Source organism: Streptosporangium sp. NPDC023615 (assembly GCF_040640155.1).
Lineage (GTDB): Bacteria > Actinomycetota > Actinomycetes > Streptosporangiales > Streptosporangiaceae > Streptosporangium.
This window is the reverse complement of the sequence record NZ_JBFABE010000026.1, coordinates 1-55,514: the sequence shown is the minus strand read 5'-3', so window position 1 is coordinate 55,514 and position 55,514 is coordinate 1. Positions and strand designations below refer to the sequence as shown.

57 protein-coding genes and 2 pseudogenes (1 of these 59 running past the window's edge) are annotated in these 55,514 nt (G+C 72.0%); 26 read left to right on the top strand and 33 right to left on the bottom strand.

Translation table 11 applies throughout. The features are described from left to right. Positions 1-125, top strand: partial view of an FxsA family protein gene (locus AB0G16_RS19845; RefSeq protein WP_362806569.1) — the 3' end only. The gene continues 478 nt to the left of window position 1, outside the view; the window shows 125 of its 603 coding nt (coding positions 479-603); its start codon lies off the left edge, out of view; it ends in the stop codon at positions 123-125. A 57-nt stretch (positions 126-182) separates the two neighbouring features. Here the strand turns inward: AB0G16_RS19845 and AB0G16_RS19840 are convergent, their stop codons facing one another. After that, positions 183-626 (bottom strand): SRPBCC family protein, encoded by a 444-nt coding sequence (locus AB0G16_RS19840; RefSeq protein ID WP_362806567.1) that lies wholly within the window; start codon positions 624-626, stop codon positions 183-185. 105 nt (positions 627-731) lie between these two features. Between AB0G16_RS19840 and AB0G16_RS19835 the strand changes: the two genes are divergently transcribed. After that, on the top strand, positions 732-1,223 hold the full coding sequence (locus AB0G16_RS19835) for a GNAT family N-acetyltransferase (protein ID WP_362806565.1): 492 nt from the start codon (positions 732-734) through the stop codon (positions 1,221-1,223). A gap of 170 nt (positions 1,224-1,393) precedes the next feature. Here AB0G16_RS19835 and AB0G16_RS19830 read toward each other — a convergent pair whose 3' ends face one another. The 3 genes from AB0G16_RS19830 to AB0G16_RS19820 all read right to left on the bottom strand — a co-directional run bounded on the left by AB0G16_RS19830 (position 1,394) and on the right by AB0G16_RS19820 (position 4,129). After that, positions 1,394-1,957, bottom strand: coding sequence for a snapalysin family zinc-dependent metalloprotease (locus AB0G16_RS19830; protein ID WP_362806563.1), 564 nt, complete (start codon positions 1,955-1,957; stop codon positions 1,394-1,396). Between the two features lie 64 nt (positions 1,958-2,021). Further along, positions 2,022-3,143: a S1 family peptidase gene (locus tag AB0G16_RS19825; protein ID WP_362806561.1), complete on the bottom strand. Its 1,122-nt coding sequence runs from the start codon at positions 3,141-3,143 to the stop codon at positions 2,022-2,024. A gap of 113 nt (positions 3,144-3,256) precedes the next feature. Continuing rightward, a complete protein-coding gene (locus tag AB0G16_RS19820) occupies positions 3,257-4,129 on the bottom strand; it encodes an MHYT domain-containing protein (RefSeq protein WP_362806559.1) in 873 nt (290 codons plus the stop codon). Positions 4,130-4,375: 246 nt separating this feature from the next. Between AB0G16_RS19820 and AB0G16_RS19815 the strand changes: the two genes are divergently transcribed. Next, positions 4,376-4,633, top strand: a complete 258-nt coding sequence (locus AB0G16_RS19815) for a hypothetical protein (protein WP_362806557.1) — start codon at positions 4,376-4,378, stop codon at positions 4,631-4,633. A gap of 133 nt (positions 4,634-4,766) precedes the next feature. Further along, on the top strand, positions 4,767-6,077 hold the full coding sequence (locus AB0G16_RS19810) for a PP2C family protein-serine/threonine phosphatase (RefSeq protein WP_362806555.1): 1,311 nt from the start codon (positions 4,767-4,769) through the stop codon (positions 6,075-6,077). Positions 6,078-6,162: 85 nt separating this feature from the next. Here the strand turns inward: AB0G16_RS19810 and AB0G16_RS19805 are convergent, their stop codons facing one another. The 4 genes from AB0G16_RS19805 to AB0G16_RS19790 form a co-directional block, all read right to left on the bottom strand. After that, positions 6,163-6,993 (bottom strand): isocitrate lyase/phosphoenolpyruvate mutase family protein, encoded by an 831-nt coding sequence (locus AB0G16_RS19805; RefSeq protein ID WP_362806553.1) that lies wholly within the window; start codon positions 6,991-6,993, stop codon positions 6,163-6,165. A gap of 193 nt (positions 6,994-7,186) precedes the next feature. Further along, positions 7,187-7,531, bottom strand: a complete 345-nt coding sequence (locus AB0G16_RS19800; RefSeq protein ID WP_089205581.1) for an RNA polymerase-binding protein RbpA — start codon at positions 7,529-7,531, stop codon at positions 7,187-7,189. A 146-nt stretch (positions 7,532-7,677) separates the two neighbouring features. Further along, on the bottom strand, positions 7,678-9,039 hold the full coding sequence (locus AB0G16_RS19795) for an MFS transporter (RefSeq protein WP_362806551.1): 1,362 nt from the start codon (positions 9,037-9,039) through the stop codon (positions 7,678-7,680). Between the two features lie 102 nt (positions 9,040-9,141). After that, positions 9,142-9,939 carry a glycerophosphodiester phosphodiesterase family protein gene (locus AB0G16_RS19790; RefSeq protein ID WP_362806549.1) on the bottom strand — a complete coding sequence of 266 codons (798 nt, stop codon included), beginning with the start codon at positions 9,937-9,939 and terminating at the stop codon, positions 9,142-9,144. Between the two features lie 228 nt (positions 9,940-10,167). On the opposite strand from AB0G16_RS19790, the gene AB0G16_RS19785 reads away from it, so the two are divergent. Beyond that, complete coding sequence (locus tag AB0G16_RS19785) at positions 10,168-11,952, top strand: ubiquinol-cytochrome c reductase cytochrome b subunit (protein WP_362806547.1); 1,785 nt, start codon at positions 10,168-10,170, stop codon at positions 11,950-11,952. 39 nt (positions 11,953-11,991) lie between these two features. Here AB0G16_RS19785 and AB0G16_RS19780 read toward each other — a convergent pair whose 3' ends face one another. From AB0G16_RS19780 to AB0G16_RS19760, 5 genes are read right to left on the bottom strand one after another with little or no spacing between them, the layout of a single operon-like run. Further along, complete coding sequence (locus AB0G16_RS19780) at positions 11,992-12,549, bottom strand: TrmH family RNA methyltransferase (protein ID WP_362806545.1); 558 nt, start codon at positions 12,547-12,549, stop codon at positions 11,992-11,994. Next, positions 12,546-13,190 (bottom strand): methyltransferase, encoded by a 645-nt coding sequence (locus tag AB0G16_RS19775; protein ID WP_362806543.1) that lies wholly within the window; start codon positions 13,188-13,190, stop codon positions 12,546-12,548. The genes AB0G16_RS19780 and AB0G16_RS19775 overlap by 4 nt, the downstream gene beginning before the upstream one ends. 32 nt (positions 13,191-13,222) lie before the next feature. Further along, a complete protein-coding gene (locus AB0G16_RS19770) occupies positions 13,223-14,170 on the bottom strand; it encodes a VWA domain-containing protein (protein ID WP_362806541.1) in 948 nt (315 codons plus the stop codon). Beyond that, complete coding sequence (locus AB0G16_RS19765) at positions 14,167-15,147, bottom strand: DUF58 domain-containing protein (RefSeq protein ID WP_362806538.1); 981 nt, start codon at positions 15,145-15,147, stop codon at positions 14,167-14,169. Before AB0G16_RS19765 ends, AB0G16_RS19770 begins: the two co-directional genes overlap by 4 nt. Continuing rightward, positions 15,144-16,148, bottom strand: coding sequence for a MoxR family ATPase (locus AB0G16_RS19760; protein ID WP_362806535.1), 1,005 nt, complete (start codon positions 16,146-16,148; stop codon positions 15,144-15,146). Before AB0G16_RS19760 ends, AB0G16_RS19765 begins: the two co-directional genes overlap by 4 nt. Before the next feature lie 190 nt (positions 16,149-16,338). On the opposite strand from AB0G16_RS19760, the gene AB0G16_RS19755 reads away from it, so the two are divergent. The 7 genes from AB0G16_RS19755 (at position 16,339) to AB0G16_RS19725 (ending at position 22,291) form a co-directional block, all read left to right on the top strand. Beyond that, a complete protein-coding gene (locus AB0G16_RS19755; protein ID WP_362806533.1) occupies positions 16,339-17,103 on the top strand; it encodes a hypothetical protein in 765 nt (254 codons plus the stop codon). A 75-nt stretch (positions 17,104-17,178) separates the two neighbouring features. Beyond that, positions 17,179-17,751 (top strand): TetR/AcrR family transcriptional regulator, encoded by a 573-nt coding sequence (locus AB0G16_RS19750; RefSeq protein ID WP_362806531.1) that lies wholly within the window; start codon positions 17,179-17,181, stop codon positions 17,749-17,751. Positions 17,752-17,801: 50 nt separating this feature from the next. Next, a complete protein-coding gene (locus AB0G16_RS19745) occupies positions 17,802-18,422 on the top strand; it encodes a DUF4865 family protein (protein WP_362806529.1) in 621 nt (206 codons plus the stop codon). A 10-nt stretch (positions 18,423-18,432) separates the two neighbouring features. Beyond that, entirely contained in the window at positions 18,433-19,434 is a 1,002-nt protein-coding gene (locus tag AB0G16_RS19740) for a DNA topoisomerase IB (protein ID WP_362806527.1), read from the top strand. Positions 19,435-19,592: 158 nt separating this feature from the next. Further along, entirely contained in the window at positions 19,593-19,985 is a 393-nt protein-coding gene (locus tag AB0G16_RS19735) for a ChaB family protein (RefSeq protein WP_362806525.1), read from the top strand. Positions 19,986-20,200: 215 nt separating this feature from the next. Further along, positions 20,201-21,859 carry a catalase gene (locus AB0G16_RS19730; protein WP_362806522.1) on the top strand — a complete coding sequence of 553 codons (1,659 nt, stop codon included), beginning with the start codon at positions 20,201-20,203 and terminating at the stop codon, positions 21,857-21,859. A 153-nt stretch (positions 21,860-22,012) separates the two neighbouring features. After that, positions 22,013-22,291, top strand: a complete 279-nt coding sequence (locus AB0G16_RS19725; RefSeq protein WP_362806520.1) for a WhiB family transcriptional regulator — start codon at positions 22,013-22,015, stop codon at positions 22,289-22,291. A gap of 101 nt (positions 22,292-22,392) precedes the next feature. On the opposite strand, the gene AB0G16_RS19720 is transcribed toward AB0G16_RS19725, so the two are convergent. The 3 genes from AB0G16_RS19720 to AB0G16_RS19710 all read right to left on the bottom strand — a co-directional run bounded on the left by AB0G16_RS19720 (position 22,393) and on the right by AB0G16_RS19710 (position 27,915). Then, positions 22,393-23,364, bottom strand: coding sequence for a DUF72 domain-containing protein (locus tag AB0G16_RS19720; RefSeq protein ID WP_362806518.1), 972 nt, complete (start codon positions 23,362-23,364; stop codon positions 22,393-22,395). A gap of 211 nt (positions 23,365-23,575) precedes the next feature. After that, entirely contained in the window at positions 23,576-24,013 is a 438-nt protein-coding gene (locus AB0G16_RS19715; RefSeq protein ID WP_362806516.1) for a hypothetical protein, read from the bottom strand. Between the two features lie 77 nt (positions 24,014-24,090). Then, complete coding sequence (locus AB0G16_RS19710) at positions 24,091-27,915, bottom strand: SGNH/GDSL hydrolase family protein (protein WP_362806514.1); 3,825 nt, start codon at positions 27,913-27,915, stop codon at positions 24,091-24,093. Positions 27,916-28,321: 406 nt separating this feature from the next. On the opposite strand from AB0G16_RS19710, the gene AB0G16_RS19705 reads away from it, so the two are divergent. From AB0G16_RS19705 to AB0G16_RS19695, 3 genes are all read left to right on the top strand, one after another. Beyond that, positions 28,322-28,711, top strand: a complete 390-nt coding sequence (locus AB0G16_RS19705; RefSeq protein WP_362806512.1) for a hypothetical protein — start codon at positions 28,322-28,324, stop codon at positions 28,709-28,711. A gap of 794 nt (positions 28,712-29,505) precedes the next feature. After that, a complete protein-coding gene (locus AB0G16_RS19700; RefSeq protein ID WP_362806510.1) occupies positions 29,506-30,297 on the top strand; it encodes a hypothetical protein in 792 nt (263 codons plus the stop codon). Between the two features lie 2 nt (positions 30,298-30,299). Next, positions 30,300-30,803, top strand: coding sequence for a peptidase inhibitor family I36 protein (locus tag AB0G16_RS19695; RefSeq protein WP_362806508.1), 504 nt, complete (start codon positions 30,300-30,302; stop codon positions 30,801-30,803). Here AB0G16_RS19695 and AB0G16_RS19690 read toward each other — a convergent pair. From AB0G16_RS19690 to AB0G16_RS19640, 11 genes and pseudogenes are all read right to left on the bottom strand, one after another. Continuing rightward, a complete protein-coding gene (locus tag AB0G16_RS19690) occupies positions 30,772-31,332 on the bottom strand; it encodes a hypothetical protein (RefSeq protein ID WP_362806506.1) in 561 nt (186 codons plus the stop codon). The two genes, AB0G16_RS19695 and AB0G16_RS19690, sit on opposite strands and share 32 nt — an antisense overlap. Before the next feature lie 161 nt (positions 31,333-31,493). Next, positions 31,494-32,543: an NAD-dependent epimerase/dehydratase family protein gene (locus AB0G16_RS19685; protein WP_362806504.1), complete on the bottom strand. Its 1,050-nt coding sequence runs from the start codon at positions 32,541-32,543 to the stop codon at positions 31,494-31,496. Positions 32,544-32,659: 116 nt separating this feature from the next. Continuing rightward, positions 32,660-33,505: a DUF3152 domain-containing protein gene (locus AB0G16_RS19680; protein ID WP_362806502.1), complete on the bottom strand. Its 846-nt coding sequence runs from the start codon at positions 33,503-33,505 to the stop codon at positions 32,660-32,662. Between the two features lie 149 nt (positions 33,506-33,654). Beyond that, complete coding sequence (locus AB0G16_RS19675) at positions 33,655-34,509, bottom strand: dienelactone hydrolase family protein (protein ID WP_362806667.1); 855 nt, start codon at positions 34,507-34,509, stop codon at positions 33,655-33,657. Positions 34,510-34,823: 314 nt separating this feature from the next. Next, positions 34,824-37,847: a LuxR C-terminal-related transcriptional regulator gene (locus AB0G16_RS19670; protein ID WP_362806500.1), complete on the bottom strand. Its 3,024-nt coding sequence runs from the start codon at positions 37,845-37,847 to the stop codon at positions 34,824-34,826. A 169-nt stretch (positions 37,848-38,016) separates the two neighbouring features. Then, a pseudogene (locus tag AB0G16_RS19665) lies at positions 38,017-38,322 on the bottom strand (pyridoxamine 5'-phosphate oxidase family protein); the annotation flags it as partial. Between the two features lie 49 nt (positions 38,323-38,371). After that, positions 38,372-38,914: an RNA 2'-phosphotransferase gene (locus tag AB0G16_RS19660; RefSeq protein ID WP_362806498.1), complete on the bottom strand. Its 543-nt coding sequence runs from the start codon at positions 38,912-38,914 to the stop codon at positions 38,372-38,374. A 71-nt stretch (positions 38,915-38,985) separates the two neighbouring features. Then, a complete protein-coding gene (locus AB0G16_RS19655) occupies positions 38,986-39,429 on the bottom strand; it encodes a type II toxin-antitoxin system PemK/MazF family toxin (RefSeq protein WP_362806496.1) in 444 nt (147 codons plus the stop codon). 85 nt (positions 39,430-39,514) lie between these two features. After that, positions 39,515-40,585 carry an adenosine deaminase gene (gene add, locus AB0G16_RS19650; protein WP_362806494.1) on the bottom strand — a complete coding sequence of 357 codons (1,071 nt, stop codon included), beginning with the start codon at positions 40,583-40,585 and terminating at the stop codon, positions 39,515-39,517. A 223-nt stretch (positions 40,586-40,808) separates the two neighbouring features. Beyond that, entirely contained in the window at positions 40,809-41,015 is a 207-nt protein-coding gene (locus tag AB0G16_RS19645; RefSeq protein ID WP_362806492.1) for a DUF5302 domain-containing protein, read from the bottom strand. A 122-nt stretch (positions 41,016-41,137) separates the two neighbouring features. Then, entirely contained in the window at positions 41,138-41,320 is a 183-nt protein-coding gene (locus AB0G16_RS19640) for a hypothetical protein (protein WP_362806490.1), read from the bottom strand. Between the two features lie 89 nt (positions 41,321-41,409). Between AB0G16_RS19640 and AB0G16_RS19635 the strand changes: the two genes are divergently transcribed. Further along, on the top strand, positions 41,410-41,847 hold the full coding sequence (locus AB0G16_RS19635; protein ID WP_362806488.1) for a MarR family transcriptional regulator: 438 nt from the start codon (positions 41,410-41,412) through the stop codon (positions 41,845-41,847). 22 nt (positions 41,848-41,869) lie between these two features. Continuing rightward, positions 41,870-41,974, top strand: a pseudogene (locus tag AB0G16_RS19630) (HGxxPAAW family protein); the annotation flags it as partial. Here AB0G16_RS19630 and AB0G16_RS19625 read toward each other — a convergent pair. Further along, positions 41,960-42,442, bottom strand: coding sequence for an STAS domain-containing protein (locus AB0G16_RS19625; RefSeq protein WP_362806486.1), 483 nt, complete (start codon positions 42,440-42,442; stop codon positions 41,960-41,962). The pseudogene AB0G16_RS19630 and the gene AB0G16_RS19625 sit on opposite strands and share 15 nt — an antisense overlap. Before the next feature lie 560 nt (positions 42,443-43,002). Here AB0G16_RS19625 and AB0G16_RS19620 point away from each other — a divergent pair. From AB0G16_RS19620 to AB0G16_RS19595, 6 genes are all read left to right on the top strand, one after another. Next, complete coding sequence (locus AB0G16_RS19620; protein ID WP_362806484.1) at positions 43,003-44,439, top strand: cation:dicarboxylase symporter family transporter; 1,437 nt, start codon at positions 43,003-43,005, stop codon at positions 44,437-44,439. Positions 44,440-44,551: 112 nt separating this feature from the next. Continuing rightward, positions 44,552-45,412, top strand: coding sequence for an LLM class F420-dependent oxidoreductase (locus AB0G16_RS19615; protein ID WP_362806482.1), 861 nt, complete (start codon positions 44,552-44,554; stop codon positions 45,410-45,412). Positions 45,413-45,578: 166 nt separating this feature from the next. Then, entirely contained in the window at positions 45,579-46,397 is an 819-nt protein-coding gene (locus AB0G16_RS19610; protein WP_362806480.1) for an SDR family oxidoreductase, read from the top strand. A 235-nt stretch (positions 46,398-46,632) separates the two neighbouring features. Continuing rightward, on the top strand, positions 46,633-47,898 hold the full coding sequence (locus AB0G16_RS19605; RefSeq protein WP_362806478.1) for a PP2C family protein-serine/threonine phosphatase: 1,266 nt from the start codon (positions 46,633-46,635) through the stop codon (positions 47,896-47,898). A 121-nt stretch (positions 47,899-48,019) separates the two neighbouring features. Then, a complete protein-coding gene (locus AB0G16_RS19600; protein WP_362806476.1) occupies positions 48,020-48,826 on the top strand; it encodes an MBL fold metallo-hydrolase in 807 nt (268 codons plus the stop codon). Between the two features lie 191 nt (positions 48,827-49,017). Continuing rightward, positions 49,018-49,860 (top strand): amidohydrolase family protein, encoded by an 843-nt coding sequence (locus AB0G16_RS19595; RefSeq protein ID WP_362806474.1) that lies wholly within the window; start codon positions 49,018-49,020, stop codon positions 49,858-49,860. Between the two features lie 117 nt (positions 49,861-49,977). Here the strand turns inward: AB0G16_RS19595 and AB0G16_RS19590 are convergent, their stop codons facing one another. The 4 genes from AB0G16_RS19590 to AB0G16_RS19575 form a co-directional block, all read right to left on the bottom strand. Continuing rightward, positions 49,978-50,178 carry a ferredoxin gene (locus AB0G16_RS19590; protein ID WP_362806472.1) on the bottom strand — a complete coding sequence of 67 codons (201 nt, stop codon included), beginning with the start codon at positions 50,176-50,178 and terminating at the stop codon, positions 49,978-49,980. Then, a complete protein-coding gene (locus AB0G16_RS19585; protein ID WP_362806470.1) occupies positions 50,175-50,978 on the bottom strand; it encodes a TetR/AcrR family transcriptional regulator in 804 nt (267 codons plus the stop codon). The genes AB0G16_RS19590 and AB0G16_RS19585 overlap by 4 nt, the downstream gene beginning before the upstream one ends. Further along, positions 50,975-52,228, bottom strand: coding sequence for a cytochrome P450 (locus AB0G16_RS19580; protein WP_362806468.1), 1,254 nt, complete (start codon positions 52,226-52,228; stop codon positions 50,975-50,977). Before AB0G16_RS19580 ends, AB0G16_RS19585 begins: the two co-directional genes overlap by 4 nt. Before the next feature lie 85 nt (positions 52,229-52,313). Then, positions 52,314-52,805: a MarR family winged helix-turn-helix transcriptional regulator gene (locus AB0G16_RS19575; protein ID WP_362806466.1), complete on the bottom strand. Its 492-nt coding sequence runs from the start codon at positions 52,803-52,805 to the stop codon at positions 52,314-52,316. A gap of 63 nt (positions 52,806-52,868) precedes the next feature. Here AB0G16_RS19575 and AB0G16_RS19570 point away from each other — a divergent pair, with 63 nt between their 5' ends. Then, complete coding sequence (locus AB0G16_RS19570; protein ID WP_362806464.1) at positions 52,869-54,008, top strand: serine hydrolase domain-containing protein; 1,140 nt, start codon at positions 52,869-52,871, stop codon at positions 54,006-54,008. Between the two features lie 122 nt (positions 54,009-54,130). Beyond that, positions 54,131-54,493, top strand: coding sequence for a DUF2203 domain-containing protein (locus tag AB0G16_RS19565; protein WP_362806462.1), 363 nt, complete (start codon positions 54,131-54,133; stop codon positions 54,491-54,493). A gap of 42 nt (positions 54,494-54,535) precedes the next feature. Here the strand turns inward: AB0G16_RS19565 and AB0G16_RS19560 are convergent, their stop codons facing one another. Further along, a complete protein-coding gene (locus AB0G16_RS19560; protein WP_362806460.1) occupies positions 54,536-54,946 on the bottom strand; it encodes an organic hydroperoxide resistance protein in 411 nt (136 codons plus the stop codon). Between the two features lie 80 nt (positions 54,947-55,026). Here AB0G16_RS19560 and AB0G16_RS19555 point away from each other — a divergent pair, with 80 nt between their 5' ends. Further along, positions 55,027-55,458, top strand: a complete 432-nt coding sequence (locus AB0G16_RS19555) for a MarR family transcriptional regulator (RefSeq protein ID WP_362806458.1) — start codon at positions 55,027-55,029, stop codon at positions 55,456-55,458. The last annotated feature ends 56 nt before the right edge of the window (positions 55,459-55,514 follow it).

Genomic DNA, 55,514 nt, shown 5'->3' with positions numbered 1-55,514 from the left:
CCCCCGGGGCGCCGGTCGTCCACGGCGAGGTCATCCGCGACGACCCGGCGGCCCCGGGCGGCGCGGGAGCCCCGGGCTCCTCGGGCGGGGCCGGGGGGACGGACAGGGGCCTCACCGGCCGCTGAGCGCGGCCGGTCCGCGGTCACCGGCCGCGGGCGGGGCCTGGGGAGGGGACGGGGGTCTCACCGGCCGCTGAGCGCGGCCAGCCTGCGCAGCGAGAGCCGGAACAGGGCCGCGTTCAGCGGTGCGATCACCCGCCAGCCGAGCCGCCCGGCCGCGCCGAACGGCACGTCGAGCTCCTCCTCCCAGACGATCGTGCTGCCGCCGCCCTCGCGGGGCAGCACGCGGAAGACCCCGGTGCCGCGCACCAGCCGCCCGGTGTGCCGGACCCCGACGCGCCTCGGCGGGTCCCACTCGGTGATCTCCATGGTGTCGAGGAAGCCGACCGGTCCCACCCCGGTGAAGGCGGCGAGCCGGCTTCCCCGGCTGTGGCCGTCACCGGAGGCGACGCGCGCGTGGGTCAGCACCATCCACTCGTCGTGCCGGGACCAGTCGGTCAGCACGGAGAACACCTGCTCGGGCCGGGCGTGGGCGTCCACGGAGACGCTGATGCGGGAACGGGTCACCCCCCGGGTCCTTCCCCGTGATCGCGGGACGACTCCTCCCGGGCCCGCGGCCCGGTATTTTGTACCGGCCCGGGGCGGTCCGGGGGAGCGGAGGTGCGGGGCCCGATGGCGACGTTCGCGGCGAGAGGCGGACCGGTCACGGTCACGGCCGTCGGCTGGGACGACGAGGCGGCCGTCGCGCTGCGGCGGGCCATGACCGAGGAGATGGACGCCCGCTACGCCGACCTGATCGCCGTCCCCGGCCTGATCCCCGACGGTATGCACGTCGAGCCGGGAACGGTCGTCTACACCGGCGTCGCCCGCTCGGCCCGGGGCGTCCCGGTCGGGCACGTGGCGCTGCGCAGGCTCGGCGCCGAGCTGGAGCTCAAGCGGATGTTCGTGACCCCGGCCGAACGGGGCGGCGGCGTGGCGCAGGCCCTGCTGGCCGCCGCCGAGGACGAGGCCCGCGCGCTGGGCGCGTCGCGGATCGTGCTGCAGACCGGCCCCCGTCAGCCGGACGCGGTGCGGATGTACCTGCGCGAGGGCTACACGCCCAGCCCGGTCTTCCCGCCCTACGAGGGGCTCACGGGCTCGCACTGTTTCGAGAAGGCCGTGTGACCGCCCCGCCGCGCGAGGACGGGTGCGGACCGGGGCGAGGGCGGGACGGGGACGGGGACGGGGGCGGGGCGTGAGGGCGGGACGCGGGGCCGGACGGGGACGGGACGGGAGAACGCGCTCGCCGGTCCGGCCGATGGATCGGCCGGACCGGCGAGGTCGTTCGCGGGCGTCTAGGACGCCGCGAGCTGGGGAACGTCGACGTAGAGCTCACCGAAGGTGATCGACGGGGTGGACCCGGCGAAGTTCCTCTGGACCGCTGCTCTCTCCGCCGCGCTCGGGTTGGCGTTGGTGCAGGAGACGGGCGCGCTCGAACCGGACATCAGGTCCGAGCACAGACCGGTGCGCCGGTCCGGCAGGCCCAGGATGTGACCGATCTCGTGCGTGGCGATCCGCAGCGGGAAGTACCCCTGCGACGTCGCCTGCCGCCCCATCCAGATGGTGCCGCGACCCAGGCTGGTCGGCTGTGCGCGAGGCCAGCCGTTGTCGGCGAGCACCACGAAGTCCGCGGGCGTGCCGGCCACCAGCCGTACGTTGGTGACGCGGGAGTTCCAGACCTGTGCCGCCTGGTCCACGACCGACCGGAACTCCGCGGCCCTGCTGGCGTCGTACCGCAGGACGCGGACCGCCGCCGTGCCCGCCTCCGCCTTGGCGGTGGCCGCCTGGGACGGGGCCGCCGTCACCAGGAAGGCCAGGCCCAGGATGAAGGCGATACCGGAGCGAATGATTCTTGACATTTCTAGCGAGCCTCCTCGGCCATCGGGGGGTTGCTCATGACGAGCAGCTGGTGAGGAGGGCGGATCAGCCGGTGACGAGCGTCAGCCCGTACGCCGAGAGGATCTCGTTGACCGGCTGGTGGTAGGTGGTGCCGCCGACGCTGCAGTTGCCCGAACCGCCGGAGGTCACGCCCTGGGCCTGGCTGCCGGAGATGAACGAGCCGCCGGAGTCGCCCGGCTGGGCGCACGCGCTGGTGCGGGTCAGGCCGCTGACCGTGCCCTGCGGGTAGGTGACGCTGGCGTTGTGCTGCTGGATGACGCCGCAGCGCCAGCCGGTGGTGGAGCCGGAGCGGCAGATCGAGGCGCCGACCGAGGCCTGCGCGGAGCCGCGCACGGTGACGTTGGCGCCGCCGGAGCCGCGGACGTAGGGGGTCACGGTGTGGCCGGGGGTGGCCACCCACGCGTAGTCGTTACCCGGGAACGACGAGCCCTGGAAGGTGCCGGACGGGTTGCTGGTGGTGGCACCGGCCCTGCCGCAGTGACCGGCGGTCACGAAGCCGGGGGTGGAGCCCCGACGCACGGAGAAGCCGATGCTGCAGCGGCTGCCGCCGATGTAGTAGGCGTTGCCGCCGATGATGTTGATGTAGGCCTGGGGCTTCTCGGTGGAGTGCGTCACCTTGACGACGTTCTTGTCCACGCCCGCGGCGGCGACGAGGGCCTCACCGGCCGCCTGGTCGGCGGCGAGGACCGAGACGCTGTTGGTGGCGACGTCCACGTACCACAGGGCGGCGCCGGCCTTGGCCTCCGCGGGCGCCTGGTCGAGCTTGTCCTTGACGGCGTTCAGGTCGGCGATGGACCGGCTGACGATCACCGGCTGGGCGCCCTTGGCCCTGATGGCGTCCGCCTCGGCCGCGTCGGTGGTGGCCACCGAGAGCTGGGAGGCGTCGCCGTTGAGCCAGGCACCCGCGTAGCTGGCGCCGAGCTGCTGGGTCAGGGCGGACTCGGAGGCCGCGGCGCGCTGCTCGTTGGCGAGGCGCTGGACGGCCTGCTCGGCGGTGAGGCCGAGGTCGCGCTGGAGTGCCTCCAGCATCGCGTCCGGGGGCTTGGGGGCGGAGACGGAGGGTGCTGCGAAGGCGGGGGCCACGGTGGCGGCCAGGTACAGGGCCACGGTGGTGGCGCCGGCCAGGAAGGTACCTCGACGTAACATGAACACTCCTTGTGAGGGGTGCTGTCAAAGTATTTGCCGAAGGCCTCCTGAGGGATCTCCCAAAGAATCCCTATCGCGATGTTATGGGGCCGTTGGTCATTCCCGATGACCGCTCACCGGCCGGGGCCGTGGTCGTCGAAGAGGGAGGGCCTGTGGTCGCGGGCGGGACGGGTGTGGGGCTCCATCGGGCCGGAGGGGGCGGCGGGGCCGTCGGCGGAGCGGTTGCGGCGTAGCTGCGCCTCGAGCTCGGCGTCCTGGCGCATCTCCTGCTCCGAGGGGGACAGGAAGATCGTCAGGAGCAGGCCGAGGGTGAGCAGGCTGATCCCGACGAGCAGCGGCAGCATGAAGTCCATGCCCTCGGCCCCGCTCGTCGGCGCGGAGGTGCCGTGCACGCTGACGTCCAGGGCGAACATGCCGGTGAAGTGCATCCCGTTCACCGCGAGGCCCATCACCAGGGCGGCGCCGGTCGTGGCGGCGGCCCCGCGCACGCGCACGCTGAACCACAGGGCCACCGTCGCCGCGGTCACGGCGATGAGCAGGGAGAGCCCGACCAGGAGGGGGTCGTAGGTCACGTGGGCGGACATGTTCATGGCCGCCATGCCCAGGTAGTGCATGCCCGCCACGCCCAGACCGGTCAGCAGGCCGCCGCCGAGGAGCGCGCCCGGGCCGGCGGAGCGGGAGACCAGGAAGAGGCCCGCGCCGACGACGACGACGGCGAGGAGCGCGGAGGCGACGGTCAGCGTGACGTCGTAGCGGATCGACGCCCCCCGCACGTCGAAGCCCATCATCGCTATGAAGTGCATCACCCAGATGCCGGTCCCGCCGATGGACAGGGCGGCGCCGATGAGCCAGAGTGCGCGTGAGCCGCCCCGTGCCCCGCGCGCCCGCGCGGCGAGCAGAAGTCCGAGGAGGGAGCCGATGCTCGACATGACGTACGAGGCGACCGGGGTGGCGAGCCCATAGGCGAAGTGGTCGATGGGGGACATGACGTGCTCCTGGTGAAACGGAGGGATGGAACGTGCCATCGGCGGCCCGGCGCGACCGGATCTCATGACGGTGATGGAGGTCACCCGCCCGCGATCGACTGAGCGGTCAATCACTGCGAGGGGTGCTCACCTTACAGTTGTCCCGTTCCCAAAGGCCATAATGGGGTTATTGCGAATGTCTTAACCGATCACTTCGAGTACGTTCCGTTCACGTCACGTGAGATCCATAGGAAGGAGGCGGGCCCGATGGCACCGCCCGCCGATCGAGGCCTGGAGGCGCTGCCTCCGATCTGGCCGGAGGACCGCTACGAGGTGGTCTGCGAGCGCGACGACCCACCCGGTGCCACCCGTGACCGCTACCGTTTCCCGCAGTACGCGGTGCGCTCGGCCCGCGAGCTGGAGACCGCGGGACTCGCCCGCAGGGTGCGCGTGGTCAGGCTGACGGACGGGGTGGTGATCTACGACCGGGTGGAGGGCGTCGAACTGTCCGCCGACCGGTGGTGACCGCCCGCCGCCCGGCCGCCCGGCCGGGCGTGTGCACACCGGGCACGGGGAAGGCTGTCGGGCGGTGAGCCGCGACGAGTACTGTCGGACGGTGATGAGTGATGACGCTCGGCGGCCGGAAGCGGACGGATCCGTGACGAGCCCGGGGAGCGGGGGGGCCGGCGGGCCCTTCGAGGGACGGGCGAGGATGCTCGCCGGGCTGGTCGAGGCCGGCCACCTCAGCTCGCTGGAGCAGATTCCCGGCCTCGTCGCGGAACACGCCGCCCACGCCGGCCTGCACGACGTGCTGATCTACCTGGCCGACCTCCAGCAGGAAGTGCTCCGGCTGGTGACGGGCAAGGGGCTCGCCGCCGACGACGACGCCGAGCCGGAGGCGGCCGAGCTGAGGATCGACGGGACGCTGGCGGGGCGGGCCTTCCAGGAGGTGCGCGTGCTGGCCGGCCCCGCTCCAGGTTCCGGTCCCGGCCCTGCTCCCGGCCCTGCTCCCGGTCCCGGTCCCGGCCCGGGGGGCGGGGGGAGCCGGTGGTGGGTGCCGCTGCTGGACGGCACCGAACGTCTCGGGGTGCTGCGCGTCGGCGCCCGTCCCGGCGACGAGCGTGCCCAGGAGGACATGCGGCACCTGGCGTCGATCACCGCCCTGCTGCTGGCGAGCAAACGCCAGAACAGCGACTCCTACGCCCGGATGGTGCGGACCCGGCCGATGAACGTCGCCGCCGAGATGCAGTGGAACCTGCTGCCGGCGCCGACCTTCGCCAACGACGCGGTGGTGATCGGTGCCGCGCTGGAGCCGGCGTACGAGCTCGGCGGCGACGCCTTCGACTACGCGCTGGCCGGGGAGACCGTCCACCTGGCGGTCTTCGACGCGATGGGCCACGACGCCTCGGCGGGGCTGACCGCCAACCTCGCGGTGGCCGCCTGCCGCAACCACCGCCGCCAGGGGGCCGACCTGATCGAGGTCAGCGTGGGGATCGAGAAGGTCCTGGTGAACGAGTTCGGCCCGGCCAACCGGTTCGCCACCGCCATCCTGGCCAACCTGAACCTGCGTACCGGCGTGTTCACCTGGGTCAACCGGGGCCACCACCCGCCGGTGGTGATCAGGAACGGGCGCTGGGTCACCACCCTGCACTGCCAGCCCGCCCACCCGGTGGGCCTGGACCTGGACCTGCCCGTGACCCAGTGCAAGGAGCAGCTGGAGCCCGGCGACCGCGTCCTGATCTACACCGACGGCATGACCGAGGCCCGCAACCGGGAGGGCGAGGAGTTCGGCCTGGAGCGTTTCATCGACTTCATCATCCGCTACAACGCCGACGGCCTGCCCGTGCCCGAGACCCTGCGCCGCCTGGTGCGCAGCATCCTCAAGTACCACGACGGCATGCTCCAGGACGACGCCACGGTGCTGCTGGTGGAGTGGCGCGGAGGGTCCCAGGACAGGCTGCACGTGTAGGGGCGCCCCCGCGCGTGGGCCACGGGGCCGGCGGGCGGGGGCGGCCGTTCTCGCGCGTGCTCGGGACGGGTGCCCCCGCGCCTGCTCAGGGGGCGGGCGGGTAGGGGCTCTCGCCGTCCCGGATCGCCGCGAACATCCGGGCCGCGTACGCGGACACGGCACGGTGCAGGCCGTGACCGAAACTCACCCGGGCCACCCCGAGGTCCGCCAGCTCGGCGAGCGACGGCGTGCCGGGACGGAACAGGATGTTGACCGGGCCGTCGATCCGGCCGGTCAGCTCACGGACGACCCCGGCCTCCGCCGCGAAGATCGGGTAGACGCAGTCGGCGCCGGCCTCCAGGTAGAGGCGGCCCCGCCGTACCGCCTCGGCCAGCCGCTCCTCGGCGCTCCCGGTGCCGTTCATGAAGACGTCGACCCGCGCGTTGATCACCAGGTCCGTTCCGGCGCCCTCGGCCGCGGCCCGGACCGCGCGCAGGAGATCGGCCTGCTCGTCGGCGTCGACCGGCGCCCCGGTGCGGGGGTCGGAGTCCTCCAGGTTGCAGCCGGAGGCCCCGGCGGCGGCCAGGCGCCCGACCAGCTCGGCGGGCTCCAGCCGGTAGCCGCGCTCCATGTCGGCGGTGACGGGCAGGGGCACCGACCGGCTGATCCTGGCGACGGCGGCCAGCATCTCCTCGACGGGCGTCCGCTCGCCGTCGTCGTACCCGAGCACCGGGGCGATCGCCGCGCTGCCCGTGGCGATCACCGGGAAGCCCGCGGCCTCGACGGCGCGGGCCGAGGCCGCGTCCCAGACGTTGGGCACCACCAGCGGGCGGCCCGGCACGTGCAACGCGCGCAGCGCGGTGGCGTTCTCCGAAACCCTCTTCACGGCCGTCACCGGGTCGGTGCCGCCGGTCTCGTCGTTGATCGGAATGGTCATGAGGAGACCCTAGAGGACAGGATGGACCGGTTTAAGAGCCAATTCCGCGCCACCGGACGGGGCCGTCCCGCCCCTCCGGCCGTGCCGGCGGAGCACCTCGTTCGCGCGGCAGGGGTGTCCGTCCCGTGGAAACGAAGGACCCCCGCCCGGGAGGGGCGGGGGTCCTTCGAGACTCTCCGGGCTCGCCGGGTCGTCAGGCGCTCTTGCGGCGCTGTGCGCGCAGGATCGCCAGGCGCTCGTTGAGCACCTCTTCCAAATCCTCGATCGTGCGGCGCTCCAGCAGCATGTCCCAGTGCGTCCGCGGGGGCTTGGCCTTCTTGGCCTCCGGCAGTTCGCCGTCCACCCGCAGGGCGGTCGCGCCGCACATGCGGCACTCCCAGGTCGCCGGAATCTCAGCCTCGGCGGCGAGCGGGACGTCGAATCGATGGCCCTTCGGGCAGGTGTAGGACACCTCCTGGCGCGGAGCCAGATCGGTGTTGCGGTCGTTCTCGTAGCTGGTCGCTCCGAGCCGGGTCCCGCGTAGCGCACGCTCGCCCATTCTGAATGCCTCCTGAGGGCCCCGTCGTAGGGGTTCGTCTCCCACGGCGTACAACGCTTGGTACCGTGTGTGGATTCCCACAGACGGGGTGATCCAATCGCACGTTCTTGACCCGGTCTGCGGAGGGCCCCCTCAGGAGGGCGTTCTCAGATGCGTTCCGGCACCTGGTTCCCGGCGGCCCTGATGGCCTTGGGCAGGTCGATGAGGGCGAGCAGCACCAGGCCGAGCACGAAGAAGATCACCAAAGAGATGATTCCCAGGCGGTAGCTGTCGGTCAGCTGGAGCGCCAGCCCGAGGGTGAACGAGCCGAGGAACGTCGCCCCCTTGTCGCTGATCTCGTACAGGCTGTAGTACTCCGCCTCCTTGCCCCTGGGGATCACATGGGAGAACAGCGACCGCGACAGGGCCTGCGTGCCGCCCATCACGATCGCGATGGCGAAGCCGAGCCCGTAGAACGCCGCCGCCGACCCCCGGGGCAGGAAGTAGGCCACGGCCACCACGGCGATCCAGGCCACCAGCGCCACCATCACGACCCGCTTGGCCCCGTAGGAGGCGGCCAGCCGGCCCAGCAGCAGCGCCCCGAAGAACGCCACGAACTGCACCATCAGGATCGCCGTGATCCGCGTCTTCTGGTCCAGCCCGAGCTCCTTGTCGGCGTAGGTGGCCGAGAAGGAGATGACGGTCTGCACGCCGTCGTTGTAGATCAGGTAGGCGACCAGGAAGCCCAGCGTCAGCGGGTAGCGCCGCAGCTCCCTGATCGTGCGGCCCAGCTGGCGGAGGCTGCCGGTCACGGCCCGGCCGGCCGTCTCGGCACCGGAGGGCGCGGCGTGCCGGTTGCGCAGCCGCAGCAGTGGGATGACCGTGAACCCGCCCCACCACAGCCCCGCCGACGCCAGGGCGATGCGCACGGCGTCGCCCTCGGTGACGCCGAAGGACTCGTGGTAGAGGAAGAGCCCGAGGTGGACGGCGAGCAGCAGGCCGCCGCCGAGGTAGCCGAACCCCCACCCCTGGGCGGAGACCCTGTCGCGCTCGTCGGCCGTGGCGATCTCCGGCAGGAACGAGTTGTAGATCACGAACGCGGCGGCGAAGGCGACGCTGGAGACGAGGAACAGCGCGCCGCCCAGCAGGTAGCGCCCGCCGGCGACGAACCAGAAGCACAGGGTGGCACCGGCGCCGAGATAGGCGAACAGGGCCAGCAGTTCCTTCTTGCGGCCGGTGTGGTCGGCCAGCGCGCCCACGATCGGCATCAGGATGATCTGCAGGATCGCCGCGACCCCCACCACGAAGGAGTAGTAGGCGCTGGGCCGCACGTCGAACCCGAGCACGTCGACGTACGCGCGCCCCTGGGCGGAGGCGGCGGTCTCGGCGATCGTCGTCAGGTACGGGCCCAGGAAGACCGTCAGGACGGTGGTCGGGAAGGCGGAGTTCGCCCAGTCGTAGAAGTACCAGCCGCGCTGCTCCCGGAGGCGGGAGGCCGGGCTCTCCTCGACGGCCTGTGCTGAGGTCATGGGGGGTCCTCGGTTCGCTGGCGGGGGGACGGGACGGGGGTCATCGAAGGAGCGGGACGGACGGGGACACGGGGGCACGGGAAGCCCGGGGGCGGGGGCCGTTCACGCGGCGAGGCGGCCGGGGTGCCACTGGCCGCGGGAGACCAGCACGTCGCGCAGCCCGGAGATGTTGTCGGTCATCAGGCCGTCCACGCCCAGGTCGAGCAGGCGCCGCATCACCGCGGTGTCGTTGACGGTCCACACGTGGACCTGCATGCCGAGCGCGTGCGCCGTGCGGACCAGGGCGGGCGTGGTGATCCGCAGGCCGCGGAAACCCACCGGGACCTGCGCGCACGGCATCCCGGCGCGGGCCAGGCGGGCGAGCAGGCGGCCGTACCCGGAGGTGGTGGCGGCGGCGCGCAGGGTGGTCACGCCCCGGGGCCCCAGCGCGGAGCACACGTCGCGGCCGACCGCGGCGCGGGCCCGCTGGAGCCGCTCCTCGGAGAAGGAGGTCAGGCAGATCCGGTCGTGGGAGGAGGTCCGGCGGATCGCCTCGGCGAGCGGGGCGATGGCCGCCGCCTCCTTGACGTCGATGTTGAAGCGCGCCTCGGGCCAGGCGCCCAGCAGGTCCTCCATCAGGGGGATCTCGTCCACGCCGCCGATCCGCGCCTGGCGCACCAGCCGGTACGGCAGCTCGGCGATCCGGCCCCGGCGGTCGGTCACCCGGTCCAGGGTGTGGTCGTGGAAGGCCAGGAGCACCCCGTCGGCGGTGGCGTGCGCGTCGGTCTCCAGGTACGTGTAACCCAGCCCGACGGCGCGCTCGAAGGCGGCGAAGGTGTTCTCCCTGCCCTCTGAGGCCCCGCCCCGGTGGGCGAACGCCAGCGGGCCGGGGTGGTCGAGGAAGGCGTAACGGCGCTGCACGTGCAGGAGTATGCCCCCTGCGGGCCGGGCGCGTCATCGCGCCCGGGTGAACGTTTGGGTCACAAGCTCCGAAACCCGACCTGGACGTTCCCTTTGCCCCTGCCTGGCCGGGGCCGGGAATGAATGAGGGGACCTGGGCGTCCACGGCGGGCTCCGCCGTGGGGCCGGTGCGGTTTTCCGGGGGCGTGACGACGCCGGGGCCGGGATCCGTGGGAACGGAGACCACGCATGAGCAGAGCACACGACCGGACGAGGCTGGAGAGCACGGCGGGCTACCTCGACGACCGCCTCGGCGCGGGCAACTTCGTCAAGCGGAACATCCGCAAGGTCTTCCCCGACCACTGGTCGTTCCTGCTCGGGGAGATCCCGCTCTACTCGTTCGTCATCCTGCTGCTGACCGGCACGTTCCTGACGCTCTTCTTCAAGGCCAGCATGCTGGAGATCCCCTACCAGGGGGCCTACGAGCCGCTGCGGGGCGTCATGATGTCCGAGGCGTACGCCTCGTCGCTGGAGATCAGCTTCAACGTGCGCGGCGGCCTGCTGATGCGCCAGATGCACCACTGGGCGGCCCTGCTGTTCATCGGCGGCATGATGATCCACATGCTCCGGGTCTTCTTCACCGGCGCCTACCGCAAGCCGCGCGAGATCAACTGGCTGATCGGGGTGGCGCTGCTGGCGCTGTCGCTGTTCGAGGGCCTGACCGGCTACTCCCTGCTGGACGACCTGCTGTCGGGAGCGGGCCTGCGGATCACCGCGGGCGTGGCGCAGTCGCTGCCGCTGGTCGGCACCTGGCTCACGTTCTTCCTGATCGGCGGCGAGTATCCCGGGGACGACGTCATCGGCCGGTTCTACACGATCCACATCCTGCTCCTGCCGGGCGTCCTGCTGGCGCTGATCACCGCGCACATGATGCTGACCTGGGTGCTCAAGCACACCCAGATGTCGGGCAAGGGCCGGACCAACGACAACGTGGTGGGCGGACCGTTCCACCCGTCGTTCCTCGGCAAGTCGGGCGCGTACTTCATGTTCACCTTCGGGATCATCGCGCTGCTGGGCACCTTCGCCCAGATCAACCCGGTGTGGCTGTTCGGTCCCTACACCCCCTCCGCCATCGGCGCCGGGTCCCAGCCCGACTTCTACCTGGCGTTCCTCGACGGGTCGCTCCGCCTGACGCCCGGCTGGGAGATCAACGTCCTGGGCTTCACGCTGCCGATGAGCGTGATCCTCCCGGCGCTCGCCCCGATCGGCGTCATCCTGGCGGGCCTGGCGCTCTACCCCTACGCCGAACGCTGGGTCACCGGCGACAGCCGCGAGCACCACATCGCCGAGCGTCCCCGCGACAACCCGCACCGCACCGCGATCGGCATGTCGGCGATCACCTTCTACGGCGTCCTGTGGCTGATGGCCTCCAACGACGTGATCTCCGCCTACTTCCGCCTCTCGCTGAACACGATGATCGTCATCGGCCGGGGGCTGGTCTTCGCCGGGCCCGTCCTGGCCTACTACGTCACCTACCGCATCTGCCTGGGCCTGCAGCGCAGGGACGCGGCGAGCCTGGGGCACGGCGTGGAGACGGGCGTCATCCAGCGCCGGTCCACGGGCGAGTACGTCGAGGTGCACGTCCCGCCCAACCAGGCCATCGAGGCCCACATCAAGGGCAAGGAGCCGGTCCCGATGCTCGCCGGGGTCTCCGAGGGCGCCGACGGCACCAGGGCCGCCGGCGACGGGGCCGGGGACGACGAGGGCCCCGGCGGCACCGGGGTGCCGTCCGGCCGGGGACACGGCCGGATCGCCAGGCTCCGCGCCCTGATGAGCAGGACCTACGGCGGCGAGAAGGTCCCGCTGGACGGCGGGGCCGACGGGCACGAGGCGAACGGGCACGCCGGCAACGGGCACGGGCGCCACGACCCTCCCGGGGAGAGGTACGTCTCCGGGGCGCCCGGCACGGAGGGGACCGGCGGGCGCGCGGCCATCGGCTCCGGTACGGGCGAGGACCGGCCCCCGCTCGGCTGAGCGGTCACGACCGGGGCCGCGGCCCGGCGGGGGAGAGCGTCACTCCCCGGGCGCCGCCTTGCCCGCCCACTCCTGGCGGCGGACCTCCGCCACCGCGATCGCCGCCGCGACCGCGACGTTGAACGAGCCGACCCGGCCGACCTGCGGGATGTAGCAGACGCCGTCGGCGGCCTCCAGCAACGCGGGGGAGCAGCCGTGGTCCTCGCTGCCGACCACCAGGCAGACGTCGCCGCCGAGCCTGGCCTCGGACAGCGGGACCGCGTCGCCGGTCAGCTCCACCGCGACCACGGTGAACCCGTCCGCCTTGGCGGCCCGCACGGCCTCCGGCACCGGGACCGGCTCCTCCCAGGCCACCAGCCGGTCGGTGCCCAGCGCGGTCTTCTGCGCCTTGGGATTGGTGGGCGGGGTGGCGTTGCCCGCCAGCCAGATCCGCTCCACGCCGAAGGCCGCGGCCGTGCGGAAGATGGAGCCGATGTTGAACGGGCCGGTCACCGACTCCACGATCAGCGCCAGCCGTCCCTCGGTGTTCCTGCGCCAGCCGCGGTTGAGGCGCTTGACATCGGTCGGGCGCAGCTGCCTGCGCGGGTTCGCCGTCATCGGTCGTTCACCGTTCCTCGTCGTTCGTCGTCACGGGGGTGGCCTCCCGCCCCGGCCCCCACCCGCAGGACGCGGTACGACGAGCGGGAGGCCACCCGCTCGGCGGGCCAGCCGCGCTCGTTCAGCCAGCGCTGCAGCGAGTCCGAGCCCAGGTGCTTCTGGACCACGAGGTGGGCGACCCCGTCCGGGGTGAGGCGGGAGAGCCAGCGGGTCAGCATCTCGTGCATCGCGGCCTTGCCGATCCGGATCGCCGGGTTGGACCAGATGGCGGAGAACCGCACCCGCGGCGGCACCTCGTCGACGTGCACTGACCTTACTTTGTCAAGGCCGGCGGTCCGGGCGTTGCGGGCGCACAGCTCCACCGACCGGCGGTTGACGTCCACCGCCCAGACCGTCGCGGCCGGGGCGCGCGAGGCCATCGTCAGCGCGATCGGCCCGTATCCGCAGCCCAGGTCGAGCAGGTCGCCCCGGGCCGGGGGCGGGGGAACGCTCTCCAGCAGGATCCGCGTGCCCTGGTCGACGCGTTCGGCGGAGAACACGCCGCTGTCGGTCTCCAGCTTCAGGTGAAGGTCGGGGAGCACGAGCGTGACCGATCCGGGACGACCGGCGGCCTCGGGGCGCTCCTCGAAGTAATGTGCCACGGCGTAGAACGTTACCAACGGCCGGGGGCGGCTCAGGGCAGCCGCGACCCCAGCAGCAGGGCCGCCCCGGCGGTCACCAGCCCGGCCAGGATCGCCGCCACCACGAACCACTGGGTGATCTCCTGGCTGACCGTCCGGTACCCCAGCGAGGAGCCGATCTGCTCGTACACCTGCCGTAGCTGGGTGCCCGACTCCGCCTCGTAGGCCCGGCCGCCCGTCCCGTCCGACAGGGACTGCAGGGTGACCTTGTTCACCGGCACCTGCACGTCGCGGCCGTCGATCGAGACGGTCCCGTCCTGGGTCCCGTACGCGATCGTGGAGACCGGCACCCGCACGCCCTTCGCCGCTTCGATGGCCTCGGCCACCGAACGGCCCGAGGTGTTGTCCCCGTCGGAGAGCAGCACGATCGCGGCGGGCGGCGGGTCGTTCACCGCCTGCTGGTCGAAGGAGCGCAGCGCCTCCAGGGAGCTGAACACCGCCTCGCCGATCGCCGTCCCCGCCCGGGTGGTCAGGGTGCCCAGAGAGGTCACCACGGCCTGGTGGTCGGTGGTGGGGGAGACCACCACCGAGGAGGAACGGGCGAAGGCGACCAGCCCGACGTTGAACCGCTCCGGCAGGTCGGCGACGAACTTCTGCGCCGCCTCCTTGGCGGCGGTGATCCGGTTCGGCCGCACGTCGTCGGCCTCCATGGACAGCGAGACGTCCAGCGCGATGATGATCGTCGCACGGTCGCGGGGAACCCGCACCGAGTCGGCCGGCCGGGCGGCGCCCACGATCAGCAGGATCATCATGACGAGGAACAGCGCGGGCGCCACGTGCCGCCGCCAGCCCGGCGCCGACGGGGTCACCAGGTCCAGCAGCGGCAGGTTGGTGAAGCGCAGCGCGTAGCGGCGCCGGGAGAACTGCGCCGCCACGTACCCCGCCACGAGCAGGGCCAGCGCGGCGAACAACCAGAGCCATACCGGAGAGAGAAAGGTCACCGTGTCGCTCCCGACCTCGGGGGCCGATGGGTCACGTGCGCCATGCGCCGCTGCCGCAGGACGAACTGGGCGATGTCGAAGACCCAGTCGCGGTCGGTGCGCAGCACCAGGTGGGCCACCCCGCAGCGGCGCAACGCCACCCGGTTGGCCGTCCGCTGCGCGGCGGCCGCCTCGGCGTACGCCCGGCGGATCCTCGGGGTGAGGTACACCTGGCGGCTCCGCCCGGACTCCGGGTCGGTCAGGTTGACCAGGCCCACCGCGGGCAGTTCCAGCTCGCGAGGGTCGATCACCTCGACGGCCAGCACCTGGTGGTGGGCGGCGAGCCGCCGGATCGGCCGCTCCCAGGGTTTCTCCAGGCTCGCGTCCAGGGTGGGCTCGGCGTCGAGGAAGTCGGAGACGACCACCCGCAGGCCGCGCCTGCGCCGTGCCGAGGCCAGGACCTCGATCGCCTCGGCCAGATCGGGGGCGTCCGCGACGGCCCGGCCCCTGGGGGCCTCCGTCAGCGAGTGCAGCAGGCCGTACAGGGCGGGCCGTCCGCCCCGGGCGGGCATCCGGTGGATGTACTCGTCGTGCAGGACGTAGGTGCCGAAACGGTTGCCGATCCGGCCCGCCAGGAAGCCGATCGCCCCGACGGCGGCCACGACCAGGTCCCGCTTCTCCATGCCCGAGGTGCCGAAGTCCATGCTGGGCGACAGGTCCGCCAGCGCCCAGGTCTCCAGCTCCCGGTCGGCGATCAGGTCCCGCACGTGCGGCACGGTCGTGCGGGCGGTCACCGCCCAGTCCATCCGCCGGATGTCGTCCTCGCCGGGGACATACCCCCGGCTGTCGCCGAACTCGCTTCCGGGGCCGGGAAGAAGCCCCTGGTAGGAGCCCTGGAGGAGACCGTCCAGGCGGCGGACGATGGTGAGCTCCAGGCGGCGCAGCGCATGGACGGAGTCGTGGGGGGTGTTCCTGTCGTGACGCTCGGGGCGGGTCACCGGGGGCCCTGGTTCCAGACGACCAGGGGCGGCGGCACGGCGGTCAGGATCTGGCGGACCACGTCCTCGGGGTCGATCCCGTCGGCCAGGGCGTCGAAGGTGAGCATCAGCCGGTGGGACATCACGTCCACCGCCACGTCGCGGATGTCGTCGGGGAGAAGGTAGTCACGGCCGCGCAGCAGGGCCAGGCCGCGTCCCGCCGCGACCAGGCCGAGGGTGGCCCGGGGGCTGACGCCGATCTCGATGTTCTCCTCCAGGTCGGCCAGGCCGTACTCGGCGGGGGCGCGGGTCGCCATCACGAGCCTGACCACGTAGTCCGCGACGAGCTGGTGGACCGAGACCTGGTCGGCCGTCCTCTGCAGCGCGGACAGCCGCCCGGGGTCGAGCACCGCCCTGGGGACGGGCGGGGTCACGCTCATCCGGTGCAGGATCTCCAGCTCCTCGTGGGCGCTGGGGTGGTTGACGCGGACCTTGAACAGGAACCGGTCGCGCTGGACCTCCGGCAGGGGGTAGACCCCCTCGGACTCGATCGGGTTCTGGGTGGCCAGCACGATGAACGGCCTGGGCAGCGGGTGGGTCTGCCCGGCCAGGGTCACCTGCCGCTCCGCCATCACCTCCAGCAGTGCCGACTGGACCTTGGCCGGGGCCCGGTTGATCTCGTCGGCGAGCAGGAAGTTCACGAACACCGGGCCGAGCTCGACGTCGAAGGTCTCGCGGGAGGGGTGGTACACCCGGGTTCCCACGATGTCGCTGGGGACCAGGTCGGGGGTGAACTGGATGCGGGCGAACTCCCCGCCGACCACGGTGGCCAGCGTCGAGGCGGCCAGGGTCTTGGCGACCCCGGGAACGCCCTCCAGCAGGCAGTGCCCCCGGGCGAGGAGCGCGACGAGCAGCCGCTCCACCATGTGGTCCTGCCCCACGATGACCCGCCGGACCTCGGTCAGGGCGTCGCGCAGCAGTCCGGTGTCGATCTCGCTCGGCAGTTCTTCGGCGACGGTCATGCCGGTATTCCATCAAATGAAGTGACCGTTCGCACGGCTGCTCCGCCGGGTTTCACCGGCGGCGCGCCCGGCGTGCCCTCCGGCGGGCGTCGCGGGGCGGGGGAGGGGGGCGGGCGGCCCGGCGCGGGCGTTCCCGCGCCGATCCGCGCCGATCCGCGCCGACCCGTGCCCGCCGTGCCGGTGTGCTTTCATGTCAGACGTGGCCACTCCGCTGCAGTACGGCGACCCGCCCCGGCTGGGGCCCTTCCTCCTGCAGGCCCGCCTGCGCGTCGGACCGGCGGGGCTGGTCTACCTGGGGCTGGCGCCCGACGGCCGGCCGGTCTCGGTCGCGGTGCTGACCAGGGGGGCCGCGCTCGACCCGGCGGCCAGGGACCGCTTCGTCACCGGCGTCCGCGACGCGATGGCCAGCCGTTCCGGGGTGCGGGGCTGGGTGGTCAGGGCCGCGCGCGGGCGTACCGCGGTGGCCGACGCGCTTCCGCAGGTGCTGGCCATGGACGGCGGGAACGCCCCCTGGGTGGCCACCCCCTACGAGCCGGAACGGGCGGGGGCCGAGTGGTTCCTGGAGCCCGTGCTGGTCAGCGGCACGCTGATCGGGGAACGGCACGGGCCGGACTTCGCCCCGCACTGGGTCGGGGACCGCCTGCCCGCGCTGCCGCCGCCGCCCGAGAGCGCGCCGCCCCTGACCGAGACGCGCCGGTCGGTGACCCTGGCCGGGGTGGCGCTGGCCGCGCTGCTGATGCTGCTGGCCGTGATGCTCTGGTTCCTGCTGCGCGGCGAGGACGAGTTCGAGCAGCCGCGCAGGCCGTTGCCGTCCACCGTGTTCGTGCCGACCCCGCCGCCGGTCCCGACGACGACCGCCCCGGGCCGGCCCACCCCGTCGCCGTCACCCAGCCAGAGCGGGACCGGCACCCCGGGCCCGCGGGAGGGCGACGGCGGCGAGGGCGAGGCCATCTAGCGTCGCGAGCCCGTCCGGGACCGTCTCCGGAACGCTCGCGTCGAAGTTGTACCTACTGGTATGTACACTCGTCGTGTGAGCGCGTCGGAAGATCTCATCGCCAGCACCCGCGAGCTGCTGTGGGAGCGCGGCTACGTGGGCACCAGCCCCCGGGCCATCCAGCGGCGGGCCGGGGTCGGCCAGGGCAGCATGTACCACCACTTCGCCGGCAAGCCGGACCTGGCGCTGGCCGCCATCGGCCGTACCGCCGAGGAGATGCGGGCCACCGCCGAGGCCCGGCTCGCCGGTCCCGGGACGGCGGTGGAGCGGATCACCGCCTACCTGCGGCGCGAGCGCGACGTCCTGAGGGGCTGCCCGATCGGCCGCCTCACCCAGGACCCGGACGTGATCGCCGATCCGGCGTTGCGCCGTCCCGTCGAGGAGACGTTCGCCTGGCTGCGCGACCGGCTCGCCGGGATCCTGGCCGAGGGCCGGGACCGCGGCGAGCTGGCGGCCACGCTCGATCCGGCCGCCACGGCCTGCGCCGTCGTGGCGGTGCTCCAGGGCGGGTACGTGCTGGCCCGCGCAGCGGGTTCCGCCGAGCCGTTCACCCAGGCCGTCGACGGCGTGCTGGGGCTGCTCGACGCCCACGCCCGTCCCGGCGCCTGACCCGCGCGTCCCCTCCACCCCGGCGACGAGACGAAGGCAGGCGCATCCCCGTGTACGCCGAGCAGTACGAGATCACCCTCCCCGCCGGCTACGACATGCGGATCATCCGCGAGCGGGTCGCCCGCGCCGGCCACCTGCTGGACGACCGCGCCGGACTGGGCCTGAAGGCCTACCTGATCCGCGAACGCGGCTCCGGCGGCTCCCCGGTCAACCAGTACGCCCCTTTCTACCTGTGGAACGACGTGGGCGCGGCGGCCCACTTCCTGGTCGGCGGGGGCGGTTTCCAGGGCATCGTCCGCGACTTCGGCCGCCCGCCCGTCCAGCACTGGACGGGCCTGGCCGTCGTGGCCGGACCCGCCCGCGCCACGCCCCCGGCGGCCGCCTCCCGCCTCGTCACCGCGCTCCCGGCCGACCCGGACCCGGACGGCACCGGCCTTGGCCTGTCCGCCCGGATCGCCGGGGAGACCGGACGGCTGGAGGAATTCGCGCGGCGCGAGGGCGTGCACACCGCGGCCCTGGCCCTCGACGCCCGGGACTGGCGGCTGCTGCGGTTCGTGCTGTGGCAGGAGGCCGTCCCCGCCGACGAGGACGCCACCGAGCGGTACGAGGTGCTGCACCTGTCGGCGCCCGGCCTCGACGGCCTGACCGGTAGGACGCCCGTCACGGGGTAGAGGGGCGCCCGTGAGCGAACTGACGCAGAGTGACCCGACCGAGCCCGGCATCGTGCGCCGGCGCCGGGGAAGGGGCTTCAGCTACCACCACCCCAACGGGACGAAGGTGCGCGACCGCCGTACCCTCGACCGGATCAGGGCGCTGGCCCTGCCGCCGGCCTGGACCGACGTGTGGATCTGCCGGTCGCGCGACGGCCACATCCAGGCGGTCGGCACCGACGCGGCCGGGCGCAGGCAGTACCGCTACCACGACCGGTGGCGCGAGGAGCAGGACCGGGCGAAGTTCGAGCGGGTACGGCGGATGGCCGAGCGGCTTCCGAAGTTCAGGGAGCGGGTGGCCGAGCACCTGGAGCAGGACGGGCCGACCCGCGAGCGGGTGCTCGCCGCCGCGGCGCGGATGCTCGACATCGGGTTCTTCCGGGTGGGCGGGGAGGCGTACGAGTCGTTCGGGCTGGCCACGCTCAGGATGGAGCACGTCACCTGCTCGGCCGGGCGCGTCTCGTGCGCCTACCCGGCCAAGAGCGGCAGGTTCCGCGAGCTGGAGATCATCGACGCGGACGTGTGCAAGGTGATCACCGAGCTGCACGACGCCGCGGACGAGGGGGAGCTGCTGCGCTACCGGGACGGCTCGCGCTGGGTCGACGTGCGCAGCGACGACATCAACGCCTACCTGCGCGAGACGCTCGACTTCGAGACCTCCGCCAAGGACTTCAGGACCTGGCACGCCACGGTGCTGGCCGCCGTGGGCCTGGCCGTCTCGGTCCGGGCCCGGTCCAGGACGGGCAGGATACGCGCGGTCAACCGGGTGATCGCCGAGGTGGCCGAGTACCTGGGCAACACCCCGGCGGTGGCGCGCGCCTCCTACGTCGATCCGCGCGTGATCGAGGCCTACCACCGGGGCAGGACCGTCGCCCGCGCGCTGGGCCGGCTGGGCGCCGAGAGCGACTTCGGGCAGCTCGCCACGCACGGCGCCATGGAGCGGGCCGTGCTGTCCCTGCTGCGCGGACGCTGAGAGCGTCGTCGGCGCCGCACGGGCGCCGGGGCGTCGGGATGCCGTACGGGCGCCGGGAGCGTCGTCGGCGGCCCTGCGGGCGCCGGGGGCATGATCGGCGATCGGGCGGGCATGAGGTCGCTGAGATCGTGATCCGCCACGAGAGAGGTGATCGAACGATGCCGGCACGTGAGGAGCTTCCGAGCACCCTGCAGCGGTCGCCGAAGAAGGCGCAGGAGACGTGGATCAAGGCCCATGACTCCGCGGTGGAGACCTACGGGGAGGGGGAGCGGGCCCACCGCACGGCGTTCGCGGCGCTCAAGCACTCCTTCGAGAAGGTCGGCGACCACTGGGAGCCCAAGGAGAGCAAGGGCCCCTCGGACGCCCGCGCCGCCAGGACCAGGCCCACGTCGGGCAGGACCGCCGAGGGGGTGGACGCCAACGCCTCCAAGCAGCACCTGTACGAGGTGGCCAGGCGCCTGGAGGTCAAGGGGCGCTCCACGATGACGAAGCAGGAGCTGGTCTCGGCCATCCAGAAGGCCAACCGGCGGGCCACCGCCAAGGCCCGCTGAGAACGGGCCACGGCCGAGGCCCGCCGAGGACCGGGGCGTCCCGTCCGGCTCGCACATCCGGGGCCGGGCGGCCACCCGGCGCGGGCAAAGTTTCCCTCGTCCTCCGAAGATTCTTTCCCATACAGCTCTAAATCAGTGCGTGCCGGTTAGAAAGCAACATGTACTGATATGTAGCTGTATGTCGGAAACGATTGTGGCAGGGGTGAAGCGTCATCATGACGGATGTTTCGAGCAAGGGGTCTCAGCCGGACGACGACCGTCCGGTCCTCACCAACCGGCAGGGACACCCGGTCCACGACAACCAGAACCAGCGGACGGTCGGTGCGAGGGGCCCGGCCACGCTGGAGAACTACCAGTTCCTGGAGAAGATCAGCCACTTCGACCGTGAGCGCATCCCCGAGCGGGTGGTCCACGCCAGGGGAACGACCGCCTACGGCTACTTCGAGGCCTACGGCAGGCTCGGTGACGAGCCGATCGGCCGCTACACCAGGGCCAAGCTGTTCCAGGAGGCCGGCAAGCGCACCGATCTGGCCGTCCGGTTCTCCACGGTCATCGGCGGCAGGGACTCCTCGGAGGCCGCCCGGGACCCGCGCGGGTTCGCGGTGAAGTTCTACACCGAGGACGGCAACTGGGACCTGGTCGGCAACAACCTGGCCGTCTTCTTCATCAGGGACGCCATCAAGTTCCCCGACGTGATCCACGCCCTCAAGCCCGACCCGGTGACGTTCCGGCAGGAGCCCGGCCGGATCTTCGACTTCATGTCGCAGACGCCGGAGAGCATGCACATGCTCGTCAACCTGTTCAGCCCGCGGGGCATCCCCTCGGACTACCGCCACATGCAGGGATTCGGCGTCAACACCTACAAGTGGGTGAACGCCGAGGGCGAGACCCACCTGGTGAAGTACCACTGGATGCCCAAGCAGGGCGTCCGCAGCATGACCGCCGAGGACGCCGCCGCCGTACAGGCGAACGAGCTCGGGCACGCCACCAAGGACCTGCGCGACGCGATCGACCGCGGCGACTTCCCCGAGTGGGAGCTGGTCGTGCAGATCATGAGCGACGACGATCACCCCGAGCTGGACTTCGACCCGCTGGACGACACCAAGGTCTGGCCGGAGAACGAGTTCCCGGCGCTGCCCGTCGGCAGGATGGTGCTGGACCGCAACGTCTCGAACAACTTCGCCGAGAACGAGCAGATCTCCTTCGGCACCGGCGTCCTGGTCGACGGCCTCGACTTCTCCGACGACAAGATGCTGGTGGGCCGGACGTTCTCCTACAGCGACACCCAGCGCTACCGGGTGGGCCCGAACTACCTCCAGCTCCCGGTCAACCAGGCCAGGAACGCCGAGGTGCGCACCAACCAGCGCGACGGCCAGATGACCTACCACGTCGACGGGCAGGGCGAGAACCCGCACGTCAACTACGAGCCGTCGATCACCGGCGGCCTGCGCGAGGCGCGGTACCCCACCCTCGACGAGCAGGGCCCGGTCATCTCCGGGCGGCTGACCCGCGAGCGCATCCCGCGTACCGACGACTACACCCAGGCGGGCCAGCGCTACCTGCTCATGGAGCAGTGGGAGCGCGACGACCTCGTGGCCAACATGATCGACATGCTCTCGCAGGCCTCGCGCCCCGTTCAGGAGCGCATGGTCTGGCACTTCCTGCTGGTCGAGGACGACCTCGGCCTCAAGGTCGGCGAGGGGCTCGGGATCGGTCCCGACGACGTCTCCCACCTGGAGCCGCTGGCGAGCCAGGACCTGGGCGAGAAGGACCGCGAGCGGCTCTCCAGGCTCGGCAAGAACGGGCCGCGTGACGTGGCAGGCCTGAGGATGACCCACTGCGTGCCCAACGAGCGGGCGCGCGCCGAGCGGTAGCGGGACCGGCCCCGGGCCTTCCGGCCCGGGAGAAACCATCGGTCAAGGCCGCCCGATTTTTCTTCAGAAAAGGTATGAATACCAATACAGCGGGCACGCGATCCTCAACCTGAGCCGTTGGTATTCGAGTCGTTCTCACCCAATTGGATCGCCATGCCTCTTAAGAGCAACGTCATCCCGATCATCCACTGGTCCCGCCGCTCGTCCTGCCTCAACGAGGATCCCGAGCTCTTCTTCCCCGTGTCCTACGAGGGACCCGGGCGGGAACAGTACGAACGGGCCAGGGCCGTGTGCCGCCGCTGCCCGGTGCGGGGACGCTGCCTTGAGTACGCCATGAACACCCAGCAGATGGACGGCGTGTGGGGCGGCACCACCCCCGAGGAGCGCAGGACCGCCCTGGCCGGATCGCGGCGCCGGCAGGCCAGCAGGTAGCGTCCCTGCCCGCCCCGGCGGGTGGCGTTCCGCCTCACCGGTGCCACCGCGCCGGCGGCGGGCCGCCGCCGGCCGGCGCGCCCGCGGTACGCCGGCCGGCGTCAGTCGATCTCCAGCGCCGTCTGCAGGTCCGTGCCCGCCGCCCCCTCCGGGCCGTCCCGTCCCTCCCGCCCGTCCCACCGGGCCGGTCCCTCGAGGCCGCCGACGAGTTCGCGGAACCGGGAGGCGTTGCGCTGGGAGTTGTCCGCGCAGCAGTTGTTGAACAGGACGTGGGTGACCTTCGCCCGTTCGGAGAGCTCCCCGACCCTGGCCGCCCATCGCCGGAGCTCGTCCTCGGAGTACAGGTACCGGAACCGCTCGTCGATGTTCTTGCTGGTCCACCTCTCGGAGTGCCCGTGCAGCCGCACCACGGCGAGGTCGGAGGTCGCGGCGAGGATCGGTGGCATCGACGAGGCGTGCCCCTGCGGCATGTCGACCCCCACGTACGGAAGATCGTGCTCGGCGAGGAACGCCAGGGTCTCCTCGCGGTTGTCCTCGTCCATCCAGGTGTGGTTGCGGAACTCCACGCTGATCCGCATCGGCGCGCAGCGCCGGGCGCACTCCAGGACGTAGCGACGGGGACCCTCGCCGATCGGGAACCACGGCGGGAACTGGAAGAGCACCGCCCCCAGCCTGCCCGACGCGTGCAGCGGCTCCAGCGTCTCCAGGAAGCGCCACCACACCTCCTCGGTGATCTCCGGCGGCACGTCCTTGAGGTAGAGGTTGCGCTGCGGGGGCGCCCCCAGTTCCTCCTGCAGGTCCTTGTACAGCGAGGCCGGTCGCGTGGGGTGCCCGGTGAGCAGGGAGAACGCCTTGACGTCGAAGGTGAAGCCGGGCGGGGTGCGGTCCCGCCAGCCCCGCACGGTGCCCAGCGACGGCGGGTGGTAGTAGGTGGCGTCCACCTCGACCACCGGGAACCTCGACGCGTAGTAGGCCAGGCGTTTCGCCGGGTCCGAGGCGTCGCCGGGGTACCAGCCCGACTCCAGCAGCGACCGATGCGTCCACGAGGCCGTGCCCACGAGGATCCTGCCCATCGCCTGTCCTTCCTGAGAAGCCGGAGGGTCCGGCGCCCGGCGCGGCGGCGACCCGCTGACGAGGCAGCCGTCCCGGGCACCTCCTGCCCGCCCAGGCGGCCTTCGATCGTCACGGTGGCTCCCGATCATCCCTTGCCGGAGGTTCTCGCACCCGCCGCCGACCGCCCGCACACCTCGCACTGTCCGATCGCCCCTGGAGGCCCGGCGAGCTCTAATCGTATTCGTACGCACATCCGGGAAGCGGCTCGATCGAATAGCGCGGACGGGCAGGATCGATCATGGTGAACGACACCGTGTGGCAGCGGGTGAACGGGCTCGTTCCCAGCAGCGTCCCCCGCGTGGAGAACGCGCTCACCGACACGACCAGGGCCGTGGCGGTCCGTTCCGATGAGAACACGGACACCTCGGCTATGGAACCGTCGATCCGCCGGACCGAGAGGTCGCTGACGCTCCCCTCGCTCACCACCTTCTCGGCGAACACGGTGGTGACCCTCAGAGTGCTCCGTTCGGCCGAGACGATCGCGCTCCTCTGATAGAGGTAGTAGAGGAGCAGCGGTCCCAGGAAGCACAGGACGGCGATCACCGCGGCGGCGAGAAGACATCCGCGCAGCCTCCGATCGACTTCCGGGACCTGCGCATCATCCTCCACCGTTCACCTCGTCCGCGTACCGGCCGGCCGTGCCGGAAGGCGCCGGTACGAGATTCTCGCACCGGCGCCGGCCTGGTTCACCATCCCGTGTATTTCACGGCCGGATGAGCCAGATGCCCCTCAAGAACGGCGGCGAACGCCCGGGCGCCTTTTCCGTTCGGGTGGAGGGATGTTCGGCTCGCGCATCGCAGTCCGTCTGCCACACACCCGTCCCAGAAGTCCTCGAAGTCACCTGGGCCGGTTTTGTTGAAATTAATGTAGTTTATCCAGGTCTCTTCGAGGGGGGAGGGGTTTCTGCACGCGCCGTGCCCCTGGAACGCGGGCAACGGGTCGGCGAAGGACACCTCCAGGCCGGCGGACTTGGCCGCCTGTGCCACGGCGACCTCCTGGGCCGTGAAGTGCTCGGTGAGGCGCTGGAACATCGCTCTCTCCGAGTCGTCGAACTCCGGACACGACATCCCCGGACCGGCGATGTCGGGATACCCCATGAGGACGATCTTCGCCTTCTTTCCCCGCCCCGGGGAGGCATTGGCCGCCTTGTCCTCGATTCGTTGGAGAATGTTCTTGACATTCGCCGGAAGACCTAATGCCATTCGGTCGTTCACCGCGTGCGTGATATCGGACTTGATGTTGTTTTCGTGGCCGGAGCTGTAACACGAGATTATGTAACAATTGCTGATCACGTCGCTGAACTTCGCGTCGTTCCCGCCTATCGACAGGGTGACCAGCGTGGTGTTCTTGTTGAGGAACCCGCTCTCCAGCTGGGCCACCTCCCTGAATCTCCCCTCGGCGTCGTTCCGATAGGCCGACCAGTCACCGAGTGGATCGATGGTGTACTGGTACTCCTGCAACGTCATGTCCAGCGTGGTCGCACCGGAACAGGCCACGAACGCGAAATCCATCTTCGGACTGAAGGAGTCGGCGAGCTGGCCGACGGTCTGCGTCTCGCCCGGCAGGACGGTCTGCCTTATCCAGGCGTCCTTGCTCCGACGGCAGGCGTTCCACCGGACGCTCTTGTAACCCGTGTCGGTCTCGGGGTAGTAGTTCCCGGCTCCTTCTCCCGATGCGAAGGAGTCGCCCATGCCGACGACGAAGTGTTTCGGTTTCTTCGCGAGGACCTGGAAGGCGATGGCGTCCCAGGCGACCGCCGCCGTACCGTGACCCTCCAGGTTCAGGTTGGTCAGCGACACCTTGGGCGTTCCGGCGAACTGGAAGACGCCGAGGTTGTGCCAGGCGTTCTCCTCCCTGCCCTGGGAAAGGTACCGGGTCTCGGACTGGCCGTTACCGAGGTTGACGGTGTACGGAGCCTGCTGGGTCTCCGCCCTCCGTTTCGGGACGTGCACGATCACTCGCGCCCAGCCGTTGATCTGCTGGTTGAGCTCCCAGGTGCCGGTCACCTTCATGGCCGCGCCCCTGTGCGCGCCGCTTCGGGAGTACCCCCACCACAGATGGCCGCCGAATCCGTTGCCGAGTTGCTGGAAGTCGGCCCGCCCGGGTACGTCGCCCGTGGTGTCCTGCTCGAAGTCGAACGACAGGGTCCCGGAGTTGGTCCATCCGGAATTGGAACAGTTGCCGCCGCGGATCGGCGGTACGGAACTGGGAACGTCGTCGACGATCAGCGTTTTCGTCGTGTCGCCGGTCACCGGTGGCAGCCCCGGGGTGAGACACGGTGTCCACTGGTCGCTCGGCTCGGCGCGTTCGGTGCCGGCATAGGACGCGTTGTACCGGAGTTCCGCCTCGTTGCCGCACTCCGCGGGGCAGGTCTTCCACATCTTCGGTGAATGCCACCAGCATTTCCGGTCGGTTCTGGTGCAGTCGCCCGAGCCGGCCTGGCATTCGTTGTCGGCCGAGCAGAACGCGTCCAGGTTCACGGTGTCGGGCGACGTGAGCGGCACCATGCTGCGACGGTTCTGCACCGTGTTCCACCACGCGTAGTTGTACCCGCCCTCGGTGACCCACTGACCCGTGGTGGTGTTGTAGTAGCTCTTGGCGATGGGCCAGGCCGACCAGCCCAGGACCTTCTCCTGGTACGGCCAGTGCTGCGGGTGCGCCGCGTCGGGATAGGAGTTGTTGTCGAGGAAGGGGCGACGTCCCATGAGGTAGTCCGGGTTCTTCGGGTTGTTGGTCCAGCCGACGCCCCAGGCGCCGCCGTGCGCGCCCGCCTGCGCCTTGGGATACCAGCCGCTGTTGTAGGCCCAGATCGCCAGGTACCAGTTCTCGATCTTCGCGGGATCGCCGTTGTTCACCTTCACCGCGCCGCCGGTGTCGTTGTATATCTGGTTCCACTTCTCGGCGAGGGTGGCCATGCCGGCGGCGATGTTCGTCACGTAGTCCAGGGCGACCCTGCGCTGGGTCTCGGGAGCCCAGAGCCACTCCCCGTCCCTCGCGTGCCCGGCCCGGCGCATGTGATCGGTCTGCTGGGTGATGCCGTATCCGCAGTCGGCGTTCTTGAAATCGATGTCCCAGTCGTTCGCGGGTTCGTCGTCATAGATCTTGACGCCGTAGTAGTTGCCCACGAGGGGGTTGCCCGTCTCCCCGGGGAGCACGTCCCGTTGCGCCTGCCAAAGGTTCGACTCCTGCGCGAGGATGCCGAACATGACGGAGACCGGGATCCGCCCGCCCCCCGCCAGGTCGGGCGCGGGGAACGTGTCCTGCGGGTTCCACTGGGGAACGCCCGAGCCCTTCCAGTCCTGCTGGCGCCACACCTGCAGCCGGTCCTTGAAGACCAGCTGATCGACCGCCCACTCCACCTGGCGCCAGTGCGGCTGGTACACCTGCGTCTTGGGATCGTTACGCGGCACGGAGCAGGAGTAGTTCTGATCGATCGTCCCGGTCGCGGTCGCGGCTCTCGATGCGACCTCCGCCCGCGCCTTGGCCAACCGCGGACTCGCGGCGCGGCCGGACTCCGAGGTGCTCGCCCGCGTGGGGGCTATCGCGAAGGTGAGCGATGATCGCGTCCGTGGGGCCTGGGCGTCGATGTCGACGAGTTCCGCGTCGTGTCTCTCCCGGACCTTCCCCGGGAAACCCGTGTCCGCCGGGTCGCTCTGAAGGTCGCGCCTGAGCCCTCGCCGCGCCGCGCTCTTGATCAGCAGGCCGCCCTCGGAGGAGACGGCCCCCGCTCCCGGCGCGCCGCCGACGAGCGACACGAGAGAGGGCAGCGTGCCTCGCTGCCGGGCGCCCCCCGTGACGAAGACCCTTCCGTCGGTTCCCGAGTGCAGGGCGACGTCCCCGAGGCGGCCCGAGGCGAGCACCCTCACCGAGCCCTCGCGGTAGTGCTTGACGGACGCCTCGCCGCTGCTCTCGTCCATGAACGCGACGCCCCCGTCGGCCGTCGGGCGGATGTTGAACGGCACCGAGTCGGCTGTGGCCAGCGTCTTGAGCCTTCCCGACCGCTCGACCTCCACCAGCCGGTTCCCGGACGCCGCGACGATGCCGTCCGCGACGGCGGTGGCGGAGGTCACCTGCCCTTCGAGGACGATCGGTCGCGTGACCGACTTCGAGGCGGTGTCCACGGTGAACAGGCGCGTCGTCCTGCGGTCGTCGGTGGTGCCCTGCGTGAAGGCGACCTTGTCGTCCGAGCCGCATCCCGGGTTGTAGTAGGCGAGGCTCACCTGGTCCTTGAGTTTGGTGACCTTGCCACTTCTCACGTCGACGACGGCGGCGAAGGCGCCCCTGCTGAACAGCCACGCGCGGTTGGTGAAGTGCCGGGGGGCGTACGTCGCGACGACCTGACGTCCCGAACTCGTCAGGCAGGTGTTGCCCACCCATTGATCCGTTTCCATACCGGGCTCGCTGAGCGTCGCGATCGTGCGCCACGAATAGCCGTCACGTGACCTCGCCCCCAGAATGTGGAATCCGGTGGCGTCACCCGTCGCCGTGACGGCCAGGTCGTTCGACGTCATCCAGTCCTGGGAAAGGACCTTGTCGCGCTGTGACGGCTCGACCGACAAACGTTCCTCTGCCGGCGCGGGCGTTTCTTTCACCGGCGCGGGCGCGGCGGCGGCGCTGCCGGCGCCGGACATCACTTCCGCGACGGAAATCGTGGTGGTCACCAGGGCGGCGGACAACAGGAGAATGCATGGACGTCTCAAGAACTCTGCGCTCCTCAAAGGGCGGTCTGCGGGGAAGGGGGTTTCACGTAGACGGCCGGACGGGACCGGGCAGACATTGAGGCCGTCACCGGCCGCACGGAGAGCGATCTCGCCTAAGGGGTACCACGAGAAGTAAGTATGATCAAGAGAGGTGTTGTTTTTTCTTTGCCAATGCCGCCCTGTCCGGGACGACGCCTTCCGATGTGAGGAAGATGAGATGTTCTCGCCGGACGTGCGTTTTCTTGTACGCGTCACCGGAGTCAATGCGTCACAAGCGGTGAGGGGCATTCATCCTGGGTGGGCCGATGCGGGTCAAAGCATGATCGCGGGTGCGCTGTTCGCCCGGCGATGTGAACGAGTTCCCGATGAACGGATTATTCGTCACGGTCCCGGTGAACATGCCGATGCCTGGATCGAGAGCCTGCGCGTCGTCTGCGGACTTTGCCGCGGTCCCGGGCTGGCCGGACGCCTGTGTGAAGCGGTGGCGCTCCCGTGGAAAAGCGGTATGGCCCGAAGACCGAAAGACGATTTCAGCTGGTCAGCCGGTCGTCGAGCACGTTCGGTAATGGCGGTCCGACGCATGGACAATCGCCGGGACTCTTCTTGATATTTTTCTGGTGGTCATGGAGGATGCGTGAGAAAAGAGACGGTCGAGGGTGCCGGCCTCCGCGTGAAAGAGGGGGTGAGGCGTCAGTGCGCAGATCACATGGAACGGGCGTTTCGGTGACTCCTCTTAAGTCGGCCTTCCTGGCCACGTGCTCGAGGTGTGGTCATCGGTTCGCCGGGCTCGTTCGATCTGGGCTGCCGAAGAGGTTGCGTCAAGACCTGTGAAACCTTGACTTGAGCGGCCGAGACGGGCAGTGGAGGGGGTGTGATCCGAAAGTTTTTCTGTTCCCGCATGGCTCCGGTCTCACTCGGGTTCGGCACGGCAGGTCCCTGCGGACCACGGCCGGCACATCATGAACACGTTGGCCCAAATGAATCAAGGGAAAAGGTTGTTTTTTCTCCTTGATTCTCGTGTCCGGTCTGAGTAATCATCAACAGCGGCAAGGCTGTGCCAGTCATGGTGTCAATCTCGGTACCGACCCGCAGGACACGGTGATCCTTCACTCTGAGGGGACGGTTCGGATTCTGGCCAGGCCCGACGGATCGCCTCATGTGAGAGACCTGTCCTGGTGCGGTTCGTGACCGATGAACGGCGATCGCCAGTCAGGCGGAAATGGCTGTCCGGCCGCGTCATTGACGGCGCAGCCGCGTGGAGAGACGAGAGCTGGAGGTTCGCCTGTGGTTAATCTGTCCAGAAACGCCGTGACTCTGGTCGGCGGTTTGACGCTTTTATGGGGGCTCGCAGCTTGTGGTGGTGAAACCTCGGTCGGGACGTACACGGCTCGGCTTCAGGGCATGAACACCGCGCCTGTGGACGAGAAATCGCCGTTGTCGGTGTATGTCGACACCGCGGAGCAGCGCAGAAACATGACCGCCGCCCGGGCCGCCCTGGTCTCCTCCTGCATGAGGCGTCTCGGCTTCACGGATTTCAAGACCGTGGAGTCCAAGGAGGCGGGGCCGGAGCTCATCACGAGCCGGCGTTACCTTTACATCGAGCCCGCCCGGGCCGCGCGCAACGGTTATGCGGTGGAGCCGGATCCGACCTCCCGGAACCGTCCGACCGAGGAGCAGGTGCGAGCCGTGCCCATGGAGGAACGCCGAGCCCTGACCGGTGGTGGCGTGACCCTGAGCAGCGGCGTCAAGGCCCCCGAGGGGGGATGCACCAGAGAGGCCGGCCAGATCCTGTCCTCAAAGGCGCCTCGGGCGAACAGACTCCTGGTCTGGCAACTGATGGCCAAAGCGGCGGCGTCGGCCAGGAAGGATGCCGAGGTCATGCGGGCAGCGACCGACTGGAGCGCATGCATGAAACAGGGCGGGTACGCCTACGCCACCCCCGAGGAGGCCTGGAACGACTCTCGATGGGGCAGGCAGCCCGTCGCCGCGGTGAGCGAGGAGGAGCGCAAGGTCGCCACCGCCGATATGGAGTGCAAGGACCGATCGGGTTACGCGGTGCGGCTTTCGGAGGCGCAGATCGCGAACGAGAAGCAGCTGCTCGAGCAGCACGCCGATGAACTCAAGGCGCTCGCACGGAACCGGGAGGCCCTCCTGCGCAACACCGAGATCCTCCTGCAGGGCGGGCGGCCGTAGCCATGACCAGCCTGATGAAGCCCCTTATCGGAGACTTTCCTGGGAGTATGATGCGTGTCACACATGCGATGACCCGAGTCGTCGCGGCTCTAGCCGGAATCGCGCTGGGTGCCTCACTGGCCGTCGTCTCCGCTACGCCGGCGCTGGCGGATGAGCACGACGGCTGGTGCGGCGGCGGGGAGATGTGCGTTTTCGAACACGAGAACAGGGTCGGCGGCAGACATGACTACTACAATGCCGACTCCAGCTACGTGGACGACCGGCTCTACTACCTCTGGGGTTCAGGACCGGTGATCAGCGGGAGCGGCGTGAACGACATGGCCAGTTCCTTGGTCAATAATGAGACGAGATGCGATGCGATCCTGTGGGAGGACATCAACAGCGGAGGGGGCGCGTTGATCGTCCCCTACGACGACACGGGCGGTAGTGGGTTCCGGGTGAACGATCTCAGGCCTTGGGGCATGAACGACATCTTCAGCTCAAGCGGCTGGCTGAACTGCGTCTGACGATCGCGTCAGGACACCGGCGGGCCGCCCGGGTGTGCGGCCGCCGGTGGGGGCGGCAGCGGGTCAGACAGGCTCCGCCCAGCTCCTCGGACAGCCGCTCCAGGCCGCCCCTGATGAGCGTGCCGTACTCGTCGTCACCCAGTGCGCCGATCCCGGCCCGCGCCTGCCGGAGGTGCTCGCGGGCGCGGTCGAGGTCGCCCAGCTCGCGGTAGCAGTCGCTCAGGTTGAGGTGCAGCGACGGGTACAGGCCGGCCACCGAGAGCGGCACCCCGGCCCGTGCCACCATCTCATCGGTGACCAGCTCGGCGGCGGCGAGCGCCCGCAGGTCCCACATCAGCTCCTCGCGCACGTCGTCCTGCACGTCGGCCATCGAGTGGGCGAGGACGCAGACGCGCAGCGGGTCGCCCTGCTCGCCGCCGATGTCGTCCCAGATCCGCGCGAACAGGTCGCGGGCGTCGTCCCGCCGGCCCCGGTGGTGATGCAGCTCCACCCCCTGGCCGATCCGGGCCATCGTCGGGTCGGTGGTCATCAGCGGCTCCTTCACCGTCCGGGGGTGACCGGGGCCGGCCTACTCGCCCGGCGCGGGCTCGGCGATCTTCAAACGGAGGGTCCGCGCGACGGGCGCCGCACGCCGGGTACCCGCGCCTGCGGCGGCGCGACGCCCGGCGGCCCGGTCACTCCGGGCGGGAGTCAGGGACGCCCGCCGATGCCGGTGCGCAGCTCGCCCAGGCGGGCCGGGCCGCCGGTGTGCGGCGCCAGCGGAGGGGTGTTCATCCCCTCGGGGTGACGCAGGCCCTCGAAGAGGTCCTCCATGGCCTCGACCGCGGTGTGGCGCGGCTCCCAGCCCAGCTCGGTGCGGGCGCGGCCGACGTCCATGATCGGCATCCTGAGCACCAGGTCGACCAGGCCCGGCGAGGCCGGGACCAGCCGCAGGTGCCAGGCCGCCGCGACCGTGCTCCGGAGCGCCCATCCCGAGACGGGGACCAGCTTGGCGCCGAGCATCTCGGCCAGGACCGCGGGCTCGATCACCGGGTCCGCGGCGATGTTGAAGGCGCCCGACACCGGGCGGGTCACCGCCAGCCTGAAGGCCTCGCCGATGTCGGCGCTGTGGACCACCTGGAAACGGAGCCCGGGGGTGTTCGGCACGACCGGGATCAGGCCGGGGCGTACCAGCCGCTGCGGGATGAACGGCCCGCCGAACAGTCGTCGCTGCCCGACCGACGCCTCCCGCTTGAAGATGAAGCCCGGCCGCATCCGGACCACCCTCATGCCCGGGTGATCGCGTTCGAGCACGTCGAGCACCCGTTCCATGTACGCCTTCTCCCGGCCGTAGGAGGCGCCGGGCCAGCCGTGCGTCGGCCAGTCCTCGGTGACGGAACGGTCCTTGGGGGCCGAGGAGTAGGCGCCGACCGAGGAGGCGTACACCAGCGCCGGCACCCCGGCCCGCGCGACGGCCTCGAAGACCCGGATGCCGCCCAGGACGTTGTTGCGCCAGGTGGTGATCGGGTCGCGGGTGGGCTGGAACAGCCACGCCAGGTGGACGACCGCGTCGGCGCCCTCGAAGTGCGGGGTCAGGTCGCCGGAGGTGATGTCGACGGCCTGCCAGGTGGTCTTGGGCGGATGCCAGTCCGGTGCCCTCCGGGCCAGGCCCACGATGGATGTGACGTTCTGATCGGCGACGAGGGCCGAGACCACGCTCGTGCCCACGTTTCCCGTCGCGCCGACGACTACTACTCGCATGCCTACCGGGTGCCCCGGGAAGGGGCGGTGAATCCCTCCGGGCGACGGCTTTGCCGTACGGTGAAACCGGCACCTACCGTGCATACCTCTTGCGTGGCGCCGGAAGGGCCGGCTCCTCAGCGCCGGGGGAACGGCCAGGGGTTGGGGCGGCAGCCGTAGAGGGACTTGGTCTGCTGGAGCATCACCGGCGCCCGCCTGCCCGGTCCCGGGCAGGACACGTGCCCGTGCCCGAGGCCGTGGCCGACCTCGTGGTTGACGACGTACTCCCGGTAGGAGGCCACGTCCCGGCCGTAGCCCAGCGCCCCGGTGTTCCACCGGTCGGCGTTGATCACGGCGCGCTCGCCGTTCCAGCAGGACAGCGTGGACACGACCCGCATCGGCAGGCACTCGCGGTCGGCGGTGCGGGGGCTGGTCAGCGAGACCCTCAGCTCGACCCGGCCGCGCGCCACCCGGGTGAACCGGTACCCCCACCCGCGCCGGTCGTTGAGGATGCGGTGCACCTCGGCGGCGAACTCGTCCGTCCGGAAGGGCAGGCCGCGCTCGACCTCCACCGCGTACCGGATCACCCTGCCCTTGCGGCCGGGGGCGCGGGCCTCACCGGGGGCGACGGCGTAGCGGCCCTTGGCCCTGCGGGGCACCTTCACCCGCAGCGGCTGCTGGCGGCCGTTGGCGAGCAGGAGCGGCTTCTCCGCCGGCGCGAGGGCGGGATCGGCGGCGCCGGGACCGGTGCCGTCGGCGGAACCGGTGGCGTCGGCGGGGCCGGGCGCCGGGGACGGCACCGGCGGCGGGGTCGGGGTCACCGGCGCGGGCGGGAGGGCGACGGCGGGAGGGACCGTGTCCGGGACCGGGTCGAGGTAGCCGCTCAGCAGCAGGACGAACCCGGTCACGACGGTGGACACGATCCCGGCGGCGATGAGCCACAGAGCGCCGTCACGCGCGCGTCGACCTTCGTTCCCGGACATAGACCGTAAACCTTATTGCCCCACGACGGTAATCGATCAATCGGGGGGAAACCATCGTATGACGATCTTCCGGCGGGCCACGGGGCGGGGTACGCCGACGGCGGCCGCGAGCGCGGCCGCCGTCGGGTCCTGCGTGAGGTACGGCTCCCCTAGGAGTGCGGGCAGGTGCCCTGGTAGGCGGAGATGGTCGTGCTGGTCGACGGCACCGGGCAGAGGAACTGGTCGTAGCGGACGTCGTCGTCGACGAAGCGCTTCATCCACGCGACGCTGTACTTGGCGATCGTGGTGTTGGAGGTGTTCGGCGCGGTGTGCCCGGCGTTGTTGAGCTCCAGGTAGGCCTTCTCCGAGGAGGCCGGGATGCTGTTGTAGAACGGCTTGGCGTGCGAGTTCACCGAGGCGATCGCGTCGTTCTCGGCGCCGATCACCATCGTGGGCACCCGGACGCCCGTCCAGCTCTTGGTGGTGTGCCAGGGGGTCAGCGGGATGGCCGCCTGGAGCTGCGGACGGCTGTTCGCGGCCGACAGGGTGCCGCCGCCGCCCATGGAGTGCCCGGCCACGCCGAGCCGGTTGGCGTCGACGCGCGAGGCGACCGAGCTGCGCTGGGTCAGGTAGTCGAGCGCGGCCAGCAACTGCCGGCCGCGGCTGGCGGGCTGGTCGGAGCGGGTGAGGGTGTCGATGTTGAAGACGACGAAGCCGTGGGAGGCCAGCCGTGAGGCGAACGAGGCCATGGTCGACCTGCTCGCGGTGTAGCCGGGAGAGACCGCGATCCCGCCGAACGTCCCCTCGCTCGTGCTGGTCGGGTAGTAGATCGTCCCCCCGCCGAAGCCGGTCACCTGCAGGGAGGAGACGGTGGTGTCGGCGATCGCGAACGGCCCCCTGGCCGCCTCGAGGATGGCGTTGGTCGGGTTGGGGCCCCGGTCGTAGGGGCCCAGGGCGGCGGTCTGGGTGGCGGGAGCCGCGGCGGCCTGCGCGGCGGGGGCGAGGGTCCCGCCGGTGCCGAGCAGAGCGAGTGCGAGGGTCAGCGTGGCCGCCGCCGTCGCCCGGCGCGTACGCCTGGGCGCGGAGGCCTGGGGGGTGGTGCTGTACGACTGCACGTTGCTGTACTCCGTTCCTGTGGGGGAGACCACGGCGACGATGCGCCGGAACCGGCGGCCGTTCGTCGCGCGCCGGTCCGTCGCCGACGGCGGTGTGCGGTCCGGCGCCACCGGGTGACCCCGCGGGTTTCTGACAGACGCCACTTTCTTCGTGTCAGCCCCGGAGTGCATCGGTGAAATCACCCGTGCTGTCCATACCGTTAAATCCCTTGTAGGGCGGTATATCAGGACATGAGGCGCACGAGTTCCACCCGCGAGCGGATGTCAAGCCTGGCGAAGATGTTCCTCAGGTGGTGCTCGACCGTCCTTGGGCTCAGGTACAGCAGGGCCGCCACCTCCCGGTTGGTGGCGCCGTCCGCGACGATCCGCGCGATCTGGTACTGCTGCGCGGTGAGCCTCCCCACCCCGCCCGCGCGGGGCGTCCGCACCGCCTCGCCCGCCCCGCGCAGCTCGGCCCGCGCCTGCTCGGCCCAGCGCCGGGCGCCGAACCGCTCGAACGTCTCCAGTGCGCTGTGCAGGTGCTCCCTGGCCGCGCCGGGACGCCGGTTCCTGCGCAGCGCGCTGCCGAAGAGCAACTGGGTACGGGCCGTCTCGAACTCGGAGAAGCCCTGGCGGTGCAGTTCGAGGGCGGCCTGGTAGCGCTCCTCGGCGTCCCCGGGGCCGGCCAGCAGCGCGTGACAGCGGGTCGCCACCGCGCGCCGGTCGGGACTGCGGGTGCTGCCCACCCAGCGGTCCAGCACCCGCAGCGCCTGCCGGGCCTCCTCCCGGTCGCCGGTGCGCGCGGCGGCCTCGACGAAGTGGGGCGTGGAGAGGACCTGCACCACGGGGTGGCCGCCGGCCCCGTCCCCCCGGGCCGCCGTGGCGCGCAGCCGCTTGGCCGCGTCGGCGTGCCGCCCCGCCGCGAGGTCGGCATGGGCCAGCGCCCAGTTGCCCAGCGCCCCCGCCACACCCAGGCCGTGCGCGCCCGCCAGCTCGATGGCGCCCGCGGCCCTGATCGCGCACGTCTCCTCGTCCCCCTCGACCGCCGCGGTGAGGGCCAGCCACCCCAGGTGCTGGCCGGCGCTGTTGGGCCGGCCGCACTCCTGGGCGAGCCGGAGCCCCTCGACCGCGTTGGCGGTGATGGAGGCGTAGCGACCCGTCCAGATCTCGGCCTGGACCATGAACTCCAGCACCTGCGCGACCGTGGAGACCGCCCCGCGGGCGCGCGCCGTCTCCACCGCCCGGTTGCACAACCGCACCGCCTGCACGTCGTCGCCGAGCAGCATGCCGGCCACGCCCGCCCAGATCAGCACCGACGGGGTACGCGCCAGGGGAGCCAGCTCCAGCACCCGGCGGAGCGGCCCCGCCGCCTGCCGGTGCCGGCCGCCGAAGGTCGCCGCCGTACCGGCCAGGTACTCGAACATCAGCTGGACGGCCGCCGGGTCGTCCGGGCGGCGCAGGGCCTCGGCCCGCCGCGCTATGTCCAGGTAACGGAGATTGTCGCCGGCCAGGTAGCTCGCCTCGCCCGCGCGGATGAGCACCCGGACGGCCTGCTCCCGGTCCCTGCCCGCCAGCGACTCCGCCGCCGCCATCAGGTCGTCCCCGGCGCTGGCGGTCTTCCCGCTGCGCAGCTCGAGGTTGCCGCGGATCAGCTCGGCCTGGCCGCGTACCTCCTCGGAGACCGTCAGCGAGTTCAGGCGGGACAGCAGCGAGCGGGCACGCCGGGGCAGCCCGGCGTGCCAGGCCCGGCGGGCCGCGGCGGCCAGCCGCGCGGCCTTGAGGTCACCGTGGGCGGTCAGCTCGGCCGCCCGCTCGAAGGCCAGGTAGGGCGCCGGGTGACCGTCCTGGGAGCCGGCCGCGGAGGCGGCCGCGGCCAGCTCGTCGGCCAGCGGCCCGGCGGGGCCGTCCAGGGCGGCGGCCCGGTGCCAGGCCCGCCGCAGGCGCTGGTGGTCCTGGCCGAGCACGCCCGCGAGCAGGCGGTGCGCGACGCGGCGCCGGGCCAGGGAGGCGTCGCCGTAGACCACCTCCCGCATCGCCGGCTCGCGGAAGTCGTAGCGGTCGCCACCGGGCGCGGCCACGCGGACGATCACACCGGCCCGCTCCGCGGGTTCGAGCGCGCTCAGCGCGCACTCCGGTTCGGCGGCCGCGGCCAGCGTGGCCGTCTCCAGGTCGGGATCGGCCGCGAGCAGCAGGAGCATGTCCGCGGTGCCCGCCGGCAGCCGCGCCAGCCGTTCGGCGTACGCGCGCCAGAGCCTGCCGTTCCTGGGCAGCGTCTCGGGCGGGGCGGCGGCGCCGGAGACCTGGTCGGGGCCGAGGGAGCGGGCGAGTTCCCCGAGCGCGAGCGGGTTGCCGCGGGCGACCTGCAGCAGAGACGCCCGCACGTCGTCGGGCAGGCCCGGCACCAGATCGTCGACCAGCCGCCTGGCGGCGTCGGAGCCCAGGACGCCCAGCTCGAACACCGGTATGTCGCCCGGGACGTCGGTGTTCCCGGCGTGCCCGGCGTGCCCGGCGTGCCCGGTGTTCCCGGCGTTGACGGCGTTGGCGGTGCCTCCGGTGCCTCCGGTGCCGCCGCCGGTGCCGTCGTCGACCCCGAACAGCAGCACGACCGGTTCGCCCGCCAGCCGCCGTGCCGCGAAGAAGAGCGCCTCCCGGCTGGGCGCGTCGAGATGATGGACGTCGTCGACGCAGGCCAGCACCGGGCCGCCGACCGCCGTCAGGAGGTTGAGCACCGCCGCGGGGAGTACCAGCCCGTCCTCGGCCGCGCCCAGCTCCAGCGCTCCCGTGAGCGCCGCGGCCTGGGAGGCGGGCAGGGCCGCCAGCCGGTCGGCGATCGGGCGGAGCAGGCCGTGCAGCCCGGCGTACGGCAGGCGCGACTCGACCTCGGTGCCGCGGACCCTGAGCACGACGAAACCCTTCCGGCGCCCGTCACCGGTCGGGCCGCCGATCGGGCCACCGGTCGCGCCGCCGCGCCCGTTGCCGTTCGTGCCCTCGGGGCCGCCGACGCCGCCGACGCCGCCGGTGCCGCCAGTGACACCGATGCCACGGCCGCCGCGGGTGCCGTCGACGACACCGGTGCCGTCGGGACGGCGGCTCGCGTGATCCGCCACGACGTCGAGCAGCGCGCTCTTCCCCGTCCCCCGCGCGCCCCGCAGGATCGCGGCCCCCCCGGATCCGCCACGGGCGGCGTCGAGTAATCGCAGCAGGGCGTCCTGCTCGGCGTCGCGGCCGTACAGCACCCGTGGCGGGAAGAACCGTGAGGGTGAGGGCATGCCCCAGTGTTACGCCCGTATGTCGAGGCTGGAAAGAGCACGTGACGGGGTTCTGTGGCCTTCTGTATAGGTTTGTGCCGGTGCACTCCCCCCGACGGAACGTCAGGTGATTTCACCGATACGTGTCAGGTCCGGAGCCCATCCGGCGCAGCCGCCGGGAGCCTTCCCGTCAGAAGCTCCACCTGGTCGCGCCGTACGGTTCCTCGGTGCCCAGGGCGAACACCTTGTCCGGCACCACCTCGTACACGTACCACGGGGGCGGCCCCGCGCTCGGGGCGTTGAACTCGGCGTGCAGGGCGTCGCCGCGGACGGACGGCCGCCAGCCCTGGGCCGCGTACGCCTCGGCGATGCGGTGCAGCCGCTCCCCGGTCACCCGTACCGCCCGGCCCTCCACGACGAGGTCGAACCCCCGCGTGGCGACGGTGACGGAACAGCGTGGGTCGTGCGCGATGTTCCTGCCCTTGCGGGTGCCGGGGCCGGTGGTGAAAGCGCCGGGAACGCGGCCGGGAACGTGGTGCCGGGTCTCAGCCGGGGAACGCGATGTGGGCGGGCGGCACGTGGGAGACCAGCCAGACGCCGTTGGCGCTCACCTGGAACTCGTGACCGGCCCGGTGCATCTCTCCCGAGCGGACGACCAGCACGATCGCACGACCCCGGCGCGCGCCCACCCGGGTCGCGGTCTCCCGGTCCGGGGACAGGTGCACGGCGTGCCGGGCCATCGGCAGCAGGCCCACCCGCCGGATGTCGGCCACGTGCGCGCCGACCGTCCCGTGGAACAGGAACTCGGGCGGCTCGACGACGGGAAGATCGAGGTCGACGTCGACCGTGTGACCCTGGTTGGCGCGGATCCGGTCACCCTCGACGGTGAAGCGCCGCTTGTCGTTGTCCTCCACCACCCGCGCGAGCTCGTCGCGGGTGATCGCGAACCCGTGCCGCGCGGCGGCGGCCAGCAGGGTCTCGACGTCCACCCAGCCCTGCGGGTCGAGGGTCAGGCCGATGCCCTCGGGCTCGTGCCTGAGGTGCTTGGAGAGGTATTTGGAGACTCGAACGAGTCTTTTGCCGTCCATGGCACACCAGGATGCCGACCCGCCCGGCCGTTCTCCATCGGATTCCCGCCGGTCCGCGTCGCGGGAGGCGCTCAGCCGTCGGCGGCCCAGTTGTGGACGCGCTTGAGCACGGCCGCCACCCGGGCGAAGCGCGCGCCGTCGAGGACGGAGCCCTCGCGCCGGATGTCGTCCTCCTCCAGGACGAAGACCCGGTCCAGGCGCAGGTGGGAGACACGGCTCTCGCGGTCCCAGGTGCCGGGGCCGATCTCCAGCCAGTCGTCCGGACGGCCGCCGCCGGCGCGGCTGGAGAGCATCAGCGCGAGCAGGCTGCGGTCGTGGCGGCCGACGACCAGCAGCGGCCGGTCCTTGCCCCGTGCCGGGTCCTCCTCGTAGGGGACCCAGGCCCAGACGATCTCGCCGGGATCGGCGAGGCCGTCGAGGTCGGGGGAGTAGTGCAGGGTCGCGCTCCGGTCGACGCGGTGGATCTCACGGACCGCGCCGCGGGCCGGCCGGGGGTCATCACCAAGATCACGCACGCCGACAGCCTACACGGGCGTGTTCCGGGACCCGCTCCCGGACCGGTCCTCGGGCCGGTTCCCTACCGGCTGTCGCACCGGTTCCCTATCGGCTTCCGGACCCGTTCCCGGACGCGTTCCCCGCGCCGTTCCTCGACGCGTTCCCGGACGCGCCGCCCGACGTGCCCTCCGGCCCGCCCTGTGACGTGCCCTGTGACGTGCTCTCCGGCGGGGCCGTGGCCGACCAGGCGTCGACCTCGGCCAGAAGCGCCGAGGCGAGGTCCCGGGGGGCGAACGACGCCTCGATCGAGGCGCGGGCCAGCTCGGCCAGGACGTCGTCGCCGTACCCGAAGACCTCGCGCAGCCGCGCGTACTCGTCGGCCAGCGCCGTCTCGCCGTCGGTGTTGACCGTGACCCTCAGCCCGGCCGCGCGCAGCCGGGGCAGCGGATGGTCGGCCAGCGAGGGGACGAGGCCGAGCAGGACGTTGGAGGTGGGGCAGACCTCCAGCGGGATGCCGCTCTCGCGCACCCGGGCCACCAGCGCGTCGTCGTCGAGCACCCGGATGCCGTGCCCGATCCGCTCGGCGTGCCCGAGGTCCAGTGCCTCGCGGACGCTGTCCGCGCCGGCCGTCTCCCCGGCGTGGTGCACCAGATGCAGGCCGGCCTCCCTGGCCGCGTCGAACACCCCGGTGAACGGCGCCAGCGGGTGGCTCTCATCGCCCGCGAGCCCCAGGCCGATCACCTCGTCGTGGCGGACGGCCAGCTCGTAGGTCCGCCGCAGCCGCTCCACCGGCCGGCGCCTGGAGTGGTCGAGCAGCACCCTGCTCCGGACGCCGAACCTGGCCTCGCCCTCGGCCAGCCCGTCGAGCACCGCCTCCAGCGGCATCTCCAGCCGCCCGACCCGCTCCCCGTGCGAGGCGGCCGTGAAGGCCACCTCGGCGTAGCGGGTGCCCTGGGCGGCCTCGTCCTCGCAGAACTCCACCGCGATCCTGCGGAAGTGCTCGGGCGTGCGCAGCAGCTCGCGCACCCTGGTCCGCTGGTCGGCGAACTCGCGGAAACTCGTGAACGGGCCCTCCGGCTCCGGCGGGCCACCCAGCTCACGCACGGTCTCCGGGCGGACGGTGCTCTCCAGATGGACGTGGAGGTGGGCCTTGGGAAGCAGACGGAGATCTCTCACGCCGGAGAATGGTAGAGCCTGCCGGGGGACGGCCGGGGCCCGGGACCGGGCGGGTGCCCGGTCCCGGGCCCCGGGTCACGAGACGAGCCGGAAGACCCCGCCCCCGGCCCGCGAAACCCCGTTCCCGAAGGCCCCGTGAGGCCCCCGTTCCTGAAGATCTCTGATCCGGAAACCCCCGGTCCGGAAACTCCCTGCCGGGAGAGCCCCCGATCCTGAGGGCGGCTCAGCCGCCGCTCTTGCGGCGGAAGGAGCGCTTGGCCGCAGCCGGGCCGTGAGCACCGTGGATCTTCGAGGAGTTCTTCCCCTTGCCCCCGGAGCTCGCGTCCGCCTGGGCGAGCTTCTTGCGCTCCAGGGCCTCGCGGAACTTGCGCTTGAGCTCCTCGTCGGAACTCTCGTCGGAGCTCTCGGGCTCCGGTGTGACGTCAGACATCTACAGACCTCCTGATCTGGCGGGCGGTCCAACCCCGACCAACAGGATCATCATTCTCTCACCCGGACACCACCGGCGCGGCCCCCCGGCTTCGGCTCTGAGAGGAAGGGCGGCCGCCGGCCTCAGTGCAGGCCGAGGGCCATCAGCAGCAGCAGGCCCGCCAGGTGGCCGACGACCACGAAGACGATCACGAAGACGAAGACGAACTTCGCCGGGCCGTGCTCGAAGTGGCGGCCCTCCTTGAGAGCCGAACGGCCGGCCTGGCGCTCGGCGATCCGTTCCTCGATCGGCTTCCTGTGAAACATGGGGGATCCTTTGCTCGCCGATGCTTGGGGCGATAATAGTTTGTGCGTTAAATATCCTACTATGTTCGGATGGGAGGTGAGGGAGGGACGTGATCGACGCCCTCAGCCTGGAGCGGCAGGTCTGTTTCGCCCTGGCCGTCGCCTCACGCGACGTCATCGGTCTCTACCGGCCCCTGCTGGAGCCGATGAGACTGACCCACCCGCAGTATCTGGTCATGCTCGCCCTCTGGGAACGGGCGCCGCTCTCCGTCAAGGAGCTGAGCAAGCTACTGCACCTCGACCCCGGTACGCTGTCCCCGCTGCTGAAGCGTCTCGAGGCCGTCGGCTACGTCCGGAGGCGGCGGGACGGCCAGGACCAGCGTGTCCTGGCCGTCACGCTCACCCCGGAGGGCCGCGGGCTGCGGGACGAGGCGGAGAGGATCCCGCCGGCGATCGTCGAACGCCTGGGTATGGACCTGGAGGAGCTACAGGAGCTTCACCGGTCGCTGACCCGGGTGATCGCCGCGGCCGGCGGCGCGCATCACTGACTCATGTGGAGAGGAAAGGCTCATGGCCGGTAGTCACGGGGGAAGCCCCAAGTCCTGGCTCGCGGTGATCGTCATCCTGCTGGGGTTCACCGTCGGGGGCGTGGCGCTCTGCCTAGGCCCCAACTGGACGTTCTTCTGGATCGGCGCGGGAATCGTCGCGGTCGGCGGCGTGATCGCCCTGATGGTCGACATCTTCTCGGACGTCATCATCGACGCCCCCCGGGTTCCGATCGACCAGAGCGGAAGCTGATCCTCCGGAGCGCACCGCCTCCTCCACGGTGGCGAACACCCCGAAGGACGAGCGCAGCCCGGTGATGGTGAGAATCCGCTCCAGGACTCCGTGCAGGCCGACCAGGGCCAGGCCGAAGCCCTGGGAGCGGCTTCGCCGGAGCACCTGGATGAGCTGGGCGACCCCGGTGGAGTCACAGAAGGTGATCTCGCCGACGTCGACCACGACCATGGTGGGCGTGCCGGCCTGCCACGCCCTGTCCATCTCTCCGCGGAAGGCGGGGGCGTGCCGGTAGTCGAGCTCCCCGAGCACCCGGACGACCAGCGCCGTCCCGAGCAGGCTCGATGAGATCGCGAAAAAGGTCATGCTTGGCTCCTTCGCCCGCGGGGACAGGGCGGGCTGTCTTTTTCCTACCAGTTCCGGGGGCGCCGTACCCCGGATAACCGGCCTCAAGTGATCCTCGGAGCAACCCGGGCCGTCCGGCACCACCGTACCGGGGCGTCCGGCGGACGATTCCGCTCTCCGCCAGGTGTCCGCGTAGCGGGGCCCCTCGCCCGGCCCGGCGAACGCGTAGCGGGGCCCCTCGCCCGGCCCGGCGAACGCGAAGGTCCGAGCGGGTACCGCGCCGCGCCCGCCCGGCCCGCCGACCGGTCGCCCCCTCCGCGCGGGAGCCGGGCGCCCGCGCCACGAAGACCCGGTCGGCCCCGGTGGTGATCTCCTCGTCCTCGCGACCGGCACCCAGGTCATGGAACCCCCTTCCGCCCGGCGGCGGTCGTACGGTCGTCCGCCCGGCCCGTCCCCGGCGGCGCACCCCGGTCCGCGAAGGGGCCGCGAGTCCACGAACGAGATGTACGCGACAGTGACTCAGATCACAGCCCCGGCTCATAATCGCTCGACCGGATTCCCATCCAGAGCGGGAGGCACGAATGAGCGTGGCCCGGGATCGAACGCACTATCTCTACATCGCCGTGATCGTCGCCGTGGTGATCGGGGTGGCGGTGGGGTTCATCGCCCCGGAGCTGGGCCAGGCGCTCAAGCCGATCGGCACCGCCTTCGTCGCCCTGATCAAGATGATGATCAGCCCGATCATCTTCTGCACCATCGTGCTCGGCGTCGGCTCCGTCACCAGGGCCGCCAAGGTCGGGCGGGTCGGCGGGCTCGCGCTCGGCTACTTCCTGGGCATGTCGACCGTCGCGCTGGGCGTCGGCCTGCTGGTCGGCAACCTGATCGACCCCGGCCAGGGACTCCAGCTCACCGACGAACTGCGCGAGGCGGCCGGGGCCGAGGCGGCCAAGGGCGGCGAGAGCGACACGGTGACGTTCCTGCTGGGGATCATCCCCACCACGCTGGTCTCGGCGCTCACCTCCGGCGAGGTGCTGCAGACCCTCCTGGTCGCGCTGCTGACCGGGTTCGCCCTGCAGGCGATGGGCGAGCGCGGCGGGCCGATCCTGAACGGCGTCGCGCACGTCCAGCGGCTCGTCTTCCGCATCCTCGCCATGATCATGTGGGCCGCCCCGGTGGGCGCCTTCGGCGCGATGGCCGCGGTCGTCGGCGCCACCGGCGTGGACGCGCTCAAGAGCCTCGGCGTCATCATGCTCGCCTTCTACCTGACCTGCCTGCTCTTCGTGTTCGTGGTGCTCGGCCCGCTGCTGTGGCTGGTGGCGCGGGTCGGCCTGTTCTCCCTGCTGCGCTACCTCGGCAGGGAGTTCCTGCTGATCCTGTCCACCTCCTCGTCGGAGTCGGCGCTGCCCCGCCTGATCGCCAAGATGGAGCACCTCGGCGTCAGCAGGCCCGTGGTCGGCATCACCGTGCCGACCGGCTACTCCTTCAACCTGGACGGCACCGCCATCTACCTCACGATGGCCACGCTGTTCATCGCCGGCGCCACCGGCGCCCCGCTCTCCTTCGGAGAGCAGCTCTCCCTGCTGGTCTTCATGATGATCGCCTCCAAGGGCGCCGCCGGGGTCACCGGCGCGGGCCTGGCCACCCTCGCCGGGGGTCTGCAGTCGCACCGCCCCGACCTGGTGGACGGGGTCGGCCTGATCGTCGGCATCGACCGCTTCATGTCCGAGGCACGCGCGCTGACCAACTTCGCGGGCAACGCGGTCGCCACCGTGCTGGTCGGCACCTGGACCGGCGAGTTCGACCGGGAGCGCGCGGAGGAGGTGCTGACCGGCCGGGCGCCGTTCGACGAGGCGACCCTCCTGGACGACGGCGACGGCGGCAAGGGCGACGGCGGCAAGGGCGACGGCGGCAAGGGCGACGGTGACGGTGGCAAGGGCGAGGGCGACGGCGGCGGGGACGACGGCGACACCCCGCCGCCCGGGGCCCGCTCGGGAGACCCGGCGCTGTCACCCGCGTAGGACCTGCTCGGACGGGTACGCTGCCGGTCGGACGGGACGCCGCCGGCGGCACCTCGCCGGGCGCCACGCGACGCGGTACCGATCCGGCATTCGTGAGGAACGGAAGGTCGCGATGAATCTCTCTGGTGTGGGCGTGTGGAGTACCCAGCTGCGTTACGGGGATCCGGCCGAGTCCGCCGAAGCGGCGGCCGAGCTGGAGGAGCTGGGGTTCGGCGCGCTGTGGATCCCGGACGTCGGGGGAGCGCTGTTCGAGTCCGTCGAGCACCTGCTGGCGTCGACCCGCCGGGCGGTCGTCGCGACCGGCATCCTGAACCTGTGGATGCACACCCCGGCGGACGCCGCGGCGTCGTACGCGTCGCTGTCGGCCGCCCACGGTGACCGGTTCCTGATGGGGATCGGGGTGAGCCACGCCCCGCTGGTCGACCAGGCCGAGGCCGGACGGTACCGGCGGCCGATGGCGGCCATGGAGGCGTTCCTCGACGGCCTGGACGCGGCGGAGCCGCCCGTGCCCGCCGGCAGGAGGGTCCTCGCCGCGCTCGGCCCGAAGATGCTCCGGCTGGCGGGGGAGAGGACGCGCGGGGTCCACCCCTACCTCGTCACCCCCGAGCACACCCGGATCGCCCGCGAGGCGCTGGGCGACGGCCCGCTCGTGCTACCGGAGCAGACGGTGATCCTGTGCTCCGGCGCCGACGAGGCGCGCGCGATCGGGACCGGCTGGCTGCGGGGCTACCTCTCCCTGCCGAACTACGCCAACAGCCTGCTGCGCCTGGGATTCTCGCCCGAGGACCTGACGTCGGTCAGCGACCGCCTCTTCGACGCCCTGATCGCGTGGGGGGACGAGGAGGCGGTCAGGCGCAGGGTGGAGGAGCACCGTGCCGCCGGTGCCGACCACGTCGCCCTGCAGGTGCTCACGGACGACCCGGAGGCCTTCCCCCGCGAGCAGTGGCGCCGCCTGGGCGCCGCCCTGCCGTAGGACGCGCGGACCACCCGGTCAACCGGCCGTCCGGTCACGGCGCGGAACCGTTTAAGGGGTTCCGTGCCGGGGAGACATCGCGTTCTCGGACATCGTCCGGGCCGGGACCCGCCGTACGGGGACGTCCCGGCCGGGACGGCGGATACTCCCAGAAGAGCGGGTCATCATGAGCAGAGCACCCATATCCCCGGCCGACTACGACCGGGTCGCGATCGTCACCGGAGCGGACTCCGGCATCGGCAAGGCGAGCGCGGTGGCGCTGGCCGAAGAGGGCTTCGACGTCGGCATCACCTTCCACTCCGACCAGGAGGGGGCCGAGGACACCGCCAGGCTGGTCCGTGACCTGGGCCGGAAGGCGGCCGTGCGACGGCAGGACCTGACGCGGCCGCAGGAGGCCGCCTCCGCCGTGGACGAGCTGGCCGAGGAACTGGGCGGCCTCGGCGTCCTGGTGAACAACGCCGGGACCGGCAGCAGCACGCCGCTGCTGGAGATGGACTTCGAGGAGTGGCGGTCGGTGATCGCGGTGGACCTCGACGGGGCGTTCACGTGCGCCCAGCGGGCCGCCCGCCGCATGGTCGACGCCGGCCGCGGGGGCCGCATCGTCAACGTCACCAGCGTCCACGAGGAGCATCCGAGGGTCGGCTCGGGGCCGTACTGCGCGGCCAAGGGCGGCCTGCGCATGCTGACCCGGGTGCTCGCGATGGAGCTGGCCCCGCACGGGATCACGGTGAACAACGTCGCCCCGGGGGAGATCGCCACCCCGATGACCGGCCAGGAGGACGAGCTGCCGAAGCCCGGCAGCCGGCCCGGGTACCCGATCGACCGGCCCGGTGACGCCCGCGAGGTCGCCGCCGCCGTCGCCTTCCTCGCCGGCCCCTCCTCGTCGTACGTCACCGGCGCCTCGCTGTTCGTCGACGGCGGCCTGGGCCTCATGGGCCCGCAGGCGGGCGGCGCCCTGAAGTCGGGCGAGTGGCGCGAGGGCTGATCCGCCTCGGGGCCCGGCGCGACCGCCTCGGGGCCCGGCGCGACCGGCTCGGGGACCGGTCCACGCCCGGCGCCTACGCGTCCCCCGCGTCCACCGGCCCGGCCCGGTGGACGCGGGGGACGGCCCGCGAGACGATCGGGACCGGTGGTTCCCCGGAACGTGCCGGAGCGATGCGCCCGCTGCCGCATACTCGTTCCAGGTGTGCGGGGTCAGAAGAGCACAGGGGTGGTCAGGGATGGACGGCGGAGACGACGAGGTGGGCGTCCGGCGCGGCACGGCCCGGATGCTGACCGGGCTGCTCAAGGCCAGCCATCTGTGCGCGCTGGAGGAGGTGCCCCCGCTGGTCACCGAGTACGCCGCGCACGCCGGCCTGGGCGAGGTGCTGATCTACCTGGCCGACCTGCAGCAGGAGGTGCTCCGGCTGCTCACCGGCCACGGCAAGGACGCCGGCGGCGAGACGGACGGGCACGCCGCCGAGCTGCGCATCGACGCGACGCTGGCCGGGCGGGGCTTCCAGGAGTCGCGGGTGCTCTTCCACCGCGCCGGCGGGGACGACGAGGCCGGGCAGGGCCACTGGTGGATGCCGCTGCTGGACGGCACCGAACGTCTGGGCGTGCTGCGCGTCGAGGCCCCGGCCGACATCGGCGAGGAGGGCCAGGAGACGATGCGCGCGCTGGCGGCGGCGGTGGCGCTCATCGTGGCCAGCAAGCGCGCCCACAGCGACTCCTACGCCCGCCTGGTACGCACCCGGCGCATGCACGTGGCCGCGGAGATGCAGTGGAAGCTGACGCCGCCGCTGACCTTCGCCAACACCGAGGTGGTGATCAGCGCCGCGCTGGAACCGGCCTACGAGGTCGGCGGGGACGCCTTCGACTACGCCGTCGGCGGCGACCTCGTGCACCTGGGCATCTTCGACGCGATGGGTCACGACGTCTCGGCGGGGCTGACCGCCAGCCTGGCCCTGGCCGCCTGCCGCAACAACCGGCGCCAGGGGATGGACCTGGCCGCCAACAGCGAGACGATCGAGAAGGTGCTGATCGCCGAGTTCGGGCGGGCCACCCGTTTCGTCACCGCCGTCCTGGCCGAGCTGCACGTCCCCACCGGGATGCTGACCTGGATCAACCGCGGCCACTACCCGCCGGTGGTGATCCGGGGAGGCCGGGCGATCACCACCCTGGGGTGCCCGCCCGCCCACCCCATGGGGCTGGACTTCGGTCTTCCCGTCACGCTCTGCCGCGAGCAGCTCCAACCCGGCGATCGGGTGCTGTTCTACACCGACGGCATCACCGAGGCGCGCAACCGCACGGGTCAGGAGTTCGGGCTGCAGCGCTTCGTCGACTTCATCGTCCGTCACCACTCCGACGGCCTGCCGGTCTCCGAGACCCTGCGCCGCCTGATCCACCACGTGCTGAGGTACCACGACGGCCGGCTCCAGGACGACGCCACCGTGCTGATGGTCGAGTGGCACGGCAGCGCCTACCGCAGGCTGACCCCGAACTGATCGGAACCCGTCACGCACCGGCCGGGCCGCGGGAAAGGGTCCGGTGAGGTGTGCGTCCGGTGTGGCGGGGCATGACCCGGTCCCCCCACCTGACGCATCGACCTCACACGGGAGCCGCGACATGTCCGAACGGGACGAGGCGAGCGTGTTGTTCATCGGCAACGCCACCACGCTCATCCGCTACAACGGGTTCACCGTCCTCACCGACCCCAACTTCCTGCACCGCGGCCAGCGGGCCTACCTCGGGTACGGGCTGTCCACCCGCCGGTTGACCGAGCCCGCGCTGACCGTGGACCGCCTCCCGCCGCTGGACGCGGTCCTGCTCTCGCACATGCACGGCGACCACTGGGACCGGGTGGCCCGCAGGGGCCTGGACAAGGGCCTGCCGATCCTCACCACTCCGCACGCCGCCCGGAAGCTGAAGCGGCAGGGCTTCGGCGAGGCGGTCGGGCTGGCCTCCTGGCGCGACCACGAACTGCGGGGCGCGGGGGGTTCGGTGAGGATCACCTCCCTGCCCGGACGGCACGGCCCCGGCGTGATGAACGCCCTCATGCCGCCGGTCATGGGAAGCATGCTGGAGTTCGCCGATCCGGCCGGGCGCGTGAACCTGCGCCTGCACGTCAGCGGCGACACGCTGATGGGCAGGGAACTGGACGCGATCCCGAGGCGTTTCCCCGACATCGACCTCGGGATCGTCCACCTGGGCGGCACGAAGCTGCTGGGAATGGTGATGGTGACGATGGACGGCCGTCAGGGCGCCGAGTGGGTGAGCACGATCAATCCACGCCGCGTGCTGCCGGTGCACTACGACGACTACGGCGTCTTCAGCTCCCCGCTGTCGGACTTCCGCGAGCAGGCCGAGCGGGCCGGTCACGGCGCCCGGATCGTCCACCTGGCCAGGGGCGAGAGCCACCCCCTGCCACTCTGACCCCTGCCCGCCCGGCTCCTTGCCCGCCCGGCCCCCGGACGCCCGGCCGCCGTCCGCCCGCCCCTGACCACCGCGCCCGGCCCGGCCCGGTTCGGTTCGGGCCGGGCCGGCGGGTGGCCTGCGCGTTGACGCCCTCGCGGGCACGCCCTACCGTGAACGATCTCGAACGACCGATCGAAGAGGAGCGGCGGATGACCGTCGTCGACGCCCACCAGCACTTCTGGAACCTGGAGACGGGTTCCTACCCCTGGCTGACGCCGGAGGCCGGGCCGATCCACCGCACCTTCACGCCCGAGGAGCTTCTGCCGCAGCTCGCCGCCGCCGGGGTGGAGCGGACCGTGCTGGTCCAGGCCGCCGACACCTACGCCGACACCGACGCGATGCTGGCGCAGGCCGACGCCCACGACTTCGTCGCGGCCGTGGTCGGCTGGGTGCCGCTGCACCGCCCGGACGAGGCCGCCGAGGCGCTGGAACGCTACCGCCGGCACCCCGGGTTCGCCGGTGTCCGCCACCTCATCCACGACGACCCCGACCCCGACTGGCTGATCCGCGAACCCGTGGTCGAGGGCCTGGGCCTCCTCGCCGCGGCGGGGCTGCCGTTCGACGTGGTCGCGGTGCTGCCCAGGCACCTGGAGCACGTGCCGGTCCTCGCCGAGCGCGTCCCCGGGCTGCGCCTGGTCATCGACCACCTGGCCAAGCCGCCGATCAGGGAGAAGGGGTGGGAGCCGTGGGCGTCGCTCATCACCCGCGCCGCCGAGCACCCCGGCGTGTACGCCAAGGTGTCGGGCCTCAACACCGCCGCCGACGCCGAGACCTGGACGGCCGAGGACCTGCGCCCCTACGTCGACCACGCCCTGGAGGTGTTCGGCCCCGACCGGCTGATGTTCGGCAGCGACTGGCCGGTGGCCGTCCTCGCCGGGGACTACGCCAAGGTGTGGCGCGAGACCGGCGTGCTGCTCGCGGGCCTCACCGAGGCCGACCGTGCCGCCGTCCTGGGCGGCACGGCCACGCGGTTCTACGGGATCACGGACTGACGGCTCGCCGGTCGCGTCCCCGGACGTCCCCGCACGCGCGCGCGGGGCCCCGAGGGCGTGCCCGGGGTCCCCGGCACCGTCCCCGGCGGGCCGGGGCGCCCGCCACGAGCGCGCCGGTCAGGCCCCCTCGTCCACGGAGATCGCGCTGGTCGGGCAGACGGCGGCCGCCTCGCGGACGGCGGCGCGCAGCGGCTCGGCGGGCGAGGGGTCGAGCAGGACGACGATGCCGTCGTCCTCGCCCTGGTCGAACACATCGGGGGCGAGCAGCACGCACTGCCCCGCGCCGCAGCACAGGCCGGTGTCGACGGTGATTCTCACGGGTGATCTCCTCGCGGTCGGGCGGTGGGGGTGACGGGGGCCTGCCACAGGCCGGTCAGGGCGTCGACGAGCCCGACGGCGACGGTCTCCCAGCTCGGGTGGGCCGCCGGTCCGTCCTCGTGCAGGGCCCGCTCGCGCTCGGCCAGGGTGTGCGCGAGGAGCAGGTAGGTCATGTCGCCCCGCGCGCGGTGCACCTCCTCGGGCAGGCCGGGCAGCAGGCGCAGCATGCCCTCCAGGGTGCGGCGCATCGACGGGGCCGCCACGGACTCCTCGGTGACGATCCGGCGCAGGGCGGGCACGGTGATCACCTGGGCCAGGCAGCGGGCCCGCCGGCTCGGCACGCCCAGCGCGTCGAGATGGTCGGTGGCGGGGCGTACCAGGCAGGAGATCCACGCGCGCGGGTCGGCGGAGTCGCCGATCGCCCCCAGCATCCGCAGCCGCCGGCTCTCGGTCTCGGAGGTGTAGCGGCGGACGATCGCCCGTACCAGGTCGGCCCTGGTGCCGAAGTGGTAGCCGACGGCGAAGTTGTTCGCCTGTCCGGCGGCCTGGACGATCTGCCGGTTGGAGACCTCGCCGACCCCGCGCTCGGCGAACAGCCGCTCGGCGGCGTCCAGGATGGCCTCACGCGTCTCCTGTGCCCGCCCGGTCCTGCCCGGCCCGGTCCTGCCCGGCTCGGTTTCGCCTGGTCCGGTCCTGCCGGGTTCGGTGTGGCGCGGTTCGGTTCCGCCCGGTCCGGTCCTGCCGGGCCGGGGTCTTCCGGGAGCTGTCCCGCCGGACGCGGTCCTTCCCGGTGTGGTCACCACCGGACCGGGAGCTTCTCCAGCCCGCCGACCACGAGCCCCTCGCGCCGCTCGAGCTCCGTCGCCGGGACGACCAGCTCCAGCGTGGGCAGCCGCTCCAGCAGCACCTCCAGCGCGGTCTGCATCTCGGTACGCGCCAGCGCCTGCCCGAGGCAGGAGTGCGGGCCGGCGCCGAAGGCCACGTGCGGGTTGGGCGAGCGGTCCAGCCGCATCTCGCCGGCGCCCTCGAACTGCCGCTCGTCGCGGTTGGCCGAGGCCATGCTGCACACGACCGTGGTCCCCGCCGGCAGGGTCCGCCCGGCCACCTCGACCTCCTCGCTGAGGTAGCGCGGCATGCCGAAGCCGGGGTTGGCGTCGAAACGCAGCGCCTCCTCCACCGCCGGGCGGACCAGCGTGCGGTCGGCCAGCAACGCCTCCCAGCGCGAACGGTCGGCCAGCAGCATCGCCATCATCTTGCCGATCATGTTGGCGGTGGTCTCGTGCCCGGCCACCAGCAGTCCCTTGGCCGTCATCGTCAGCAACTGCTCGGTCAGCCGCCCGTCCAGCCCCTCCACCATCGAGGCGAGCTCGCTCAGCAGGTCGTCACCCGGCTCGGCCCGCTTGGCCTCGACGTGCGTCATCAGGTAGGCGTCGAACTCCTCCTGGGCGGCGTCGATCTCCTGCTGGCCGAACCTGGTCATGCTGAGCATGGTGTCGGACCAGTACGCGAACCTGTCCCGGTCGGAGTCGGGCACCCCGAGCAGGTCGCAGATCGCCCACACCGGCAGCGGGAAGCCGACCGCGCTCACCAGGTCGGCGGGCCGGCCCCGGGAGATCATCCGATCGACCAGGTGCTCGGCCATCGCCTGGATCCTCGGCCGCATCGCGGTGACCCGCCTGGCGGTGAAGGCCCTGCCCACCAGTTGCCGCCACGCCCGGTGCGTGTCGCCCGTCATGGCGTCACCGTCACCGTCACCGTCACCGCCGCCGGTGCCACCGCTGCCGCCGCCACGGCTGCCGAACACGCCGCCGGACTCGTTGGCCGTCACCCGTGCCGCGTCCTCGGCGTCGAGCCGGCGGCTGAAACGCGGGTCCGACAGGATCTCCTTGACGTCCTGGTAGCGCGTCAGGAGCAACGCGGTGTCACCGCTGGGGAGCCGGATCGGCGCGACCGGGCACCTCTCCCGCAGCTCGGCCCACTCCTGCGGCGGCTCGAGCGCGCCGGGGTTGCGAAAGGGGTACTCGGGCGCCTCGGTGCCGGGTTCGCTCACTGTCACTCTTCCTCGGGGATCGCCGATAAGGCATTTAAGTCATATCACTTAACGGCGTCAAGCGACCCGGCCGCCGTGCCGGGGATCACAGGGGGCGGGGGCGGAGGCGGCGGGCGAGGAGATCGCGCATGGCGCCCGTGTGGTCGGCCAGCCGGTCGAGGGACGACAGCAGGTCGTCCGCCGCCGTCTCGCCCAGGACCGCCCGGAGTTCGGCGGTGACGGCGGTACGCGCCCTGCGGCCCGCGTCGACGGCGTCCCTGCCGTGCCCGGTCAGCTCGACGACGCGTGCCCGCTGATCCTCCGGATCGGTCCTGCGGGTGAGGTAGCCGATCCGCTCCATCTCCGTCACGACCTTGGACGCGCCCTGCGGCGTCATGCCGAGCAGTCCCGCCAGGTCGCTCACGCGGACGGGACCACCGAGCAGGTGCTGGAAGACGTAGCCGTGAACGGTGCGCGCCCCGGTGTGACCCGCCGCCGCCATGCGCCCGCGCACCTCGGCGTCGCAGGCGGCGGCCAGGGCGGTGAAGAGCAGGGTGAGGTCCCCGGCCGCGCCGGGGCCGGCGGGACTTGACGTCATGGGGACCACCGTCCGATACTCAACCTTGGTTGCGCAACTTTGGTTGAATAAAAGGGGGAAGCCGTGTTCTGCGATCCCGCGTTCACCCCGGTGGTCGAGGCGTTCAGGCAGGGGATGGGGCGCGGGGGCGCCGCCCTGGCCGTCACCGCGGGTGGCCGCACCGTCGTGGACGTCTGGGGCGGTACGGCCGACGAGGGCGGGACCCGTCCGTGGGGGCGCGACACGGTCGTCAACGTCTTCTCCGCCTCCAAGGGCGTCGTCGCGACCGTGGCCCTGCTGTGCGCGCGGCGTGGGCTCCTCGATCTCGACGCGCCCGTCGCCCGCTACTGGCCGGAGTTCACCGCGCGGGCCACGGTCGCCCAGGTGCTCTCCCACCGCGCCGGCCTGCCCGCGATCCGCTCCCCGCTGCCGCCGGGGAGCCTCTACGACTTCGACGCCATGGCGAGCGCGCTGGCCGCCGAGGAGCCCTGGTGGACGCCGGGGGAGCGGCACGGCTACCACGCGGTCACGTTCGGCTGGCTGGCCGGCGAGCTGCTTCGCCGGGTCACCGGTGAGGAGGTCCGCGACCTCGTCGCCGGCGTCTCCGGTGAACTGGGCGTCCCCGACCTCTGGATCGGCCTTCCCCGGCGGGAGGCGCACCGGGCGGCGTTCGTACTCCCGCCGGAGAGCCCGGCCGTGCCGGGGAGCCCGTCCTCGCGGGGAGGCTTCCCGGCGGCCGGCTCCCCGCTGGCCGAGGCGATGGCGGACCCCGCCTCGGTCACCGCCAGGGCGTTCCTCAACCCGGCCGACCAGCTCGTGCCCGGAGTGGTGAACACCGGGCGCTGGCGTGCCGCCCAGATCCCCGCGGCCAACGGCCACGCGTCCGCCAGAGCCCTGGCGGCCCTGTACGGCGGGCTCCTGTCCGGTGACCTCCTCGACCCGGAGACGCTGGCGCGCGCCACCACGGCGCACAGCGACGGTTTCGACGAGGTCCTGCGCGGCCGGACCCGCTTCGGCCTGGGATACATGCTCCCCAACGAGGTCCGCCCCTTCGCGCCCCGCGCCGAGGCGTTCGGGCACAGCGGGGCCGGCGGCTCGCTCGCCTTCGCCGACCCGGTGGCGGGTGTCGGGTTCGCCTACACGCCGAACCGCACGATCACCGTCCCGGCCGGTCCCGACCCCCGCTGGCCCCCGCTCCTTGAGGCGCTCTACGGCTGCCTGTGAACGGTCTCCCGGGACGGGCCCCGCCGCCGGGTGTCCCGGGGGCACGGCGGTGCGGGGGGTGTGCCACGCCCGCGCACCGCCCCGGGTTCGGATGCCGGGGCGACACGCGCTAGCGTGCGAGGGTGGACAGGACCTTCACCGTCGAGGAGGCGCGGGCGCTCATGCCCGCGCTGCTGGAGCGGGCCGACGCGTTCGTGACGATGCGGGGCGAGCTGGCCGAGCTCGCCCACGAGCTCCGCAGTACCGGCACGTCCGAGGCCGGCGGTCTGGCGGAGGCGAAGGCGTACGAGGCCAGGCTGGAGGAGATCCTCGGCTGGTTCGAGGAGCGGGGCATCGAGGTCAAGGGTGTCGCGCCGCTGCTGGTGGACTTCCCCGCCCTGCTGGACGGGATGCGGGTGCGGCTGTGCTGGCTCGAAGGGGACCGCGACCTGGTCTGGTACCACCGTGACGAGCTGGGGTTCGCGGGGCGCAGACCCCTTCCCTGACCGCCCCGGCTTTCCGGCCGCCGCGGTTCCCCTTCGCGCGCCCTACTCGACGACGAGCTCGACAGGGATGTTGCCGCGGGTGGCGTTCGAGTACGGGCAGACCTGGTGGGCCGCCTCCACCAGGGCGGTGCCGGCCTCGCCGTGCAGCTCGTCGGGGAGCTCTACCCGGAGCGTCACGGCGAGCCCGAAGCCCTCGCCGGCCGGTACGAGGCTCACCTCGGCGGTCACCGAGGCCTCGGAGACGTCGGCCTGCCGCCCGCGGCCGACGAGCTGGAGCGCGCTGGCGAAGCAGGAGGCGTAACCGGCCGCGAACAGCTGCTCGGGGTTGGTGCCCTCGCCCGAGCCGCCCAGCTCCTTGGGCGGGGTGAGGGCCACGTCGAGGCGCCTGTCGGACGAGACCGCCCGCCCTTCCCGGCCGTTGGCGGTGGCGATGGCGGTGTAGAGCGTACTCATCGTGATCCCCTTCTCCGTTGTGGACAATTTGATTGTGCACAACTTAGTTGCATGCAGTCAAATCCGGTAGGATCGTCAGCGTGAAACTCTCCGTCGACGACCTGGTCTGCTTCGACGTCCACGCCGCCTCGCGGGCGCTGGACGCCGTCTACCGCGGGGTGCTGGGCGAGCTGGGCCTTACCTACCCGCAGTACCTGGTGATGATGACGTTGTGGGAGCGCGGGCCGGTGACGGTCAAGGAGCTCGGCCTCGCGCTCAGGCTCGACTCGGGGACCCTGTCGCCGTTGCTGAAGAGGCTGGAGGCGGCCGGGCTGGTACGCCGCGAGCGCAGCGCCGCCGACGAGCGTTCCGTGCTGGTGGGCCTCACCCCCGAGGGTGAGGCCATGGAGGAGCGGGCCTGCGACGTCCCCGCCCACATCTTCAGGGCCGCGGGGCTGGAGCCCGCCGAGGTCCTGGAACTGCAGCGCACCCTGCGCCGCGTCGTCGCCTCACTGGACGCGTCGTCACGCTGAACGCCCCCCCCCCCCCCCCCCCCCCCCCCCCCCCCCCCCCCCCCCCCCCCCCCCCC

Coding starts and splice junctions, on each gene's coding strand:
- AB0G16_RS19835 (WP_362806565.1), top strand. CDS start 732: ATGGCGACGTTCGCGGCGAGAGGCGGACCGGTCACGGTCACGGCCGTC.
- AB0G16_RS19830 (WP_362806563.1), bottom strand. CDS start 1,957: ATGTCAAGAATCATTCGCTCCGGTATCGCCTTCATCCTGGGCCTGGCC.
- AB0G16_RS19825 (WP_362806561.1), bottom strand. CDS start 3,143: ATGTTACGTCGAGGTACCTTCCTGGCCGGCGCCACCACCGTGGCCCTG.
- AB0G16_RS19820 (WP_362806559.1), bottom strand. CDS start 4,129: ATGTCCCCCATCGACCACTTCGCCTATGGGCTCGCCACCCCGGTCGCC.
- AB0G16_RS19815 (WP_362806557.1), top strand. CDS start 4,376: ATGGCACCGCCCGCCGATCGAGGCCTGGAGGCGCTGCCTCCGATCTGG.
- AB0G16_RS19805 (WP_362806553.1), bottom strand. CDS start 6,993: ATGACCATTCCGATCAACGACGAGACCGGCGGCACCGACCCGGTGACG.
- AB0G16_RS19800 (WP_089205581.1), bottom strand. CDS start 7,531: ATGGGCGAGCGTGCGCTACGCGGGACCCGGCTCGGAGCGACCAGCTAC.
- AB0G16_RS19795 (WP_362806551.1), bottom strand. CDS start 9,039: ATGACCTCAGCACAGGCCGTCGAGGAGAGCCCGGCCTCCCGCCTCCGG.
- AB0G16_RS19785 (WP_362806547.1), top strand. CDS start 10,168: ATGAGCAGAGCACACGACCGGACGAGGCTGGAGAGCACGGCGGGCTAC.
- AB0G16_RS19780 (WP_362806545.1), bottom strand. CDS start 12,549: ATGACGGCGAACCCGCGCAGGCAGCTGCGCCCGACCGATGTCAAGCGC.
- AB0G16_RS19760 (WP_362806535.1), bottom strand. CDS start 16,148: ATGACCGTCGCCGAAGAACTGCCGAGCGAGATCGACACCGGACTGCTG.
- AB0G16_RS19755 (WP_362806533.1), top strand. CDS start 16,339: ATGTCAGACGTGGCCACTCCGCTGCAGTACGGCGACCCGCCCCGGCTG.
- AB0G16_RS19735 (WP_362806525.1), top strand. CDS start 19,593: ATGCCGGCACGTGAGGAGCTTCCGAGCACCCTGCAGCGGTCGCCGAAG.
- AB0G16_RS19730 (WP_362806522.1), top strand. CDS start 20,201: ATGACGGATGTTTCGAGCAAGGGGTCTCAGCCGGACGACGACCGTCCG.
- AB0G16_RS19725 (WP_362806520.1), top strand. CDS start 22,013: ATGCCTCTTAAGAGCAACGTCATCCCGATCATCCACTGGTCCCGCCGC.
- AB0G16_RS19720 (WP_362806518.1), bottom strand. CDS start 23,364: ATGGGCAGGATCCTCGTGGGCACGGCCTCGTGGACGCATCGGTCGCTG.
- AB0G16_RS19710 (WP_362806514.1), bottom strand. CDS start 27,915: ATGACGTCGAACGACCTGGCCGTCACGGCGACGGGTGACGCCACCGGA.
- AB0G16_RS19705 (WP_362806512.1), top strand. CDS start 28,322: ATGTTCTCGCCGGACGTGCGTTTTCTTGTACGCGTCACCGGAGTCAAT.
- AB0G16_RS19700 (WP_362806510.1), top strand. CDS start 29,506: ATGAACACCGCGCCTGTGGACGAGAAATCGCCGTTGTCGGTGTATGTC.
- AB0G16_RS19695 (WP_362806508.1), top strand. CDS start 30,300: ATGACCAGCCTGATGAAGCCCCTTATCGGAGACTTTCCTGGGAGTATG.
- AB0G16_RS19690 (WP_362806506.1), bottom strand. CDS start 31,332: ATGACCACCGACCCGACGATGGCCCGGATCGGCCAGGGGGTGGAGCTG.
- AB0G16_RS19685 (WP_362806504.1), bottom strand. CDS start 32,543: ATGCGAGTAGTAGTCGTCGGCGCGACGGGAAACGTGGGCACGAGCGTG.
- AB0G16_RS19680 (WP_362806502.1), bottom strand. CDS start 33,505: ATGTCCGGGAACGAAGGTCGACGCGCGCGTGACGGCGCTCTGTGGCTC.
- AB0G16_RS19670 (WP_362806500.1), bottom strand. CDS start 37,847: ATGCCCTCACCCTCACGGTTCTTCCCGCCACGGGTGCTGTACGGCCGC.
- AB0G16_RS19660 (WP_362806498.1), bottom strand. CDS start 38,914: ATGGACGGCAAAAGACTCGTTCGAGTCTCCAAATACCTCTCCAAGCAC.
- AB0G16_RS19645 (WP_362806492.1), bottom strand. CDS start 41,015: ATGTCTGACGTCACACCGGAGCCCGAGAGCTCCGACGAGAGTTCCGAC.
- AB0G16_RS19640 (WP_362806490.1), bottom strand. CDS start 41,320: ATGTTTCACAGGAAGCCGATCGAGGAACGGATCGCCGAGCGCCAGGCC.
- AB0G16_RS19625 (WP_362806486.1), bottom strand. CDS start 42,442: ATGACCTTTTTCGCGATCTCATCGAGCCTGCTCGGGACGGCGCTGGTC.
- AB0G16_RS19620 (WP_362806484.1), top strand. CDS start 43,003: ATGAGCGTGGCCCGGGATCGAACGCACTATCTCTACATCGCCGTGATC.
- AB0G16_RS19615 (WP_362806482.1), top strand. CDS start 44,552: ATGAATCTCTCTGGTGTGGGCGTGTGGAGTACCCAGCTGCGTTACGGG.
- AB0G16_RS19610 (WP_362806480.1), top strand. CDS start 45,579: ATGAGCAGAGCACCCATATCCCCGGCCGACTACGACCGGGTCGCGATC.
- AB0G16_RS19605 (WP_362806478.1), top strand. CDS start 46,633: ATGGACGGCGGAGACGACGAGGTGGGCGTCCGGCGCGGCACGGCCCGG.
- AB0G16_RS19600 (WP_362806476.1), top strand. CDS start 48,020: ATGTCCGAACGGGACGAGGCGAGCGTGTTGTTCATCGGCAACGCCACC.
- AB0G16_RS19595 (WP_362806474.1), top strand. CDS start 49,018: ATGACCGTCGTCGACGCCCACCAGCACTTCTGGAACCTGGAGACGGGT.
- AB0G16_RS19575 (WP_362806466.1), bottom strand. CDS start 52,805: ATGACGTCAAGTCCCGCCGGCCCCGGCGCGGCCGGGGACCTCACCCTG.
- AB0G16_RS19560 (WP_362806460.1), bottom strand. CDS start 54,946: ATGAGTACGCTCTACACCGCCATCGCCACCGCCAACGGCCGGGAAGGG.